Origin of the sequence: Halorussus sp. AFM4 (assembly GCF_051194995.1) — an archaeon.
Taxonomy (GTDB): Archaea; Halobacteriota; Halobacteria; order Halobacteriales; family Haladaptataceae; genus Halorussus.
This window is the reverse complement of the sequence record NZ_JBNTJT010000005.1, coordinates 57,672-113,526: the sequence shown is the minus strand read 5'-3', so window position 1 is coordinate 113,526 and position 55,855 is coordinate 57,672. Positions and strand designations below refer to the sequence as shown.

The following is a 55,855-nucleotide window of genomic DNA, read 5'->3' as shown; positions in this document are numbered from 1 at the left end:
CCCCTGCGGGCCGGGCACCTCGCCGGTCATCTCGTTGAAGGTGAAGTACTCGTTCATGATGCTGACGATGGCGTCGAACAGCCCGACGTCGAACTTGCCGACGAACTCGCCGTCGGCGTTTCCGTCGACGTCGCCCGACGAGTCCTCTCCCTCCGCAGAGGAGCCCAGCCGCCGGTCGCGCTCGTGGAGCCGCGCGAGTATCGCGATGGCGGCGAACATGCCCGCGCTCAGGTCGCCGATGGCCTGGCCGACCTTGACCGGCTCGCCGCCCTCCGGGCCGGTCACGCTCATGATGCCGCCCTCGGCCTGGAGGATGAGGTCGAGCCCCTTCTTCTCCTTCAGGGGACCGGTCTCGCCGTAGCCCTTGATGCTGGCGTAGATTATGCCCTCGTTGAACTCCCGGACGTCGTCGTAGCCGATGCCGAGCTTGTCGGTGACGCCGTAGCCGAAGTTCTCGATAAAGACGTCCGCGTCGGCCAGCAGGTCGCGGGTCGCCTCCCGGCCGGCGTCGGTCTTGAGGTCGACGGTCACCGACCGCTTGTTCCGGTTGTTCGCCATGAAGTAGCCCGACTTGCCCGCCGGCCCGGGGCCCTGGTCGCGGGCCGGGTCGCCGGCGCCCGGGCGCTCGATCTTGACGACCTCCGCGCCCAGATCGGCCAGCAGCGCGCCACAGAACGGGCCGGCGCGGTGGGCGGTCATCTCGACGACGGTCAGGTCCGACAGCGGTCCCTGTGACGACATACCCTACCAGTCCCGGGGCAGGGTCAAAAAATTTGGTAGCGGCGCGACGACGAATCCGCCCCTGCGGGTCGTCCGGTGGCGGATCCCAGACCCCGGCTACTCCTCGTTGAACTCGTCGACCAGCTCCCGGCGCTCGTCGGTCGCGAACTGCTCCCACCAGAGCTCGGCCTCGTACTCCCGCGCGGTCTCGATGTCAGGGGCGTTCGCGGCCTGGTTGATGGCCTTCTTGGAGTTCTTGACCGCCAGCCGGCCGGTGTCCCGGATGGCGTCGACGATCCCGTCTACCTTCTGGTCGAGCTCGTCGGGGGCGACCGCGTGGTTGATGAGGCCGATCTGCTCGGCCTCGTCGGCGCCGATGAAGCCCGCCGTCAGGACGAGTTCCTTGGCCTTGGCCTCGCCGACGAGCTGGACCGCCCGGTAGTTCGACCCGCCGGTCGGGATCTGGCCGATGTTGCAGGTCGGGACCCCGAACTGGGACTCCTCGGTCGCGACCCGCATGTCGCAGTACATCGCGAGGATCATCCCGCCGCCCGCGCAGTAGCCGTCGATCTTCGCGATGACCGGCGCGTGGAGGTCGAGCGGCGCGCGGTAGATGTCGTAGAACAGGTCCTGGCGGTCCTTCTGACGCGGGTCGTGCTCCTCGGCCGTGCCGGCGTACTGCTCGATGTCCGCCCCGGCGGAGAACGCGTCCTCGCCCTCGCCGGTGACGACCACGGCGTCGACGTCCCGGTCGAGCTGGAGCTCGGCGAACGCCCGCTGGAGGTCGAGCATCACCTCGGTGTTCAGCGCGTTGTACTTCTCGGGTCGGTGGAACTCGACGGTGGCGACGCCCTCGTCCACGTCCACCGTGATGCTCTCGTAGGCGCTGTAGAAGCCCATACACCGAACCGATACAGAACGTGTCGAGAAAGAACTTTGGGTGGGATTCACAGCCGACGGCGGCGTCCCGGGCGCCGCGGCGGGCGACGACGCCGCTCGGCGGTCTGCCGGGCGTCTCCGCGGGCAGAACTTATCACGCCGCCGGACCCACAGTGGGTATGGCACCCATCGCCGCGGAGACGCTCCGCGAGGAGACGGAGGTCCTCGCGTTCGACCTCTGGGACACGCTGCTCGACCGCGAATCGACGCTCGTCCCGGCGCTCGCCGACCTGCTCGACGCCCACGGGAGCGACTACGACCCCGACGTCCTGCTCCGGCGCTACCTGGCGATGCACTTCCGGGACTCGATGATCGACTCGCTGGTTCCGGGACCTCACACCCCGTTCAAGGAGATCAGCCGGCGCGCGCTGACCTACCGGCTCGAACAGCTCGGCCTCGACGTGCCCGACGAGGCGGTGCGCGAGCTCGTCCGGCAGTGGAAGGAGCTCGAACCGTATCCCGACGTGGACGCCGCGCTCGGCGACCTCGGCGAGGCCTACACCCTCGTCGGGCTCTCGAACGGCGACCCGGACATGCTCGCCGCGGTCCGCCCGAACTTCGAGACCGACCTCGACGGCGTCGTCTCGGTGGCCGAGGCGGGCGCGTACAAGCCCCACCGCGCCTCCTACGACCTCGTCTGCGAGCGGTTCGACGTCGCGCCCCACGAGGTGACGTTCGTGACCGCCCACACCTTCGACCTGGTCGGCGCGAAGGCGGTCGGGATGCGCGGCGCCTACCTCAACCGCCACGACAACCCGTTCGGGGGCTGGCCCCAGCGGCCGGACCTGGTCGTCGAGGACACGGTCGAACTGGCGGACGTGCTGCTGGAGGCGTAGCCGTCGTGAGCGACCGCAACTCTCCCGGCGTCGATACGGACCCCCGTCCCCTGGCCGGGGCGCGCGTCCTCGACTGCACCCAGATGCTCTCGGGACCGTTCGCCACCCAGCTGCTCGCTGATCTGGGCGCAGACGTCGTCAAGGTCGAACGCCCCGACATCGGCGACATCACCCGCGCGGTCGGGCCGACCGTCGGCGACTCGGACACCACGGCCTACTTCGCCTCGGTCAACCGGGGCAAGCGCAGCGTCGAGCTCGACCTCTCGACCGCCGCGGGCGCCGCCGCGTTCGAGCGCCTGGCCGCCGACGCCGACGTGCTGGTCGAGAACTACCGACCCGGGACGATGGCGGAGTGGGGCCTGGGCTACGACGACCTCCGCGAGGGCAACGAGGACCTGGTATACTGCTCGATTTCGGGCTTCCTGGACGGCCCCTACCGCGACCTGGCCGCGTTCGACATGGTCGTCCAGGCGCTCGCCGGCAGCATGAGCACCACGGGCGCGGAAGACGGCCCGCCGGCCCGACCCGGCATCCCGGTCGGCGACGTCTGCGCCGGGATGTACGCCGCGCTCTGCGTCGTGACCGCGCTCGGCGGCCGCGACCGCCACGGCGGCCAGCGCATCGAGGTCCCGATGTTCGAGGGGCTGGTGTCGTGGCTGACCGAGCGCGCCGGCCGGACGCTGGCCACCGGCGAGCCCTACCCGAGGATGGGCACCGCCCACCCGTCGCTCGCGCCGTACCGGGCGTTCGAGACCGCCGACGGCTGGTTCGCGGTGGCCGTCGGGAGCGAGGGGACCTGGCAGTCGCTCTGCGAGGCCGTCGACCGGCCGGACCTGGCCGACGACTCCCGCTTCGCGACCAACGCCGACCGGGTCGAGCACCGCGAGGAGCTGACCGCGGAACTGGAACCGCTGTTCGCCGGACGGTCCGCCGAGGAGTGGTTCGACCGGTTCCGGGAACACGGCGTTCCCGGCGCGCCCATCCGGGACACGGTCGAGGTGTTCGAGGACCCCCAGCTCCGGGAGAGCGCGGTGACCAGCGACCTCGAGATCGGCGGCGTCGACCTCCCGCTGGTCGAGTTCCCCGCGCAGTTCTCCGGGTTCGAGACCGGCGCCGACCGGGCGCCCCCGCGGCTCGGTGCGGACACCGACGACGTGCTCGGCGACGTCCTCTCGGCGGCCGAACTTCGGGCGGTCAGGGACGGCGAGTCGTAGCCCGGCCCGGGCTACCGCCCCGCGCTACGACCCGAACGCCGACCACCCCGCCGCGACGACGGCGACGCCCGCGAGCGCGATGCCCGTCGTCGCGAGGAACCCGGTCCCGATGCCCGTGGCGTCGGCCAGGACGCCGAGCAGGAACGGACCTGCCGCCCCGCCGAGCGCCGACGCGGTGTTGGTCACCCCGAACAGCGACCCGCTGTCGGCGTCGGTGGTGGCCGCGGCCGCGAGCGCGTTCGACGCCGGGTAGACCGCGTACATCACGACGCCGAGGACGACGAAGCCGACCGGCAGGACCAGCCGACCGACTGGCAGGAGGGTGAGCCCCGCGACGACGAGCGCGGTCAGCAGGAACGTCGTCACCGTGAACACCCGGCGGTCTGCCCGGTCGACGCCGTAGCCGGCCACGGCCGAGGTGACGCCGGCCGCGACCATCGTGAGCGCGAGCACGAAGTTGCCGTAGGCGGGGTCGGCCCCGACCGCCGAGGAGGCGAACACCGGCGTCCAGGTCTGGACCGCCCGGACCTCCGCGCCGACGACGAAGAACAGCCCGGCGAGCGCCAGCACCGAGGGCGAGAGCACGTACCGCCGGATGCGCCCCGCGAGAACGCCGAGGTCGAGGTCCTCGCCGAACGCCTCCCCGGCGGCCGACCGGAACGACCGGTCGCGGGCGTCGCGGGGGTCGACACGGGGGTAGAGCAGGTACAGCACCGCGGCGAAGCCGACCCCGAGCAGGCTCGCCGCCCGGAGCGCGGTCCGCCAGCCAGCGGTCGCCGCGATGGCGGTCATCAGCAGCGGCGCGAGCATCGACCCGAACGTCCCGAGCGCGCCGTGGATGCCCATGCTCCGGCCGTGGGTCTCGTCGGTCTCGGCGTCGCTGATGACCGCCATCCCCGTCGGGTGGTAGGTGCTGCCGCCGATCCCCGCGAGCACCATCCCGGCGACCATCAGCGGGAACGTCGGCGCGACCGAGACGGTCCCGATACCGACCGCGAGCACCGCCATGCCGAGCGCGAGCAGCAGTCGCTCGCTCCAGACGTCGGCCAGCCGGCCGACCGGGAGCTGGACGACCGAGTACGTGACGAAGAACGTCACCACGAGCAGGCTCGCGTCGGCGTACCCGATGCCCAGACTCGGGACCAGGAACGGGAACAGCGGCGGGACGACGATGCTGAAGAACTCGTTGGCCCCGTGGGTCGTGCTCACCAGCCAGACGAGCCCCGGGTTGTCGACGTCCACGAACGACCGGGCGGTGCGTGCGAACGACATGATTCGACGGTGTCGCTAACCATCGCCCATGTCCGGTTTATAGTTTATCTTCAGACTGGTCGCCCGGACCCCGCGCCCGGAGATCGGTCCGGGAGGTGAGCCGGGCCGATTCGGCGCCACCGGGAAAAGATTCAGTACGGTAGCACCTGACGTGGGGGTATGGAAGTCGCAAGCGTCGAGGCGATTCCGCTGCGTAGAGATCTGGGCGAGCGGTTCGCGAACGCCCAGAAGTGGATCGACAGCCGCGAGTACTGCCTGGTCCGCGTGGAAGCGGACGACGGGACGGTCGGCTGGGGCGAGTGCTGGGGCCCGACCGCGGGCAACCGCGAGATCGTCGAGGAGTACGTCGAACCGTGGCTCACCGGCCGGGACCCCCGGAACGTCGAGCAGATCCACGACGACCTCATCTACAAGCTCCGGTCGTCGTACCACTCCTACGTCCCCGCCAGCGTCGTCAGCGGCGTCGACATCGCGCTGTGGGACCTCTACGGCAAGGCGCTCGGCCAGCCCGTCTCGAACCTCCTCGGCGGCCGGCGGCGCGACCGGGTCCGGGCCTACGCGACGGGCCACTTCTGGGGCGACGTCGACGACTTCGAGGAGCTCCGGGCCGACGTGGTCGAGGAGGCGGAGGGCCACGTCGCGGCGGGGTTCGACGCGCTCAAGAACAAGATCGGACTCGCGCGCCTGCTCGGCTGGGGCCCCGAGAAGGACGTGGAACTCGTCCGGGCCATCCGGGAGGCGGTCGGCGACGACGTCCGCCTGATGACCGACGCCAACCACGCCTACGACGTCGCCGACGCCCGGCGGGTCGCCGAGGGGCTGGCCGACCTCGACGTCCACTTCTTCGAGGAGCCGGTGCCGCCGCGCAACATCGAGAACTACGCCGCGCTCAACGACGAGGTCGAGGTCCCGCTCGCCGGCGGGGAGTGCTGGGCGTTCCAGCACGAGTTCGACCGCGTCCTCGACGCCGACGCGGTGGGGTACGTCCAGCCCGACGTGACCAGCGCGGGCGGGCTCACCTCGACCCGCCGGGTGGCGACGATGGCCGACGCCGCGAACGTCCAGTGCCTGCCCCACGTCTTCGGCAGCGCGGTCGCGCTCGCGGCCAGCCTCCAGGTGCTGGCGACGATTCCGGGCGATCCGATGCTGGAGTTCGACCGCACGCCGAACCCGATCCGGGAGGACCTCGCGGTCGACCCCATCACGAACGACGGCAACGCGGTGCCGATTCCCGACGCGCCCGGCCTGGGCATCGAGATCGACTTGGACGTGCTGGCGGAGTTCCGGGCCGACAGGTAGCGAGGCGACGGCGCGCTCGGGCACGCCGTGCCAGCGCACCGCGCTCGCTGGCCGCGGCGCGTCGGCCGGTCGCCGTCCCCCGAAACCGACCGAGGATTTTTACTGTCGTTCTCCGATTGGTAGTTCATGGCGTACGACATAGCCACGATTCCCGGCGACGGTATCGGGCCGGAGGTCGTCGACGCGGCGCTCCCGCTGTTCGAGGACGCGGCCGACCGTGCCGGCTTCTCCTTCGAGACGACGCGGTACGACTGGGGCACCGAGCGCTACCTCGACGAGGGCGCGATGATGCCCGACGACGGGCTCGACCGACTGGAGCGACACGACTCCATCCTGCTCGGGGCGGTCGGCCACCCCGAGGTCCCCGACCACGTCACCCTCCACGGACTCCTTTTGCCCATCCGGAAGGGGTTCGACCAGGGCGTCTGCAAGCGGCCCTCCGTGCTGTTCGAGGGCATCGAGAGCCCGCTCCGGGGGTACGAGGGCGGCGACATCGACTTCGTGGTCTACCGGGAGAACACCGAGGGCGAGTACGCCGACGTCGGCGGGCGCGAGCACCGCGGGTTCGGCAACGACGTGGCGGTCCAGAGCGGCGTGTTCACCCGCGAGGCGACCGAGCGCATCGTCCGGGCCGCGTTCGAGGCCGCGACCGACCGGGAGGGGAAGCTGACCAGCATCACCAAGTCGAACGCCCAGGCGTACAGCATGGTGTTCTGGGACGATATCGTCGAGGAGATCGCCGCGGAGTACCCCGGCGTCGAGGTCGAGCGCCTGCTTGTCGACGCCGCGAGCATGGACTTCATCCGCCGGCCCGAGGAGTTCGACGTGGTCGTGGCCTCCAACCTCTTCGGCGACATCCTGACCGACATCGGCGCCATCGTCACCGGCAGCATGGGGCTGGCCCCCTCCGCGAACGTCAACCCCGACGGCGAGTACCCCTCGATGTTCGAACCGGTCCACGGGAGCGCGCCCGACATCGTCGGGCAGGGCGTCGCCAACCCCCTCGCGACCGTCCTCTCGGGGTCGATGCTGTTCGAGCACCTGGGCGAGCAGGACGCGGCCGACGCGCTCTGGGACGCGGTGACCGACCAGGTCGCGGACCCAGACGCGCCGCGGACGCCAGACCTCGGCGGGGACGCCGCGACCGAGGACGTGGTCGCCGACCTCCGCGACCGGCTGTCGGGCTGAGCGATGGTCCGAATCGACCCCGACGACCTCGAACGGTTCGCGCGCGACCTCGTCGTCGGCCTCGGCGCGCCCGAGGCGACTGCCGAACGGGTCGCCGCGTCGCTGGTGGGTGCCGACCTCCGTGGCCACGGCTCACACGGCGTGCTCAGGCTCCCCATCTACGCGGAGATGATAGAGGCTGGCCGCCTCGACCCGGCGGCGACCCCCCTCGTCGTCCGCGACGACGGAGCGACAGCGACGGTCGACGGCCGGGACGCATTCGGGCAGGTCGTCGGCGTCGAGGCCGCCGCACTCGCGGCCGCGAAGGCCCTCGACCACGGCGTGGCCGCCGTCGGCGTCAGGGACGCCACCCACCTGGGACGCGTCGGCGAGTGGGCCGAGCGCGCGACGGAGGAGGGGGTCGCGTTCGCCGCGTTCGTCAACGTCCAGGGCGGTGCCCAGACCGTCGCGCCGCCGGGGAGCGCGGACCGCCGACTCGCGACCAACCCTCTCGCGTTCGGCGTGCCGACGTTCGGCGCGCTCGACTTCCCGCTGGTCCTCGACATCGCGACGAGTCAGGTCGCCCACGGCAAGATACGCGAGCGCGCGGCGGCCGGCGAACCGCTGCCCGGCGACTGGACCGTCACGGCCTCGGGCGACCCGGAGACCGACGCCGCGGCGTTCGAGGAGGGCTCGGGCGCGCTGCTGCCGCTCGGCGGCGCGACGTCGGGGTACAAGGGGTTCGGCCTCGCGGTCGTGACCGAACTGTTCGCCGGCATCGCGGGCGACGCGGCGGTGGCCGGCCAGCGAGAGCACGGGTGGGCCGACAACGCCGCGCTGTTCCTCGCGTTCGACCCGAAGCGGTTCGCCACCGAGGCGGGGGTCCGCGAGCGAGTCGCGGCGCTGGCCGACCACGTCCGGAGCGCCGACTACTCGTCGGACATCTCCCCGGGCGACGCGGCGAAGGCCGACCGGGCGCTGCTGCCGGGCGAGGCCGAACACCGGACCGCGCGAGACCGGCGCGAGCGCGCGATTCCCGTCTCCGAGGGGGTCGCCGCGTCGCTGCGCGACCTCGCCGTCGCCCGCGGTCTCGGGGACCGCGTCCCCGACGAGTTGAGAGAGTAGGGCTCAGTCGGTGGTCCTGTCGCTCTCGCCGTCGGTGTCGCTGCCCGGTTCCGCGGCGCTCGACAGGCCGGCGTTCGGGCTGCTTCCGGGGTCCTTCTCCGGCGTTTCGCCCCGGTCGACGTCCGCGTCCGGAGTCGAGTCGGGGGACCGCTCGCCGGGTGCCGCGTCGTCGGGCCGGTCGTCCGAGATCGAGCCGGGCGACCGCCCTTTGGGGTCGGCGGGGAGGAACCGGTAGAGCACCGACGCGACCGCCGTGACGCCCGCGAGCAGCAGGAACGCCTCGTCGAACAGGCCCCGCTCGGCCAGCACGCCGACGAACAGCGAGCCGCCCGCGCCGACCGCGAGGTAGAACGTCCGGAACAGGCCGTAGCCCGCGCCCTGGATCTCGTCGGGCAGCAGCGCCGCGACGTAGCCGTTCCCGACCGGCCCGATGCCGAGCCGGGTGCCGAGCAGCGCGAGCAGGCCGGCCAGCGCGGCGGTGCCGCCGACGAACGGGAGCGCGACCAGCGTGAGCACGCCGAACCCCGCGAGCGCCGACAGCACGGTCCGCTCGCCGTACCGGTCGGCGGCGTTGCCCGCGAACCACTGGGAGGCCGCGCCGCTCGCGTAGAACAGGCCGTAGAGCGCCGAGGCGGTCCCCTGGCCCAGGTTCTTCACCTCGATGAGGTAGGTCGGCAGGAACGCCGTGATGCCCTGGTAGGTGAACAGGATCGTCGTCATCGCGAGCCACGCGAGCAGCACGTCGCGGTCGGTCACGCCCCGGACCAGCCGGGACGCGGTCTGCCTGGTGAACTGGTCGGCCGCGCGGGCCTGCTCGGCGGGCCGGGGCGGGACGTAGGCCCACAGCCCGACCCCGACGAGCGCGAGCGGAACCACCACGAAGCCGAAACCGGCGCGCCAGTGGACCCAGACCGCCAGCGCGCCCGCGACCAGCGGGAGCGCCGCCGCGCCGAGGTTGCCGACCGCGAAGGTGACGCCGAGCGCCGTCCCGTCGCGGTCGGGGTAGATGCGCGAGAGCACCGTCACCCGTGGCGGGGCGTACAGCCCCGAGCCGAGGCCGAACAGCACGCCGCCGAGCACGAACACCGGAAACGACGGGGCGAGGGTGAGCGCGGCGGCGCCGGCCGCGGTGACGAGCACGGCCGCGGTCAGCGTGGCCCGCTCGCCGATTCGGTCGGCCATCGTGCCGGCCGGGAACTGGGTCACCGCGTACGAGCCCCACAGCACCGACACCAGCAGCCCCGCGGTCGCGTTGTCGATGTCGAACGCCGCCTTGACCTGCGGGAGCAGCGCGGGGAGCACGATGCGGGTCCCCAGCACCAGCAGCCAGCCGACGGCCACGACCGTCAGGATTCGCCCGCGGCCGTCGCCCCGGAGCGTGTCGACGCCGCTCCGGACCCGCGCCGCGGCGCTACCGAGGAGGTCGCGGCTCATCGCGGGCTACGGGGTCGCGACGACCGCCCTGCGGACGGCGTCGGTCAGGTCCGACACGGGGCGGTCCTCGAACTCGCGCACGACGTCGCGGAGTTCCCGAGCGGTGTCGTCGTCGACGCCCGACGACCGCGCGAGCGCCTCGAACTTCTCGGTCACGCCGCCCCACCCGAGCGGCTTCTCGGGCTCGCCCAGCGCGGTCTCGACGAACCGCTCGTACGTCTCACCGCCCGCCTCGACGACGACCCGCGCGGCCCACTGCTCGGGGAACAGCGACTGGACCGCGTCAGTCGATACGACGTCGACCCGGTCCATCAGACCGCGGAGGGCGCGGTCGTCGAGCCGAGACTGGGCGTCGAGGAAGGCCGGTAGCCCCGCCTCGCCGGTCGACAGGGCGAGCGCCGCGGTGAAGGGCATGCTGAACTGGCAGTCGACGAAGTTCTCGGGCCGGCGCTTGCGGTCGATTGGGTCGCCGGTCAGCCGGACGCCCGGTTCCGGGAGGTCGACCCTGATCGACTCTATCGAGTCAGTATCGACCTCCTCGCTCAGATCGGTCAGCGCGTCGATGGCGGCGTGCATGTACCGACAGCACGGGTAGGGCTTGAGCGCGGTCTCCATCACGGCGTGCTCGTCGCCGAAGGCGTCGAACGCGGCGGGGTTCGGGTCGCCAGTGTAGCCGTTGAGGAAGCCGTACTCGCCCTCGATGGCGTCCGCCGCGCCCCGGAACCCCGCCCCGGCGAGCGACGCGGCGGTGACCCCGCGCCGCGCGGCGAGGCCGGGGTGGAGGCGCTTGTTCCACGCGCCGTTCTCGAGGAACTGGAGCGACCCGGCGGCCTGGCTCCCGCCGACGCCGAACGCGTCCTCGAACTCGGCCACCGAGAGCCCCTGGACCGCGCCCGCGGCCGCGATGGCGCCGAATGTCCCGCAGGTGGCCGTGCCGTGGAACCCCCGGTCGTAGTGGGCGTCCGGGTCGACCGCCCGGCCGAGCACGCAGGCCACGTCGAAGCCGGCCGACACGCCCGCCAGCAGTCGTTCGGTGGTGGCGTCCTCGCGCTCGGCGACCGCGAGCGCGGCCGGGATCACCGGCGCACCGGGGTGGAGCGACGACTCGCGGTGGGTGTCGTCGAAGTCGAGGCTGTGGGCCAGCGCGCCGTTGATCGCTGCGGCCCGGTCGGGCGCCCACTGCTCGCCCGTGGCGACCGACGTCGCCGGGCCGCTCCCGGCGTCGCCGCCGAGGCCGGCCAGCATCGCGGGCGTCGACTCGGCGTGCTCGCGCCCGGCGAGGGTCACGCCGAGCCAGTCGAGGACGTGGCGCTTGAGCTTCTCCCGGACGTCCGCCGGGAGGTCGGCGAAGCTCGTCTCCGCGCAGTGTGCCGCCAGTCGGGCGGTCGCGTCGATAGTTGACATACCGAATGCGATGCGGTCGGGAGGAATAAACGTAGGGGGCCGCGGCGGAGGTGGGCGCTAGCCGTCGTCGCCGCGGACGATGCTCATCGGCGTGTCGAAGGTGAAGTGGTACTTGCCGAGGCCGACGCACAGCAGCGCGACGGACGTGAACGGGAGCGCGACGAACGTCAGCGACCCGCCGATCGCCGCGAGCATGACCCACATCCACCGGATGCGGGCCCGGGCCCACCGGACCGCGAGCGCCTGGAACGCCGTCACGGCGGTGAACTGGACCGCGAGCATGACGACCTGGTAGGGCGCGAAGCCGTAGAACCGCCCCTGCGAGACCGAGTACCAGAGGAACAGCGACCCGATGCCGGTCAGGACGGTCGCGGCGAGCAGCGACCCCGCGCCGAGCGCGACGACCCACTCGGGCACGCGCGCGAGTAGCTTCTCTTCTTCCTCCGGGACGTGCTGGTCCGACCGGTCCTCGACGGCCTCCCGGTCCGTCTCGGGCGCGTCCTCGGCCCTCTCGGCCGCCGCGGCGCCCTCCTCGGCCGCCGCGTCGGCCGCCCCGGTCCGGTAGCGGTCGGAGGCGTCCTCGTCGTTCATACCGGCGTCCCCGTCATTCGTCCGGAATCGCCCCGGCCTCTCTGAGCGCCGCGATCTGGTCCTCGTCGTAGCCCAGCTCCCGGAGGACGGGGACGGTGTCCTCGCCGAGCAGCGGGGGCGCCTCGTCGAACCCCGACTCGGCGTTCGCGAAGTTGAGGGGGTGCTCGACTACCGGAATCTCGCCCGCCGCGGGGTGGTCGGTCGACGACACCACGCCCCGGGCCTCGACCTGCTCGTTGTGGAGCGCCTGGTCGACGTTGTACACCGGCCCGACCGGGAGCCCCCGCTCCTCGGCGAGCAGTTCGACCCACTCGTCGGTCTCGCGCCGCCGGAATGTCTCGGAGAGCTCCGCCTCGAGTTCGTCCATGTTCTCGACCCGGTCGGCGTTCGTCTCGAACCGCGGGTCGTCGGCCAGGTCCGGCCGGTCGATCGCCTCGCAGAGCTCGGTCCAGAGCTTCTGGTTGGCCGCCGCGACGCTGAGGTGGCCGTCCGCGGTGGGGTACACCTGGTACGGCGCGAGCACGGGGTCCTTCGTCCCCATCCGGGTCGGCTCCTCGCCGACGAACGCCTTGCCGGCCTGCTTGGTGAGCCACGGGAGCGCGGCGTCGAGCATCCCGAGCTCGACGCGCTCGCCCTCGCCGGTCCGCTCGCGCCGGTAGAGCGCGCCCATGATGCCGAACGCGGCCCACATCGCGGTGATGAGGTCGGTCTGGGGGAGCCCGACCTTGACCGGGTCGCCGTCCTCCGGGCCGGTGACGCTCATGATGCCGCTGGTCCCCTGGACCAGCAGGTCGTAGCCCGGCCGGTCGCGCCACGGCCCCGAGTCGCCGAACGCCGAGATGGAGCAGTACACCAGCTCGTCGTTGATCTCCCGGAGGTCGTCGTAGCCGACGCCGAGCCGCTCGGCGGTGCCCGGCCGGTAGTTCTCGACGAACACGTCTGCCTTCTCGACCAGGTCGTAGAGCAGTTCCAGGCCCTCCTCGCTCTTGAGGTTGAGCTCGACGCTCCGCTTGTCGTAGTTGACCGTCCAGAAGTACGGCGACTCGCCGCGGTCGCTGGCGGTCCTGCCCGGGCCGTCGTAGCCGTCGACGTCGACGAACGGCGGCCCCGAGTGGCGGTTGTCGTCGCCGACCTCCGGGCGCTCGACCTTGACGACCTCCGCGCCCTGGTTCGCGAGCATGAGCGAGCAGAATCCGCCGGTGACGAACGTCGAGAGGTCGAGCACCCGCACGCCGTCGAGGATACCCGATCCGCCGTCGTCCGCGTCATCGGTTGGCTGTGGCATGGCTGTGGAAAGACCGACCGGTCGGATAAGATTTTGCATCGTTCCGACCGGTAATCACGGTATGCTACGATTGACCATGCAAGAGTTTATATAACTATGTGGTATGTGTTATCCTGTATGGCGCAGACCAACCAGGCCCGCGACCAGGACGGTGGCCTCCAGTGGGTCACCGACCACTCCCTGGCGGCGGCTGTCATCGTGTACGCCCTTCTCTGCGTCCCAGCCTACATCTGGCTCGAAGGGCCGGTCGGAATCGCCGGCACGGTGGACGCGTCGGTCACGGTCGCGGGGCTCGCTCTCGGCGGAATCATGTTCGTGCCGATAATCAAAGCGGTGCTGACTAACAGGGTCGGCGCCAGCCGGGTCCGCCCCGGCGTCGAATCGGACTGAGTAACGATGCACGGGAACCTCACAGCGAACCACGAAACGACGAGAAACAGAGACGAACCCTTCAACCATGGTTGACGCAAAACTCCAGGACGTTCGGAAGACGTTCAACGACGGACAGGTCGTCGCGGTCGACGACATCGACCTCCACATCGAGGAAGGCGAACTGCTGGTACTGGTCGGGCCCTCGGGCTGCGGCAAGTCCACGACGCTGCGGTGCATCGCCGGGCTCGAAGTCCCCGACTCCGGGACCATCACCTTCGGCGGCCACGAGGTGACCGAGCTCCCGCCGAAGGACCGCGCCATCTCGATGGTGTTCCAGAACTACGCGCTGTACCCGTCGATGACGGTGTACGAGAACATGGCGTTCGGCCTGAAGATGCGGGGCGCCGACAAGGAGACCATCGACGAGCAGGTGCGGTGGGCGGCCGACATCATGGAGATCGGCGACCTGCTCGACCGGTACCCGAACCAGCTGTCGGGCGGCCAGCAGCAGCGGGTCGCGCTCGGGCGGGCTATCGTCCGGGACCCGGCGCTGTTCCTGCTCGACGAACCGCTCTCGAACCTCGACGCCAAGCTCCGGGCGGTGATGCGGACCGAGATCCAGGAGCTCCAGCAGGAGCTCGACGTGGCCTCGGTGTTCGTCACACACGACCAGGAGGAGGCGATGAGCATGGGCGACCGCATCGCGGTGATGAACGCCGGCCGCATCGAGCAGATCGCGCCGCCCGAGGAGATCTACCACGACCCCAACAGCCTGTTCGTGGCCGACTTCATCGGGAGCCCGTCGATCAACTTCTTCGAGATGCACTTCGACGGGTCGACGGTCAGCGGCGACGAGTTCAGCGTCGACCTGCCCGAGCCGGTGGCCGAGGAGCTCCGCGACGGACTCCCGGGCGACGCGGTCGTGGTCGGCATCCGGCCGGGCAACATCGACATCACCGACGCCGGCACGGGACTGGTCGACATCGAGGTCGAGGTCATCGAGCCGATGGGCGACACCAAGATCCTCTACTTCGACTTGGGCGACCAGCGGGTCAACGCGGTCGTCCCGTCGAACGCCCGGGTCGAGGAGGGCGACACCGTCGGCCTCGAGGTCGAGTGGCCCAACGTCCACTTCTTCAGCCCCGAGGGGCCGAAGGTCGTTAAGTGGATGCACGCGACCGAGGGCACCGTGCCGGGCATGCCCGGCACGGACACCGACGACGAAGTTCGCGCCGACGGCTCCTCGGAGACCGTCGGCGAGGAGGGCACCTGAGCCATGGCCACGGTCTCCGAGGAGATCGCGCAGCGCGACCGGTCGTTCAGGGACCGGCTGCTCGAGGAGTACGGCGGGCTCCAGGGCATCCTGTTCCTGCTGCCGACGCTGGTGCTGCTGTCGGCCATCGTGTTCTACCCGATGATCGTCAACGGGTTCCTGTTGAGCTTCAAGCAGTTCACGCTCAACCCCGACGCGGTCGACCCGTGGGTCGGGCTCGACAACTACCAGTACTGGCTGTTCGGCGCGGGCCAGTCGCTGTTCCTGTTCAGCCTCAAGATGACCCTGCTGTACGAGCTGGTCGTGGTCCCGTTCGACCTGGTGGTCGCGCTCGGGGCCGCGCTCGTGATGAACGAGAGCCTGCCGGCCCGCCCGTTCTGGCGCGGCCTGATGCTCGCGGGGTACGCCAGCCCCGCCATCGCCGCCGGGCTGACGTTCGGCATCATGGAGCAGGCCGCCCAGTACGGCATCATCTACAACACGCTCAACATCGTCTTCGACATCCCGGCGTCCGGGGGCATCACGTCGAACACGCCCTGGGCGTTCTGGGGCGTCGTCATCGCGAAGGTGTGGCGCGACTTCGGGTTCATGTACGTCGTGTTCCTCGCCGGCGTCCAGTCGATACCCAAGGAGCTGTACGAGATCGCGAAGGTCGACGGCGCGGGGCCGGTCCAGCGGTTCCGGTACATCACCCTGCCGCACCTCCGGACCGTCATCGTCACGGTCGTGATGATCCGGACGGTGTTCACCATCGGGAAGGTCGCCATCCCGTGGGCGGTCACGAAGGGCGGTCCGGTCAACTACACGACGTTCCTCGGGGTCGCCATCTTCAAGCGAGCGTTCCTCGACTGGAGCATGGGGCTGGCCGCGGCGCTCGGCATGCTGTTCGCGGTCGGAATCATTCCGCTCATCCTGATCTGGGTGCGCACCGAAACGGAGGACTACTGATGAACGCGAACACCGAAACGGAGGTCCGGTAATGGCCACGAAATCAGACGAGCGGTTCGAGTTCGAGACCGACCAGTCGGGCTGGAGCTGGGAGACCCACTACAAGCCCGTGGTGAAGTACATCGCGCTGGCGGTGTTCATGGTGTGGATGCTGCTGCCGGTGTACTACACCTTCGCCAACTCGCTGAAGACCCCCGAGATGATCTTCACCCAGCCGCTGGGCATCCCGTGGGTCACGTTCGACCCGGTGCCGTTCAGCGGTCGGAACGCCTGGCGGACGATGTGGGACGCGTTCCCGTTCGTGGAGTACACGCTGGCGACGTTCATCGTCAGCGTGGGCACCGCGGGACTCGCGACCGTCGCGGCGGTGTTCGCCGCCTACTCGTTCGCCCGGCTCGACTACCCGTTCAAGAACTCGCTGTTCGTGCTGAGCGTCGCCGGGTTCATGTTCCCCATCGTGCTGCTGGCGATCCCGATCTTCGTCCTGATGCAGCAGCTGGGGCTGCTGAACACCTACGTCGGCATGATCCTGGCGTTCACGGCGTTCACGTTGCCGTACAACGTCTGGCTGTTGCGGGGGTTCTTCGAGGACCTCCCGGACAACCTGGAGGAGTCGGCACGGGTGGACGGCTGCACCCAGATCGGCGCGTTCTTCCGCGTCATCCTGCCGCTGTCGCGGCCGGCGCTGGCGTCGGTGTTCCTGCTGGCGTTCCTGCTGGCGTGGCACAACTACCTGATGGCGTTCATCATCGGGAGCGACCCGCTGCACACCACGCTGGCGCCCGCGCTGCTCGAACTCAAGGGGACGTTCTTCGTCCGGAACTTCCACTACATCATGGCCGGGACGTTCCTCTCGATGATCGTCCCGATCACGATGTACATGTACCTCCAGAAGTACCTGGTCGAGGGGCTCTCGTCGGGCGGCGGCGTCAAGGGGTAGCGTCGCCCCTCGCGCCGATTCCCGTTCCGCTGCGTTGCTTCTGTTTTTTCCGCGCTGAGTGCGCCGTGTTGCTGCTGTGGCGCTCCTTCCCGCTGTAGAGTCCGCACCAGATCTGCGTGTTGTCTACCCCTCTGACTACATTCACGACGTTCTCCCCGACTGCAAACACGACGTGCCCTCGACTGCAGTCACGACGTGCCCCCGACTGCGGTCACGACAATCCGAACGTCGTCGACTGGACTCCCCGGCCGTACCTCGACCCCGCTTCTCGCGGTCTCAGGTCTCGCAGGGATTCCCAGCCGTCGGGCGCCACCGACTCCGGGCACAGGCCCGGCCGGCGTTCACCGTCGCGACGCGGAAGCGGAGCTCGACGCGATGGGCCGCACTCGGTGACGGCGCAGTCGCTGCGGGTTCGGCTCCCGGACGAAGCGAAAGAAGGTGTCGTCAGTCCTCGCTCGACCCGCCCACGTCGACCGTCCACTCCTGGGTCTGGTCGACCTCCTCGGTCTGCCACTCCACGACCTTGTCGGCCACGGTCGACAGCAGGTAGCCGACGATGAGGACGAGGATGGCCAGGATGAACAGCCCGCTGTTGGCGTTCGGTTCGTCGGCGAGCGCGAACTGCGAGATGACGATCTCGCCCTGCCGCTGCCAATCGAAGTACAGTCCGAGGAGGAACAGCACGCCCGCGGACGCGTAGACGACGTTGGCCGCCAGCTCGAGGTAGTCCGCGGTGTCTCGATTCCCGACTCCCGACCGTACGTTCTGCCCTGACATAGGGTACCATACACGCATGTCATTCATAAACGTTCCCCCGCGGTCGACCGTTCCGACACCACCTCGCGGGGTCCGGCGACCCTCCCACCCCGCTCCTACGATACGCGCGACAGGTAGGGATGAAATCGCAGTGAGAACCGGGTAATATACTGCAAAAGTTTATGATACATGCTACCGACCCCTGTAGTGGTGGGGAGTTACCGAATGACACAGAAGCGAGGCGAGGCCGATTCGGCAGCGAGTAGCACAGTCGACAGACGCGGCTTCCTGAAAGCCGCGGGAGCGGGGGCGATGGCAGGTGCCGTACCGGGGTACGTCGGGTTCCAGGGCAACGTGACGCTCGAGATCTGGCTGTCGTACTACACCGAGGGCGAGACCAAGAAGAAGTACACCGACCAGCTCGTCAAGGAGTACCAGAACCAGACCGGCACCCAGATTAACATCACGGGCGTCCCCTACACCGACGTGGTGACGAAGTTCCGGTCGGCGCGGGCGGCGGGCAACGTCCCGCACTTGGTGGAGGTGATGACCCGGCCGGGCATCCTCGCGGGCGGTGCGGGCATGGTCGTCAACGACCTGTGGCAGAGTTCGTCGCTGGCAGACAAGACGTCAGACAAGGTCATGCAGGGCCACCGGGTGTGGGGCTCGCAGTCGACGGGCGAACAGGGCAACCTGGTCACCTTCCCGCTGGGCTTCCGACCGTACCTGTCGTGCTGGCGGACGGACTGGCTCGAACAGGCCGGCATCGACCCGGGTCAGGTCAATCACGAGGCGGGGAGCCTCCACTGGTACGACGACATGCCGGGCATCTACCAGAAGCTTCAGCAGACCGAGCTGGGCCAGAAGAAGGGCGCGTTCCCCGACTCGACGGGGATGAAGCAGAGCGACGAGGAGTACATGTCGCTGTACATCCCCCAGCACGGCGGCTCGAAGTCCGGCGTGGTCAACCTGACCGGTGACAAGGCCACTATCGACTCCGAGCCGGCCAAGCGGGCCATCAAGATGCAGTTCGACTACATCGACCAGGGGTACTTCCACGAGAACTCCATCAATACGGGCGACGAGGAGTCGACCACCCGCCACTGGGCGGGTCAGCAGGCGATCAACCACCTCCAGGACTCGACCGACCTCTGGGGCGACTACCTCGAGGAACAGCCCCAGGCGATGCGCAACGGGACCTACACGTGGGGCCTCCCGATGAACGCCGGCACCAAGTCGGCGCTCGCCTGGCTGCCCGCGCTCGGCTTCATCGCCGACGGGTTCGACAACCAGCGCCAGCAGGACGCGGCGGTGAAGTTCATCGAGTGGTGGGTCGGCGATCAGCAGCGCGCGGTCCAGAACGCGAAGAACCTCGGATTCGTTCCGGTCGCGCCCCAGCAGATCCGGCAGGCCGACTTCTTCGGTCAGTCCCAGATGCACCGCGACTTCTGGCGGGGCGCCGCGATGAAGACGCTCAACCAGTTCGAGCCCGCGGTCATCCCGGCGGTGCCCGGGGCGAACGCCATCACCTACGACATCCCGCGCCAGATGCACCAGCGCATCTCCCAGATGCTCGGCCAGGGGACGAGCCTGGACCAGGCCGTCAACCAGGCGACGTCGCAGGCCGCGCAGGCGATCAACCGGCGGCTGCAGCAGGGCGCGAGCCAGTAACCGACCCGTCGCGGTCTTTTTTCGCGGTTCGACGGACAGTTACCCGTAGTAGACGGGCCGAGTCTTCCGGGATTACGGGTCGGATACCGAACACTGACACCGCAGATTCTCCGTAACGCTCGATTGAACGACGGTGGTAGGCGGCTGTTTCTTGAGTAAGATTTAATACCTGCACTATTAAACGGGTTAATGGGTTGTTAACCCGTGACAGGGAAGCAGTCGGAAGAGTCAGCTTCGGGGCATCGTTCCGTCAATCGTCGACGGTTTCTGAAAGCGGCCGGCGCCGGCGCGGCGGCGACCGGTCTCGCCGGATGTAGCGGTGGCGGTGGTGGCGGCGGCGCCGACACCACCACGGAGTCCACCGGCGGCGGCGAGACCCAGTCGGACTCGGGTACGACGGTCGGAAACACCGATAAACCGACGCTTGAGGTCTGGCTGTCGTACTACACGGAGGGCAAGACCAAGAAGCAATACACCGATAAGCTCGTCAAGCAGTTCGAGAGCGAGACCGGCATCACCATCAACATCACCGGCGTGCCGTACACGGACGTCACGACCAAGTTCCGGTCGGCGCGGGCCGCCGGCAACGTCCCCCATCTGGTGGAGGTGATGACCCGGCCGGGCATCCTCGCGGGCGGCGCGGGGATGGTCGTCAACGACCTCTGGGAGAGTTCGACGCTCGCGGACAAGACCTCCGACAAGATCATGGCGGGCCACAAGGTCTGGGGCTCGCAGTCCACCGGCAAGAAAGGGAACCTGGTGACGTTCCCGCTCGGGTTCCGGCCGTACTTCAGCGCGTGGCGGACCGACTGGCTCGAACAGGCCGGCATCGACCCGGCGGAGGTCAACTACAAGGCCGGCAGCCTCCACTGGTACGACGACATCCCGGGCATCTACGACAAGCTCAAGCAGACCAAGCTGGGCCAGAAGAAGGGCTACTTCCCGGACACGACGGGGATGAAGTCGAGCGACGAGGAGTACATGTCGCTGTACATCCCCCAGCACGGCGGGTCGATGTCCGGCGTGGTGAACAAGACGGGCGACAAGGCCACCATCGACACCAAGGAGGCCCGCAAGGCCATCAAGATGCAGAAGGACTACGTCGAGAACGGGTACTTCCACGCCAACTCGATCAACACGGGCGACGAGGAGTCGACCACTCGCCACTGGGCCGGCAAGCAGGCGGTCAACCACCTCCAGGACTCGACCGACCTCTGGGGCGACTACCTCGAGGAGCAGCCGAAGGCCATGAAGAACGGCACGTACACGTGGGGCCTCCCGATGAACGCCGGGACGAAGGCCGCGCTGGCGTGGCTGCCGTCGCTCGGGTTCATCGGCGACGGGTTCAGTAACCAGGCCGAGCAGGACGCGGCGGTGAAGTTCCTCGAGTGGTGGATCGGCGACAGCAACCGGGCGGTCCAGAACGCGAAGAACCTCGGATTCGTCCCGGTCGCGCCCGACCAGATCCAGAAAGAGGACTTCTTCGCGAAGACCGAGATGCACAAGGAGTTCTGGCGCGGTGCGGCGATGAAGACGCTCAAGAACTTCAAGCCGGCCGTCATCCCGGCGGTGCCCGGCGCGAGCGCCATCACCTACGACATCCCCCGGAAGATGCACCAGCGCATCATGCAGCAGGGCGTGAGCGTGGAGAAGGCGACCTCGCAGGCCGCCAAGGAGATCAATCGGCGACTCAAGCAGAACCAGTAAGGACTTCGACGAGCGTCTCAGTCGGCGGCGTATTCGGCAGCTTTTTCTCCGGCGATGCGACCGAACACGGCCGCGTTCGTCAGTCCGGTCCCGCCCGGGTAGTTGTCGTAGAACAGGTCGCCCACGCTGTTGCCGGCGGCGTACAGCCCCGGGACCACGCGGTCGCGGGTGTCGAGCACCTCGGCGTCGGCGGTGGTCGCCACGCCGCCGAACGCGAACGTGATGCCGCCGGTGACCGCGTAGGCGTAGAACGGCGGGTCGTCGACCGGGAGCGCCCAGTTGGACTTCGGCGGCGTCACGTCGGTGGCGTCGTTGCCGTCGAGGACCTGCGGGTCGAACTCGCCGGGGTCGCAGGCCGCGTTGTACGCCTCGACGGTGGCGACGGCCTCACCGGGGCGCTCGCAGCCGACCCGGTCGAGGACGTCCCGGAGGTCGTCGCCGACCACGGGGTCGGAGGGCCCGGTCGCGTCGACCTCGTCGATGGTCTTCGAATCCACGAGGATGAACGCCTTCCGACCCGGCTGCTCGAAGATTTTCCGGCCGAACTTGGCGTAGGTGTGGGCCCGCGCGTCCTCGCCCTCGTCGACGAACCGCTCGCCGTCGTTGTTGAGCAGCAGGCCGTACTGGTAGCCGTCGATGCGGTTCGTCCCGCCCTCGACCGGCGGGGCCGCGGCGTCGATGAGCGCCATGTGCGCCCCGCCCCACTGGCCGACCGCCTTCGCGCCGGCGTCGAGCATCATGTCGATGGCCTCGCCGGTGTTGTACCGGCTCCCCCGGACCGTCATCGCGTCGTAGTCCGAACCGTAGTAGCGGGTGCGCTTCTCGGGGCTCGACTCGTACCCGCCGCAGGCCACGATGGCGGCGCCGCAGTCGAACCGGACGAACCCCTCGTCGGTGACCGCGTCGACCGCCTCAACCCGGCCGTCGCCCGACCGCCGGAGCTCGCGGGCCTCGGCCGAGTAGTAGACGTCGGCGCCGGCGTCGGTCGCCGCCTCGACCAGCGTGTCGACCAGCTCCTCGCCGTCGAACCAGGTGCGGCCGACGGTGTACCCGGAGTTCAGCGGGGTCATGTCCCACTCGACGCCGAGGTCGGTGAGCCACTCGATCGTCTCGCCCGCGTTCTCGACCAGCGTCTCGGCCAGTTCCTCGTCGGCCCGGCCGTTGGTCTGGGCCATGATGTCGTCGTAGAACTCGGCGGTCGTGTAGTCGGGGATGTCGAACTCGTAGCCGTGGTCGGTGAGGTCGGTGTCGGCCGACGGGACCCGGAACGACTCGGTGAACCGGGTGTGGCCGCCCCGCTTCTCCGGGGGCGACTTCTCGAGCATCGCCACGTCACAGCCGCGCCGCGCGGCGCGGTTCCCGGCCGCCAGGCCGGCCATTCCACAGCCGACGACCACCACGTCGTACTGCTCGCGCTGCTCCGGGACCGTCCGGTCGCTGCCATCTTTCGCTGCCATCGACCGTGATATGTTCGACAATCGCAATCAAACTACCGCCGGAGCGCCCGGCTCGCGGAGGGTGGCGGCCGCAGGAGCGGTTCGCGGAGCGGGCTACTCCCGCGGGTCGCTGCCGTACCGCTCGGCGAGTAGCTGCTTGTAGCCCTGGAGCTGGTCGACCGGGTGGCGGCCCTCCGGCGGGCTCCCGACCGCGACGAGCTTGCAGGGGTCGTCGTACGGGTTGTGCAGCATGTGGGGCGCGCCGGCCTCGAACCGGACGACGTCGTCGGTCTCGGCGTCGAACGACCCGTCCTCGGCCTCGACGCGGCAACGGCCCTCGACCACGTAGTAGAACTCCTCCTGGTCCGGGTGGACGTGGTAGGCGTTCTGCGACAGGCGCTCGCCGGGCGCCAGCACCGCGACGTTGAAGTTGTAGTCCTCGATGCCCAGCTGGGGCGACACCTCCCACCGCCGGCCGGGCTTCTCGGGGTTGGTCTCCAGGTCGTCGAGCGACCGGTGGACGTGGTCGTCGCTCATGGCGCCTCTCCGTCTCCGTCGGTGGTCGCGTTCGCCAGCAGCCGGTCGAGCGCGCCCTCCGTTTCGAGGTCAGCGACGGCCGAGGCGACGGCCTCCGCGCGCTCTCGCCCGACGATGGGCTCGGCGCACTCGAAGAACTTCGCGTCGAGCCGCTCGTCCGAGACCGGGTTGTTGGGGCTGCCCGGCGCGTACTTCTCGACCGCCTCGAACTCGTCGCCGTCCCTGGTCGTCACGGTGACCCGCGCGCCGTAGCCCGCGAACTCGCCGCCGAAGAGGTTCTCCTCGAAGTCGCGCTCGACCTTCGCCGTCACCTCGCGCGTGCGCGGGTCGGTCACGTACTCGTCGGAGAACTCCCGGACGCCGGCGTCGCCCTCCCGGAGGACGGCGGCCAGGCAGAACTCGATGGAGAACTTCGCCTGGAGCGCGTCGTCGGGGTCGGCGTGGATGAGCATCTCGGAGGCGGCCTGGTCGAGCGCGACCCGGACCGACTCGACGTCCGCCGGCTCCAGCCCCTCGCGCTCGACCAGTTCGCGCAGCGCGTCCATCGCGGCGTGGGTGATGACGCCAGAGGGGTACGGCTTGAACCCGATGTCGTGGACCGCCCACGTCTCGCCGAGGTCCTCGGTGATCTCGGCCGGGTCGTAGTCGCCGCCGGGGGTCATCACCTCGCCGTAGCCGATGTCGCCCTCGAACACGGCGTCGTCGGCCGTGAACCCGGCCTCGGCCAGCGACGCCGCCCGGACGCCCATCTGGGCGGCGTGGCCCGCGTGGAGCGGCTTGGTCATCGTGCCGAAGTTCTTCTTGAGCGACGACGAGCACGACGCCGCGATGCCGAACGCCCGGGCGGTCTCCTCGGCGTCGAGACCCAGCGCCGACGCCGCGGCCGCCGCCGCGCCGAAGGTGCCGACGGTCCCCGTGCTGTGCCACCCGTTATCGTAGTGGCTCGGGTAGGTGGCGTGGCCGGTCCGGAACGCGGCCTCGGCGCCCACGACGTAGGCCGTCAGGACGTCGCGCCCGGAGCCGCCGGCAACCTGCGCCCCGGCGAGCGCGGCCGGGAACACCGGCGACGTCGGGTGGATGACGATGGACTCGAACGTGTCGTCGTAGTCGATGGCGTGGCCGAACGCGCCGTTCGCGAGCGCCGCGCCCGGCGGACTCGCGGCGCCGCGGCCGAGCACGGCCGCCTCCTCGCCCGGCAGGCACCGGTCGACGTACGCCGAGATGCGCTCGCCGACGCCGTGCTCCGAGCCGTACAGCGCGACGCCGAGGTAGTCCTGGATCGCTCGCTTCGCCTTCTCGACCGCGTCGGTCGGGATGTCGTCGTACGTCGTCGTCGCTGCGAACTCGGCTAACGCGGAAGTCTCCTCCATGTGATGCGGTATCGGGCCACCCGATTAAAGTCGTACCGACGCGCCACCGAATATTTATAAGACGTCCGGGCATGGGTTGGGATGACACACCGATGCGCCACGTCGGAATACGCTTCCACGGACCATGAACCGAAACGACCGGGCCATCGTCGGGTTCACGATGCTCGCCCACGCGATGTTCCACACCTACGAGCTCGCCATCCCAATCTTCGTCACGGTGTGGCTCGACGCGTTCGCCGCCACGGAGGCCACGCTGGGCCTCGTCGTCGGCGCGGGCTACGCCCTCATCGGGCTGGGCGCGCTCCCGAGCGGCGTGCTCGCCGACGCCTACGGCTCGAAGACGCTGGTGCTCGGCTCGGCCGCCGGGATGGGCGGCGGCTTCCTGCTGGTGAGCGTCGCCCCGAACGTGATCGTCCTCAGCGCGGCGCTCGTGCTGTGGGGCGCGGGCGCGAGCCTCTACCACCCGGCGGGGCTCTCGCTGCTCAGCCGGGGCACCGAGGAGCGGGGCACCGCCTTCGCCTACCACGGCGCGGCGGGCAACGTCGGGACCGTCGTGGGCCCGCTGGCCGCGGCGGTGCTGCTGGCGGTCGTGGAGTGGCGGCTCGTCGCCGCGCTGTTCGTCCTGCCCGCGCTGGTCGCGAGCGCCATCGCCGTCCGGCTCTCGTTCGACGAGCGGGCGGCCGCCGACGAGCGCGCGGAGGAGGTCTCCGCGGACGGTCATGGCGACGCCGACGACGATCCGGAGGTGGCCGCCGACGGCGACCCCGGCCGGGCGGACGAGATCGACGCCGACGCCGACCCGGACGTCGGCGCCGACCGCGCGTCGGAGACCGACGACGGCCTCGGCTCGTTCCGCGACCTGGTCCGGGACTCCCGGGCGCTGTTCACGCCCGGCTTCGTCGTCCTGTTCGCCATCATCATGCTGTACGGCCTCTACTACCGCGGCGTGCTGACGTTCCTGCCCGAGATCCTGGGCGGGCTCCCGATGTTCGAGCCAGTCACCCTGTTCGACCGGTCGTTCTCGCCCAGCCGGTACGTCTACGCCGGCCTGCTGTCGGTGGGCGTCGCCGGCCAGTACGCCGGCGGGAAGGTCAGCGACATGATCGAGACCGAGTACGCGCTGGTCGCGACGTTCGCGGCGCTGGTCGTCGCCGCCCTCCTCTTCGTCCCCGCGTCGAACGCCGGCGTCGCGCCCCTGCTCGCGGTGTGCGTGCTGCTGGGGTTCTTCGTCTACGTGGCCGCGCCGGTGTACCAGGCCACCATCGCCGACTACGTCGCCGACGACAGCCACGGCCTCTCGTACGGGTTCACCTACCTCGCGATGTTCGGCGTCGGCGCGCTGGGGGCCGCGATGGCGGGGACCGTCCTGACCTACGCCGGGTCGAGCGCGCTGTTCGTCCTGCTCGCCGGCCTCGTCGCGCTCGCCGGCATGCTCAGCGTCTACCTCCTCGTGCGGGACTGATTCGCTTTCCGTCGGTCCCTACTCCAGCGACCGGACCACTTCCTCGCGGAGGTCCTCGCCGACGTCCCGCGGATTCGTCTTGATGCGGCGCTCCTGGAGGAGCGTGTTCTCGACGATCTCGTCGGCGTCGTCCGGCCCCAGCCCGAGGTCGGCGAACGACCCCGGCAGGCCGACGCTGTCTCGGAGTCGCTCGCACTCCGCGAGCAGCGCCTCGGCGGCCTCGTCGGTGTCGTCGTCGACCTGTGCCACGCCGAGGGTCCGCGCGACGTCGGCGTACTGCTCGCGCCGCGCGGGGAGGTTGTAGTGCAGCCCGGCGGTCAGCGACGCCGCGAGACACTCCCCGTGGGGCCGGCCGGTCATCCCGCCGACGGTGCTCGCCAGCGCGTGGACCGCGCCGAGCCCGGCGTTCGAGAACGCGACCCCCGCGAGGTGGGCGCCGAGGCTCAGGTCGCGCCTCGCCTCGCGATCGTCGTCCTCGGGGTCACCGGCAGCGGCGACCGCCCGCTCGTACGACCCGTGGACGAGTTCGAGCGCCTGCCGCGACAGGGGCCGCGAGACGGGATTCGCCCCCTGGTAGTTGATGGGCCGGGGAGCGACCTCCAGGTAGTCCCGGGCGGTCAGCGACTCCAGCGCGTGGACGAACGCGTCGAACCCCGACCGGGCGGTCACGGCCCGCGGGAGGCCGTGCGTGAGCGCCGGGTCGACCAGCGCGACGTCGGGTCGCAGCAGCTCGTCGCTGATTCCGCGCTTCACCCCGTCGTACGCGACGACCGCGGTCTGGGTCGCCTGCGACCCGGTGCCGCTGGTCGTCGGGATCGCGACCGCGGGCGCCACCGGCCCGGGGACGCTGTCGACGCCGAGGTAGTCGGCGGCCGACCCGCCGTGGGCCAGCAGCGCGGCCGCGACCTTCGCGGTGTCCAGACACGACCCGCCGCCGACCGCGACGACGCCGTCGACGTCCTCGTCGGGCAGGTCCTCGAAGTCGTCGACGCTGGGCTCGGTCGTCGCGTAGTGGACGGTCGGCTCTGCGTCGAGACCGGCGAGCGCGGCGTCGAGCACGCCCGCGGCCTCGACGCCCTCGTCGGTCACCACGAGCGGCGATTCGACGCCCAGCTCTGCGAGCGTCTCGGGGAGGCGGTCGACCGCCCCCTCGCCGAACTCGGTCTCGGGCGTGGCGAAGGCTATCCGGTCGGCTGTCGGGTCGCTTCGGTCGTCCATACTCTCTCGGGCGACCGGCGAACGGATAACAGTAGGTGGTGCTCCGACTTCCTTCTCCAGTAGTGAGTGCGGATACTAGTAGCTCTCTACAGATACACCGTCAAGTGACTCGAAGTCGTCTGTATTCTCCGTCACGACTGTCGCACCGGTCTCTTTGGCGACGGCGGCAATCAACACATCTCCAGCGAGGGAGTTTATTCTGTCCCGATTGACGCTCTCGTCTCGGTGTAGTTCCGCTTCCAACTGTCCGGCGATGAAGGCGTGTTCGGTCCGAAAGGGGACGATACGCAGCCACTCGAACTTCGACAGGATTTCGTGTCGGTCGAATTTGCCTTGGAGCTCTCGCCCGACGGCAATCTCCTTGATGTTCAGCGTCGTCGTGGTGAATTCGACCTCTTCGTTCCGTTCGAGGTAGTCTCTCACTTCCTCGCGCCCGGCCCAATAATGGATCAGGAACGTCGTGTCAAGCAGTTTCATCGGCGTCCTCGGTGTCGGCTAGCTCCTCGACCGCCTCTCGCTGTCGTTCTGCGAGTCCGCCACTCGTCCGCTTGCGGGACGTTTCGACCGCTTCTTCGAGCTCTTCGGCCGCTTCTGCGTCGAGCGATCCGAACCCCTCGCGCCAGTCGGCTTTCGTCTCGTCCAGAAGCCGGTCCATAAGGTCCGTGAAGCTCTCGTCCTCCCGTTTTCGGGCTTTCAGACGTTCGTACACGTCGTCCCTGACACCGATGGTCTTCGTTCCCATAGTCTGTGTTTACAAACACAAGCACAAGAATCTGCCGATTGTTTCTACTCTTCAATACGGTAAATAACTGACTGCATTCTCGTTACGGATCCGGACCCCGGCCGGATGTCGGTCCGACCCGGTCACCACCGTCGTCCGACTACGACTCCCGGTCGGTCGCGTACCGCGCTTCGAGGTCGTTGATCTCGTCGAGGCCGGTCACCTCGTCGCGGCCCTCCCACGTGACGACCTCGTCCATGATCTCCTGCTGCGTCCCCTTCTCGACGATCTCGGCGTACACGTCCTGGAGCGCCTTGAGCGCGGCCTTGAACCCGGTCGTGGGGAACAGCGCGATGTCGAACCCGAGGTCCTCGAGCTCGTCGGCCGTCAGCATCGGCGTCTTTCCGCCCTCGGTCATGTTCGCCAGCAGCGGCGCGTCGATGCGCTCGGCCGCCTCCTCGAGTTCGGCGACCGACTCTGGCGCCTCGAAGAAGATGACGTCCGCGCCGGCTTCGAGGTACGCCCGGGAGCGCTCGACCGCCGCGTCGAACCCCTCGACCGCGCGGGCGTCAGTCCGGGCGACGAGCACGAAGTCGCCGTTCTCGCGGGCGTCGACGGCGGCCCGGAGCTTCGCGACCATCTCGTCGGTCGGGATCACGTCCTTGCCCTCGAAGTGGCCGCACCGCTTCGGGAACGTCTGGTCTTCGAGGTGGATGCCCGCGACGCCGGCGGCCTCGTACTCCTCGACGGTCCGGCGCACGTTGATGGGATTGCCGTACCCGGTGTCGGCGTCGGCGAACACCGGCACGTCGACCGCGGTCGCCATCCGGCGGGCGCGGTCGGTCATCTCGGTCAGCGTCGTGAGCCCGACGTCGGGGTAGCCGTGGACCGACGTCGAGACGCTCGACCCCGACATGTAGACGACGTCGGCGCCGGCCTGCTCGACCACCTTCGCGCTCATGGCGTCGAAAGCGCCCGGCGCCACGAGAATCTCGTCGCTCTCGACCGATTCGCGGAACTCGGCTGGCGAGTCTGCCATGGTCGTGGTTCGTCATCGCACACCATAACGTTAAGTGCGCTCGCGCGGACATTCTGCCCGGATTCCGTCGCACGGCGACGCCGCGGAGGTCACAACGACGATGCGCGAACGGACCAGGGCGCTCGCGGTCGCGAGCACCGTCCTCCTGCTGTCGGTGCTGGTGTGGTTCAACTACTCGGCGCTGCTGCCCCAGATCGTCGACGCCTGGTCGCTCTCGGGCGTCCAGGCGGGGGCGCTGTTCGCGGCGTTCCAGGCGGGCTACGTCGTCGCCATCGTCCCCGCGGGGCTGGCGGCCGACCGGTTCTCGACCCGCCGCGTCGTCGCGATCGGCGCGACCGGCACCGGGCTGGCGAGCCTCGCGTTCGCCGCGGTCGCCGGCGGATTCTGGACCGGGGTCGGCCTGCGGTTCCTCGCCGGGGCGTGCATGGCCGGCGTGTACGTGCCGGGGATGCGGTTCCTGAGCGAGTGGTACCCCGAGTCGGTGCGCGGGAAGGCGCTCGGCGTCTACACCGGCGCGTTCTCGCTGAGCACCGGCCTCTCGTTCCTGCTCTCGTCGTCGATCGCCGCCGCGGTCAACTGGCGGATCGGCATCGGCGCCACGAGCGTCGGCGCGGTGGTCGCCGGTCCCCTGATGCTGGCGTTCGCTCGCGACCACCCCGACGCCGCGGTCGGCGACCTCCGGTTCGACCGGAGCTTCCTCTCGAACCGGGCGTACCGGTACGCCGTGGGCGTCTACGCCGGCCACACGTGGGAGGTGTTCGGCGTCCGCAACTGGATGCCGGCGTTCCTCGTGGTCACGCCCGCGGTCGCCGGGGCGTCGAACTCCCAGGTGCTCGCCGGCCTCCTGACCGGCGCGATGATGTCGCTGGGCGGCGTCGGCAACCTGCTGGGCGGGTGGGCCAGCGACTCGGTCGGCCGGATCCCGACCGTCCTGGTCGTGCTCGGCGCCACCGCGTGCATCAGCGCGGTCATCGGCGGCCTCGGCGGGATGCTGTCGCTGCCAGCGCTGACCGCGCTCCTGCTGGTCTACGGTGCGCTGCTGACCGCCGACAGCTCGCCCACCTCGACCGCGGTCACCGAGGTGGTCGCCGACGAGCACGTCGGCGTCGCGCTCTCGGTTCAGACTCTTGTGGGGTTCAGCGCGACGGTCGTCTCGCCGGTGGTCTTCGGGGCGGCCCTCGACGCCGCGGGCTACGCCTGGGCGTTCCCGACGCTCGCGCTCGGGGCGGTGTTCGGTCTCGCCTCGCTGGGGCTGCTCTCGCGGCGGCTCCGGCGGGCCTCGCCCGGGCCGGACGACCCCGCGGTGGCGGGCGAGTGAGAACGGGATGGGAAGGGTGATCCCGACGAAGCTATTTGTACCTGGCCGCGCCAGCTATTCGATACCACATGACGCACGTCGTCGCATGCCTCGACGGTTTCGACCCCGAGTACCTCGCCGCCACCGAGACCCCCGGCTGGGACCGCATCGCCGACGAGGGGAGCGGCGGCACCTGCGAGGGGCTGGTGCCGAGCCTCACCAACGTGAACAACGTCGGCATCGTCACCGCCGCGTTCCCGGCGGAGAACGGCCTGACGGGCAACACCTACTACGACCCCGAGCGCGACGAGCAGGCGTTCATGAACGACCCGTCGCACCTGCGCTGCGAGACCGTGCTCCAGCGCCGGGCCGCGGCCGGCGAGACGGTCGCCGCCTTGGTCGCGAAGGACAAGCTGGTCGAGATGGTCGGCCAGGACTGCGAGGTCGCGGCCAGCGCCGAGAACCCGCCCGACTGGCTCGCGGACGCCGTCGGGGAGCCGCCGGGCATCTACTCCGGCGGGGCGAGCGCCTGGCTGCTGGACGCCGCGGTCCACCTGCTCGATACCCGCGACCTCGACGCGCTCTACGTCTCCACGACGGACGTCATCCCCCACAAGCACGGTCCCGGCGAGCCGGCGGCCGAGGAGTGGGTCCGCGAGATGGACGACGGCGTGGCCGCGCTCGCCGAGCGCGGCGACGCGCTGGTGGCCACCGCCGACCACGGCATGAACCACAAGTCGGTCTGCGTCGACCTCGACGCCGCGCTCGACCGCGAGGGGCTCGACGCCGAGGTCGTCCGCCTCATCACCGACGAGCACACCTATCACCACCAGAACCTCGGCGGAGCGGCGTACGTCTACCTCCGCGACGGGGACGCGGCCGACCTCGACTGGCTCCGCGACGTCGACGGCGTCGAGGAGGTCCTCCCCACGGACGAGGCGGCCGAGCGGTTCCGGCTGCCGGCCGACGCCGTCGGCGACGCGCTCGTGCTGGGCACCGAGTCGTCGGTGTTCGGCCCGGTCGACGACGGCGTCCGGGGCGAGGTCGACCTGCGGTCGCACGGCTCGCACCACGAGCGCGAGGTGCCCTACGTCACGACCACGGGCGCGACGCTCGAGTACAACGTCGACGCGTTCCCGGCGCTCGAATAGCCCGTGACACCGGAACGATGCACGAGCGACCACTGCGCCGGAGAAAACGGGACGAGCCGCGGCCCGACGTCAACGGGAGCGTCGTAACGTGCGGCTTCGCAACGCCGACAGCATGACGGTGCGTCTGCGCGCGGTCCACCGCGACCTCCGCGACCGGCGGGCGTTCGTCGCCTGTCTCGTCGGCACGTGGCTGCTGACCGCGGCGACCCACCACTACATCATCGCGCCGGCCAGCGTGCTCCCCACCGTCGCCGCCGGGCTCGGAGTCACGACGACGAGGGCGGTCTGGCTGGTGAGCGCGGTCCCCGCCTCGTGGGCGGTCACGAACTTCGCGCTCGGGGTCTGGATAGACCGGCTCGGCGACTATCGCATGATCGCCGCCGGGACCGGCATCGTCGTGCTCGCCGGCGGCTGGAGCTGGTGGGCCGCTCGTGAGGGCGCGTTCGCGTCGCTGCTGGCCGCGCGGCTCGTCGCGGGCGTCGCCGTGGGCGTCATCTGGACGGCGTCGACGAACCTGGTCGGCGGGGCCGTCTCGGACGCCAACCGCGGCACGGCCATCGGCGTCTTCATCACGAGCGCTCCGGCCGGGTTCGCACTCGGTCAGCTCTCGGGGCCGCTCGTCGCGGCGCGGTTCGGCTGGCACGCGAACTTCCCGGTGATGATTCTCGGTTCGCTCGTCGCGTTCGCGCTGCTCACGGCGGGCAGACGCGGTCTCGCGGTGGACCCGGAGACGAACACCGCGTCGGTGCGGGCCAACTTCGCCGCCGTCCTCAAACGCCCGGTGGTGTGGTACGGCTGCGCCATGGCGTTCGCCGCCTACTCCTGTTACCTGTTCCTGAACAGCTGGCTGCCGTCGTACCTCGCCCGGGAGTTCGCGCTCTCGACCCAGCTGAGCGGGCTGCTGACGGCGTTGTTCCCGGCGATGGGCGTCCTCTCGCGGGCCGGCGGGGGCGTCATCTCGGACCGGCTGCTGGACCGGCGGCGGCTGCCGGTCCTCCGGGCGGCGTTCCTGGTGTCGCTCCCGCTGGTCGTCCTCATCGCGGTGACGAGGGTGCTCGCGGTGATCGTCGCGGCGCTGGTGGTCGCGGGATTCGTCGTTCAGCTCACGTTCGGCGTCGTGTACAGCTACGTCCAGGAGGTCGTGGAAGCGGAGATCACGGGCACCGCGCTGGCGTTCCTGACGACGGCGGGCATCTCCGGCGCGTTCTCGGCCCCGCTGGTCGCGGGCGCCCTCATCGAAGCCACCGACGCGTACCTGTTCGCGTTCGCCTACGCGACCGCGCTGACCGGACTCGGCCTCCTCCTCTCGTGGTTCGCGCCGGAGTCGGGGGCATCGTCGAAGTGCTTCGGCTCGGACTAACTGTTCGCCCTAAGCCCGTTCGAGTGCGGTTCGGGCCGACCGGACAGTGACCCCAGTTGGTGGCCCGCCAGCTAGATGTCGAACACGTCGAGCCCGGTCCGCTCGTCGAGCTGGTGGGTGAGCGGCGTCTCGCCCAGCGTCACGATGATCTCGAAGGTGCCCGAGACCCGCGCGCCCGAGCAGTGGCCGCCCAGCGACTCGAAGGAGTCGTCGGCGACCTGGATGTGGGTGTGGATCTTGTCCGGGCCGATGTTGCCGAGGAAGCTGGTCACCTCGAACTGGCCGGTGAACTCCTCCTCGCTGTACTCCTGGTCCTCGGTGTCGTAGTGGCCCAGCGTGACCCGGTCGACCGCGCCGATGGCCGACAGGAACCCGTTCTCGATGTCGTACTCCTCGCGGAGCTCCTCGAGCGAGTCGAGGACCTCCTCGCCGGGGTCGAGCCGGACGACGATCCGGTCGCCTTCGCGTACGTGGTCCATGTGTGCGTTCGTCACGACGGCTACGCCCTACTTCGTTTTTCCGCTCGTCCGGAAAACGAGAGCGCGAGCTACCCGGGACTCACTCCAGGTCCGGCCGGGAGAGCTCGGTCTCCTCGGCGGTGATGAACTCCAGCAGCACCGGCGTCCCCTCCTCGGTCTTCTCGACGCCGCGCTCGATGGCGTCGGCGATCTCGTCGGGGTCCTCGACGCGCTCGGCGTGGGCGCCCAGCCCCTCGGCCACGGCCGCCCAGTCGCCGCCGAACGGCGTGTCGTAGCTCGCCATCTCGTAGTTGTTCAGCAGGATCGAGAGGATCGGGATGTCGTACCGGACCGCGGTCTCGATGTCCAGGCCAGTCATGCCGATGGCGCCGTCGCCCCAGACGTTGATGCAGAGCTTGTCGGGGTGGGCGAGCTTCGCGCCCATCGCCAGCCCGAGCCCGTAGCCGAGCTGGGTCGTCTTCCCCCAGCCGACGTAGCTCAGGGGTTCGGTCGACTCCCAGAACGGCGCGAGGAAGTCCCGCGCGTTGCCGGCGTCGTGGGTGACGATGGCGTCCTCGGCGTCGACGACCTCGGTGAGCTCGTTGATGACCCGGTACGGGTTGATCGGCGTCTCGTCGGACTCGAGCTTCGGTCGCCACACGTCGAGCCACTCGGACTCGACCTCCTCGATCTCGGCGACGACGTCGCCGCGCCGGCCGCGCGGCCCGTCGAGGCGGCGGTCGGCTTCTTCGACCATCGCTTCGAGCGTCAGCCTCGCGTCGCCGACGATCGCGTGGTCGCTCTCGACCTCCTTGTCGATATCCGTCGGGTCCAGCGTCGAGTGGACGATCTGGTTGTCCTCCGGTACGGTGATACCGTAGGCGGTGGTCGAGAGGCTGGTGCCGACCCCGAACAGCAGGTCGCACTCGTCGAGGAAGTGCGCGAGCTGGCCGGGCTCGCTCTTCGAGCCCGCGCCGAGCGACAGCGGGTGGTCCTCGGGGAACGCGCTCTTGCCGTTGAGGCTGGTGGCGACCGGCGCCTCGACGAGTTCGGCGAGCTCGCGCAGGGGGTCCCACGCCTCCGCGTAGTGGACGCCCTGCCCGGCGTAGATGACCGGCCGCTCGGCGTCGAGCAGCATGTCGACCGCGGGCGGGACGTCGCCGGGGTCGGGACCGGTCTTCGACGACTCCGCCGGCGTGTAGTCGAAGTCCTCGACCTCCTCGTCCCAGACGTCCATCGGCACCTCGACCAGCGCCGGGCGCGGCCGGCCGTTCCGGGTCGCGCTGAACGCGCGCCGGACGGTGTCGGCGACCGCCTCCGGGTCGGTGAGCTGCTCGCAGGACTTGGTGACGTGCTGGTAGTTGAGGAACGAGTTGAACTTCGGATCGACGTCGGTCGTCGCCCGGTCGTAGCCCCGCGGGAACGCCACCAGCGGGACCGACTCGGCGTACGCCTGCGCGACGCCGCCGAAGGAGTTCTCCGTGCCAGGGCCGTGCTGGCAGGCGAAGACGCCGACCTCGTCGCCCGCGGTGACCCGGCTCACCGCGTCGGCCATGTGCACGCCGGTCCGCTCCTGGCGGACGACGATCGGCTGGATGCCCACCTCCTCGACGGCGTCGGTGTCGAACAGGGGGTTCGACGGGAAGCCGAAGAGGTAGTCGACGCCCTCGGCAGCGAGGATCTCTGCGATCGCTTCTGTCACGTCCATGTCGCTCTCACGCCCATGCCAATGACTCGCGTGCCGCGGTGTTGTAAAGTTAATTATCATCGTTTATGGTTACGAATGCGGCCGCGTCGGGCGACGAGCGGCGAAAACCTCAAAGCGGTTGCGCGTGACGGGTACGGTATGTCAAAGCGTGACGATATCGAGCGGCTCTACGTCCACGAGACGGTCGAGAACGTCGTACCCAAGGAAGCCTTCGTCGAGGCGTTCGCCGACCTCGACGTGCCCGCCGAACTCGTCGGCGACGGCGAGCGGTACGGCCCGACGGACGTCGTCGTCACCTACCGGCCCCGCCCGGAGTTCCTCGACGCGGGCTGGGTCCACTGCGCTCGCGCCGGCTACGACGAGTTCGACGTCGCCGCCTACGAGGCGGCGGGCGTCCCGCTGACCAACTCCAGCGGCATCCACGGCGAGACCGTCGGCGAACTCGCGCTCGACTTCATGCTGTCGTTCGCCCGACTGCTCCACATCTACCGCGACCACCAGAACGAGCACCACTGGTACGAGCCCGACTACGAGCGCCCGTTCACCCTCGGCGGCGAGCGCCTCTGCGTGGTGGGGCTCGGTGCCATCGGGAAGGGCATCGCCGAGCGCGCCGACGCGCTCGGGATGGACGTCGTGGGCGTCCGGCGCTCCGACGAGTCCGTGCCGGGCGTCTCGCGCATCTACGACCCCGACGACCTCCACGAGGCCGTCGGCGACGCCCGATTCGTCGCCATCGCGGCGCCCCACACCCCGGAGACCGAGGGGATGTTCGGGGGCCCGGAGTTCCGACGCATGCGCGAGGACGCCTACATCATCAACGTCGCCCGGGGCCCCATCGTCGACGAGGAGGCGCTGATCGACGCCCTCGACGCCGGCGAGATCGCGGGCGCGGGCCTCGACGTCTTCGAGGAGGAGCCGCTGCCCGAGGACTCGCCGCTCTGGGACTTCGAGGAGGTCATCATCTCGCCCCACAAGGGATCGGCGACCAACCGCTACCACCTCGACATCGCCGACCTCGTGAAGGAGAACGTCCGGCGCTACCGGTCGGGCGAGCGCCTGCGGAACAGAGTGGCGTGAGAGACCGACGCGGGACGGTGAGAGCGACGCGGTCCGTCCGGGTTCCGGGAGACGAACGTCGAGACGCGCTGACACGTCCGCTCCCGGCGAAGGGTTTACACCCGTGCCGCCAATTGATACGTGACAACACACATCTATGGCCAAGCGTGACCTGCCCGTAGACCCCGGGCCAGCCGGCGACCGGCGCGCGAACTACGACTACCAGTCCGGCGAGGTCGAGCGGCCCGGCCTGCGCGAGGACCTCGAATCGCTCGTGGACGGCGACGTCCGCCTCGACAACTACTCCCGACAGCTCTACGCCACCGACGCCAGCGCCTACGAGGTGACCCCCGTCGGCGTCGTCTTCCCGACCGACACCGACGACGTCAGCGCGGTGGTCGAGTACTGCGCCGACCGCGAGATCCCGGTGCTGCCGCGGGGCGGCGGCACCAGCCTCGCGGGCCAGACCGTCAACGAGGCCATCGTGCTCGACTTCACCCGCTACATGACCGACGTGCTCGACGTCCGGCCCGACGACCGCGAGGTGCGCGTCGAACCCGGGGCGGTCCTCGCGGACGTCAACGAGCGCCTGGCGCCCCACGACCTCAAGTTCGCGCCCGACCCCTCGACCGCGAACCGGAGCGCCATCGGCGGCGCCATCGGCAACAACACCACGGGCGCTCACTCGCTCCAGTACGGCAAGACCGACGCCTACGTCGAGGAACTGGAGGTCGTCCTCGCCGACGGGACGGTGACGACGCTCGGCGAGACGCCGGTCGACGAACTCCGCGAGGGGGCCGACCCCGACGGCGACCTCGAAGCGCGGCTGTACGCCGAGGCGGTGCGGATCATCGACGAGGAGTCCGAGACCGTCCGGGAGGCGTACCCGAGCCTCAAGCGGAACGTCTCGGGGTACAACCTGGACGTGCTCGTCGAGGAGGCGGAGTCCGGAAGCGTGAATCTGGCCCGGCTGATGGTCGGCAGCGAGGGGACGCTCTGCGTCGTCACCGAGGCGACGCTCTCGCTCGAACCGGTACCGAACACGACCGCCATCGGCCTGCTGACCTACGACAGTCTGGTCGAGGCGATGGAGGACGTCGGCCCCATCCTCGAGCACGACCCGGCCGCGGTCGAGGTGCTCGACGGCGTGCTGCTCGATCTCGCGCGCGACCTGGAGGACTTCAGGGACGTGGTGGGCATCCTGCCCGACCGGACCGACACGTTCCTGCTCGTGGAGTTCTACGCCGACGACGACGCGGCGGCCGAGGCGAAGGTCGAGGCGCTGCTCGACGACCGGGTCGGCGACGTCGCGTTCGACGGGCTGACGGCGTTCTCCCAGGAGAAGCAGCAGAAGTTCTGGAAGATGCGGAAGGCCTCGACGCCCATCCTGCTCTCCCGGACGTCCGACGCCAAGCACATCGCCTTCATCGAGGACATCGCGGTCCCGCCCGAGAACCTCCCCGCCTACATCGCCGACTTCCAGGACGTGTTCGAGGCCCACGACACGTTCGGCAGCTTCTACGCCCACGCCGGCCCGGGCTGCATCCACGTCCGCCCGCTGATCAACACCAAGAACGCGGAGGGCGTCGAGACCATGGAGTCGATCGCGGACGCCGCGACCGACCTCGCGGTGAAGTACGGCGGGTCGGTGTCCGGGGAACACGGCGACGGCCGGGCCCGGACCCAGTGGAACCGCAAGCTCTACGGCGAGCACGTCTGGGAGCTGTTCCGGGACCTCAAGACCGCGGTCGACCCCGACTGGCTGCTCAACCCGGGCAACGTCTGCGGCGACCACGACATGACCGAGCACCTCCGGTTCGACCCCGACTACGAGTTCGACGCCGGCTTCGACTCCGAACTGAACTGGGCGAACGAGAACGGCTTCCAGGGGATGGCCGAACTCTGTCACGGCTGCGGGGACTGCCGCGGCGGCCAGGACACCACGGGAGGAGTGATGTGTCCGACCTACCGGGCGGCCGACGAGGAGATCACCAGCACCCGGGGCCGGGCCAACATGCTCCGGCAGGCCATGTCCGGCGACCTCGACGAGATGGGAGACGCGACCTCGGGGTCCGCGAAGGCGAACGGAGCGGAGGCCGACGAGGCCCAGTTCGACGTCGAGTTCATGGCCGAGGTGATGGACCTCTGCATCGGCTGCAAGGGGTGTTCGGTCGACTGCCCGAGCGAGGTCGACATGGCCAAGCTGAAGGTCGAGGTCGACCACGCGTACAAGGAGCGCCACGGGGCCTCCCTCCGGGACCACGCCTTCGCCAACATCGACGCGCTGTCGAGGCTGGGGAGCGCGCTGGCGCCGCTCGCCAACGCCGGCCAGAAACTCCCGGGAGCCCGGACGCTTCTGGAGAAGACCGTCGGCATCGCCCGCGAGCGCTCGCTGCCCGAGTTCAAGCAGGAGACGCTCCGGGACTGGTTCGACGAGCGCGGCGGGTCGCAGGTGCCGGCGAGCGAGGCCGAGCGGCGGGCCGTCCTCTTCCCCGACACCTACACCAACTACAACAAGCCCGCGGCCGGCAAGGCCGCCGTCCGGGTGCTGGAGGCCGCCGGCGTCCGCGTCGCCATGCCGGACGTGACCGGGAGCGGCCGGCCGCCGTACTCGAAGGGGTTCGTCGAGAAGGCCCGCGGCATCGCCGAGCGCAACGTCGACGCCCTCGCGTCGTCCGTCGACGAGGGCTGGGACGTGGTCGTGGTCGAGCCCTCCGACGCCGTGATGTTCCAGTCGGACTATCTGGACCTGCTGGGCGGCGGCCCCCGTGCGGCGGACGCCGAGGCGCTGGCCGCGAACACCTACGGCGTCTGCGAGTACCTCGACGCGTTCCGGCTCGACGAGAACGCGGCGTGGAGCGCGCCCGCGGAGGCGCTCACCTACCACGGCCACTGCCACCAGAAGGCGACCAAGAAGGACCACCACGCGGTCGGCGTGCTCCGCCGAGCGGGCTACGAGGTCGACCCGCTGGACTCGGGCTGCTGCGGCATGGCCGGCACCTTCGGCTACGAGGCCGAGCACTACTCGATGTCCCAGGCCGTCGGTAGTATCCTCTTCGAGCAGGTCGACGACAGCGAGGGCGACGTCGTGACCGCGCCGGGCGCGTCCTGCCGGACCCAGCTCGGCGACGAGTACGACGCCGACGTGCCCCATCCCGTCGAGAAGCTGGCGGCGGCGTTGGAGTGATCGGGCTCCGCAACGCTGGGCTCGGACCCACCGATGTCAATGAGGTTTCACCATGGGGGCCGGCAGTAGAACCGCACACGGCGACAGAGAACACGTGGTACCCGCGAATCGTTGCGAGGGAGCGCCAGCCGCGTCGAGAGACCAACGCGATCGCCTCGTCGCTCCGGGGCTGACAGTACCGCCGCTCGTCGGGCCTGCAATCGGCGCCTGCAGAGCGAGCCACCGAGAACCGTCGCTCGGGGCGGTGCCCCGTTCGACTAGTCCGCCGAGAGCTGTTCCCTCGTGTGCGGAAGCTTCCCACCGGCAGCGAGCAGCTCTCGTTCCCGGTCGTTCACCCGGAGGGTGGCCGGGAACTCCCACTCGTCGTTCACCCGCACGGTGAGCGTCGTCCGTCCGTCCCGCACTGCACTCGCGACATCGTCGACGATCTCGATGTCGTCGCCCTGCTCGATTCTGTCGTAGGTCCCGTCGTCGATGGTCAGCGGCAGCAGTCCGAAGTTGATGAGGTTGGCCTTGTGGATGCGGGCGAAGCTCCGCGCGAGGACGCCGTGGACGCCGAGGTACATCGGGCAGAGGGCGGCGTGTTCGCGCGAGGAGCCCTGCCCGTAGTTCTCGCCGGCGACGAGGAAGCCACCGTCGGCCGCCTCCGCGCGCGCTGCGAAGCTCTCGTCGACCCGCGAGAGAGTGAACTCCGAGAGCTTCGGGACGTTCGAGCGGTACATCGACACCTCCTTGGTCGCCGGGATGACGTGGTCGGTGGTGATGTTGTCGCCCATCTTCAGGAGGGCCGATCCACTGAGGTCGGGCCCCAGCCGGTCCTTGAGCGGGACGTCGCCGATGTTCGGGCCCTTGACGAGCTCGTCGTCGGGCGCCTCGTCGGGCATGATGATGTCGGTCTCGGTCCTCCCGCCGTACGCCTCGGGCATCTCTCGGTCGGGTGCCGCCAGACCGAGGTCGTCGGCGAGGTCGCGCGGGTCGACGATCTCGCCGGCGATAGCCGACGCGGCGGCTACCTCCGGTGAGCAGAGGTAGACCTCGTCCTCCTCCATCCCGGACCGGCCCTCGAAGTTCCGGTTGAACGTCCGCAGGCTCACCGAGTCGCTCGCCGGAACGTGACCGGCACCGATGCAGGCGCCGCACGTCGCCTCGGAGAGGCTGGCGCCCGCAGCCATCAGTTCTGCCGTCCACCCCTCGCGGGTCAGCAGCTCGGAGGCCTGCTTGGACCCGGGCGCGACGATCATCTCGGTCGTCGTGTCGATTTCGTGGCCCTCCAGCATCTTGGCGACCGGGAGGATGTCCTCGTACGCGCCGTTGGTGCACGAGCCGATGACGACCTGGTCGACGTCCGTGCCGGCGACCTCGCTGACGGGCACGACGTTGTCGGGCATCGACGGCTCGGCGATCAGCGGGCGGATAGCCGAGAGGTCGACCGCGAGTTCGTCGTCGTAGTCGGCGTCGTCGCTGGGGGCGAGGGCCTGGAAGTCGTCCTCGCGGTTCAACCGACGGAAGTACTCCTCGGTGCGCTCGTCGGCCGGGAAGATGGAAGTCGTCGCTCCGAGCTCCGTCCCCATGTTAGCGATAACCGTTCGTTCGTGCGCCGAGAGGGTCTCGACGCCGGGGCCCGTGTACTCGAACACCTTGCCGACGCCGCCCTTCACGCTGAGGCGACGGAGCAACTCGAGGATGACGTCCTTCGCAGTGGCCCACTCCGGGAGCTCGCCCTCGAGTCTGACGTTGACGATCTCCGGCATCTCGATGTAGTAGGGGGCTCCGCCCATCGTCGTGGCGATGTCCAGGCCGCCGGTGCCGATGCCGAGCTGGCCGAGACCGCCCGCCGTCGGCGTGTGCGAGTCCGCACCGAGCAGGGTCTTGCCGGGCGCGACGAAGTTCTCCTTGTGGACCTGGTGGAGGATTCCGGTCCCCGGTCGGGCGAAGTACGCCCCGAACGAGCCGGCCGCGCTCTGGAGGAACCGATGGTCGTCGGAGACCTTGAAGTCCGGCTGGTAGGTCTGGTGGTCGCAGTGCTGTCCGGCGATCTCTACCTGGACCTCGTCGAGGTCGAGGGCCTCGAACTGGAGCCAGACCATCGTCCCCGTCAGGTCGTGTGCGATGACCTGGTCGATCTCGATGCCGATCTCCTCGCCGGTCTCGAGCTTCCCGTCGACGAGATGATCGGCGAGTATCTTCTCCGTGAGGGTCCGTCCCATGATCTCTTCCTATTTCAGGGGCCCTCGTTAAAGGTGTTTGTCCGAGCAGCCGTCCCGCAGGTTCGGCACTCCCGGACCGTTCTCATCCCGTTTCCCGCCGGGCGATCGGAGTCGAGCGTGACGGGGCCGGCGAGCTCGCACGCGCAAGAACCGACTGACCGTGCGTGAACATTTAACACGATATAGGTCGGACGTCGAGTCGCACATGTCGACAGAGCAGACCGACAGGACCTTCGTCCGGTCGTTCTTCACGTCACCGACCGCCGTCGAGGGCGACGACACCGCCGAGATGCTGCGCAAGGCCGCCCAGTTAGAGGGAATGCAGGCGCCCGACGTCTGGGTGCCCGACAACGAGGACGCGACCGCCCCGAACATGCGCGACGAGGGTGTCGAGAACATCCTGGACGTGATCTCCGAGTACGGCGCCGACTTCCCCGGCGAGATCCACCCGCGGGTCGTCTGGCACCGCGACGACCCCGGGACGCGGCGGCGCGGGTTCGAGCACATGATGCGGCTGGCCGACCCCGACGCGGGGGCGATCGAGCACATCGACGGGTTCGTGGTCCCGGAGGTCGGCGGCATCGACGACTGGAAGAAGGCCGACGAGTTCATCACCATCGTCGAGTCCGAGAGCGGCCTCGAGGAGGGGAGCCTGTCGATGTCGCCCATCGTCGAGAGCGGCGAGGCCGAACTCGCGATGTCCCGCATCGACCGCGAGATCGGCAAGCGCTCGAACAACTTGGAGCGGCTCTTCATGCTGGTCGACGGCGAGGTCGACTACACCAAGGACATGCGGGCCCAGACCCCGGCGGGCGACCTGCCGCCGTGGCCCGAACTGCGCCACAACACCTCGCGGGCGGCGAGCGCGAACGACCTGATCGCGGTCGACGGGCCGTACGACGACATCCGGGACGTCGAGGGGTACCGCCAGCGGATGACCGACAACCGGGCGAAGGGGATGACCGGCATCTGGTCGCTGACGCCCGGCCAGGTCGTCGAGGCGAACACCGCGCCCCTCCCGCCCCAGGAGGGAAGCTACCTGCTGGAGGTCGGCGACGACACCGTCGAGCTGGAGCGGACCGGCGACGACGCCCACGCCTACGACGGCGACGACGTCGAACTCGAAGAACTCGGGGACGGGCGGTACCGACTCCGGATCGGACGCGAGGAGCGCGAACTCGACGAGGACGAGCTCCACGACGAGCTCCGCGACCGGCTCCGGTACGTCATGGCGATGGACGACTACGTCGAGTCGATGACCGAGTTCGAGGAGGCCAAGGCGTCGGGCAAGGGCGCAATCTCGATGTCGCGGACCGCGCGGCTGGTCCTCGACGGCACCGAGTTCGAGGTCACGCGCGACCGGATGTGGGACGAGGCCACCTACCAGGCGGCGAAGACGCCGATCACGCTGTTCCAGGAGGTGTACGAGGCCCGGCCGGACCAGCGCGAGGACCTCGACGAGCGGTACGGGCGGGAGGTCGTGGACCGCGCGATGGACGTCGGATGACCCCGAACGCCGATCGGTGAACGCCGGATGACCTCGCAACGCCGATAAGACGGGGTCGCGGGGCTACCACCAATGGGACGGCGTTTCGGTGGAAGGACATCAATTCGCGCCGGGACTATCTTAAGTACTTCTGGCGATAATAAATGACCGCAAGGCGCTCGCAGTTTTGGCTTAAGGGTCAGCGCGTCCCCCGACCACAGGCCGAGCGCGTGCAGTCCGATCTCCCTCGCCGGCGGACTCGCGCCGTATTACTGCATCGAATACGCTACCGCCCGAGTATGCCCTATTCCCTATGGAACGTTTTTACGGGTTCGCGTCCTTGCTTCTGGTATGGCAGCGAGCGACTCGCCGCCGATCGGTCTCGCCCACCCGACAGTGAACCCCGAGTCGGCGGTCGGCCCGGCGGACCGCCGGACCGACCGCTGCGCGTGCGCCGACTGCGACTACACCGTCGAGACGGGCGACGACCTGCCGCCGAAGTGCCCCGACTGCGGCGGCGCGCTGGTCCGGCTCGCGTCCTGAGCGCCGACTCCGACTCGTCTCCACGCCGCCTCGGTAAGTTGTGCGGCGGTCAGTCGTGTACCCGTCTTCTCGATGCGGTCAGTCACCTTCGAGCCCGTCCGCGAGGTCCCCGGCGACGTCCGCGATGGCCTCGCGGGCGCGGTCGACGCCGCGGAGCGTCACGAAGCCGTGGACCATGTCCTCGTAGTTCTCGTAGCGCGTGGGGACGCCGTCGCGGACCAGCTGTTCGGCGTAGGCCCTCCCGCCGTCGCGGAGCGGGTCGAACCCGGCGGTGACGACGGTCGCGGGCGCGACCCCGGAGACGTCGCCGGCGTTCGTCGGGTCGGCGTACGGGTTGCGCTCGTGGATCTCGTTCGCGTAGTAGCACTCGCGGAACCACTCGAGGTCGGCCTCGTCGAGGACGATGCCGGCGTGCTCCCGGACGGACGGCTGGTCCCTCTCGACGCCGACGCCGGGGTACAGCAGCGCCTGGTAGGCGATCTCGGGACCGTCGCGCTCGGCGGCCATGAGGGCGGCGACGGCGGCGAGGGTCCCGCCGGCCGAGTCGCCCGCGACCGCGACGTCCCCCGTGCCGCGGATCGCGCCGGGGTTCGCGGCCGCCCACTCGACGGCGGCGTAGGCGTCCTCGACCGCCGAGGGGAAGGGGTGTTCGGGCGCGAGCCGGTAGCCGACCGAGAGGACGGCGCAGCCGCTCTCCCGCGTGAGGTGGCGACAGAGCCGGTCGTGGGTCGCGATGCTGCCCAGGACGAACCCGCCCCCGTGGAAGAACACGATCGTGGGGAACCGCCCGTCCGCGTCCGGCAGGTAGAGGCGGACGTCGAGGTCGCCCGCGGGACCGGGAATCGTCCGGTCGACGGTCGCCCCGACGCTCGGCGGGTTCCGGTTCTGGAGCCACATCGCGGGCCGGGTGGCGAGTCGGAGCAGCTTCAGACCGAGGCGGTTGTGGGGCATCGGGAACCGGTCCTGGCGTTCGACTGCCGCCCGCGCCTGCGGGTCGATCTCGTCGGCGTGCATCACCGACAGTTCGGGTCGTCGACACTAAACCGCTTGCGCTCCGCAGGTCGCCCCGACGACCGCCGCCGCCAGTCGTCGCGGACGCTCGTCCGGCACACCCGCCTTCGCCTCCTGAACCTGAGGCCTGCCGGATGCCGATACCGCGGGGCGTTTCCGGAAGAGCATTTACGGTTCTCTCCCGTAGCCACCGCTATGTACGGAATCCTCACCGCCAGTCCCGACCTGGCTCGGGAGGGCGTCGGCGACTTCGTCCACTTCGTCGCCGACGACGTGAGCGGACGGCGCAGCGACCCGCACGGGGGCGCGATCAACTCCGTCGCCTGCTGGGGGGACACGTTGGCCGTCCGCGACGACCCGGACCGGGCCGCAGTCGCCGCCGACGGGACGCGGGCGACGCCCGGCGCCGAGGGCCACCACTGGGGCACCGTCTGCCCGACCGACCCAGACTACCGCGCGGGGCTGCTCGACCGGATCGAGGCGGTCGGCGCCGCGGGCGACGTCCGGCTCACCACCGTCGGGTTCCCCGGCGCCGAGTTCTGCCGGTGCAGTCGGTGCGAGCGGCGGTTCGCGGCGAGCGACCGCGACGACAGGGTCGCGTGGCGGACCGAGGCGATCACGCGGTTCGTCCGGGAGGCGTCCGATCGGGCGGCGGGCGACCTGCTCGTCACGCTGTATCCGGACCCGTACCCCGGGAACCTCCGCGAGCGGGCCGGGCTGGACCCGACGTCGCTCGACCCCCACGTCGACGGCTTCCTCGTCCCGCTCTGCGGCATCGGCTACGAGACGACGTACTGGGTCGAGTCGCTGGCCCGCGGGTTCGCCCGCGAGCTCGGCGAACTCGACGCGTCGCTCACCGTCCAGCTCTCGGCCGCCGAGGCCGACGCCGACCGGCTCGTCGACGTGACCCGCCAGATCGACCCGCACGCCGACGCGGTCGTCTTCGGGACCGACGAGGAGAGCGCCGACACCGCTCGGGAGGTCCTCGACCGGTGTGAGACGGCGGGTGCCCCGCCGTCGCCGACCGCCTGAACGCGCCTCGCCGCCCGTCCGGTGGCGCCAGCGGTCGCGGCGATTGTCCGCCGCGCGCCATCGCCCACCTTTCACCCTGCGAGCGAAGGGCGGAACGACCCGGAGACGTCAGTACTCGGTGCCCCTGCGGGCGCGCTGCCCGTCGTTGATGGGGTGGCGCTCCTTCCGGACGTTCGTGACCAGGTCGGCGTGGTCGAGGAGGTACGACGGCCGCTCGTGGCCGCCGGTGAGGACGAGCTCGAGGTCGTCGGGCTTCGCCTCCACGAGGTCGACCACCGATTCGGGGGCGAGCAGGTCGCGGCTCACCGCGTAGAGGATCTCGTCGAGGATCAGCATGTGCACGCCCTCGTCGGCCGGCGCGTCCGGCGGCCGGGGCGCGGTGAGGTCGGCGTCCCCGGCCGCCGCCAGCAGCTCCTCGGCCCGGGCGAGTCCGCCCTTCGCCTTGGCCGCGTGCTCGTCGTCGTCCGAGCCGTCGAGGAAGCCGTGCCAGCCGTAGTGGCCGGTGTTCTCGTAGCTGAAGCCCGGGAAGTGCTCGATGGCGTTGTACTCGCCGCGGACCGCCTCGACGCTCGACGCGCCGCCCTTCATGAACTGGAGCATGTGGACCCGGAAGCCGTGGCCCGCGGCCCGGAACCCCATCCCCATCGCGGCGGTGGTCTTGCCCTTGCCGTCGCCCCACCAGACCTGGACGAGGCCGAACTCCTCCGGTGCGGACGGTTCGATGGACTCGGCCTCCGGGGTCGCGCCGCCGCCCGGCGTCCGTTCGAGCAGTTCCTCGCGGTCGTCGGGCGATCCGGCTGCCGGTTCCTCGGCCGGCGCGTCGTCGGGTGCGTCTCGTGTCATGGTCAGAGCCTGTCGATGAATCGGTCGAACGCGCCGCTCTCGGCGTGGACGTGGGCGTAGGTGCCGAGCGTCCGGTACTCGGTGAGCCCGTCGCGGTCGCCGTCGATCCCCGACCCCCGCTCGACGTCGAACGCGAATCGGGCGTCGGCGCCGACGTCGGCGCTGGAGTAGTGGAACTCGTGGCCCCGGACGGCGTCGCCCGTCCCGGCGGTGAGCGTCGGCTCGCGGGCGCGGAGTTCGACGTGGTCCAGCGCCTGGTACCGGTCGCGCATCCGGACGTCGGCGGGCAGCACGCCCGCCATCTCGTGGGTCTCCCCGTCGGTCGTCGTCAGCGACTCGGCCAGCGCCATCAGCCCGCCGCACTCGCCCAGGACGGGAACTCCGTCCTCGGCGCGACGGCGCAGCGACGACAGCGCCGGCGATTCGGCGAGACGGTCGGCGTGTAGCTCCGGATAGCCGCCGGGGAGGTAGACGCCGTCGGCGTCGGGCAGGTCGTCCCCGTCCGTCGGGGCGAACGTGACCACCTCGGCCCGCGACCGGAGTCGCTCCAGGACGGCCGGGTAGACGAACCGGAACGCGTCGTCGCGCGCCACGGCGACGCGCACGTCACGGGCCGACCGCGACCCGTCGCTGTCGGAGGCCGCCTGCGAGTCGTCTGCCGGCTGGGGGCGCGGCGGTTCCCTGGCGAGCGCGGCGAGCCCCTCGGCGTCGAGGTGCTCGGCGACCTCGTCGAGCGTCTCCGGGTCGAGCGGCGCCTCCTCGCCCGCGTGGAGGCCGAGGTGGCGGTCCGGAATCTCGAGGTCGGAAGTCGGCGGAATCCGGCCGAAGTAGGTCAGCCCCTCGGGCAGGGCGTCGACGATGCCGGCTTCGTGTCGACCGCCGTGCGCGCGCTGGGCGATGACCCCCGCGACCTCGACGTCCCGGTCCGCGGCGGCGGCGAACTCCCGGAAGCCCAGCGCGGTCGCGGCCACGCTCTCCATCCCGGCGCTGGCGTCGACGACGAGGACCACCGGGAGGTCGAGCGCCTCGGCGACCATCGCGGTGCTCGACCCGTCGCCGTCGTACAGCCCCATCACGCCCTCGACGACGCAGACGTCGCCGTCGCCACGGTAGTAGTTCCGCCGGAGCCCGTCCTCGCCCTCGAGCCAGACGTCGAGGGTGCGCGACGGCCGGCCGGCGACGACCGCGTGGTGACTGGGGTCGATGAAGTCGGGGCCGGCCTTCGCGGGCTGGACCGAGCGGCCCGCCGCCTCCAGGGCCCGGACGACCGCGAGCGCGGCGACCGTCTTGCCGACGCCCGAGCGCGTTCCGCCGACGACGAGGCCCTTCACGGTCTCACCACGGGCTCGACCCGTCCCGCGTTCGACTCCGGTTCGTACATCTAGTTTGTAGTTAGTGCAAACCAACTTTAATCGTTTGGTGCGACTCCACGCCCTCGCAGTGAAGGCAACCCAGTTTGTGCTGGCGGCCCAGAAAGACAACCAAGATTGAAGTATTGCAAGCTTGTTTTCCCTCCCATGGACGACGACGCAACTGAGGGTGCTCGGCCGGACCGCGACGACGCCGACCGGATCGGTGACCTCTCCTTCTCGGTGCGAGCACCGGTCCCGACGAAGGACGCCGCGACGAGGCGCGGACCGGGTTCCGAGAGTGAGGCGACGAAGGACGCGCCGGGGGAGGACCCGGCACCGACGGTCGCGCCGGCCGAGAGTACACCGGTCAGGAACGCCACGACCGACGACCGGGACCGGTCGGCGACGCGGGCCGACGAGCAGGGAGACGCCACCGCGTTCCTGGTCGGCGCGGGCCCGGGCGACCCCGACCTGCTCACGCGGCGGGCGTGGCAACTGCTCCGGGAGGCCGACGTCGTCCTGCACGACTCGCTGACCGGCGACGCCATCGTCGACCAGCTCCCGGCGTCGGCGGAGGTCCTCGACGTCGGGAAGCGCCCGCCGGAACGGACGTCGCAGGACGAGATCAACGAGCTGCTGGTCGAGCGATCCCGGACGGCGGAGACCGTCGTCCGCCTCAAGGGCGGCGATCCGAACGTCTTCGGCCGGGGCGGCGAGGAGGCCGAGCACCTGGCGGCCGAGGGCGTCCCGTTCGAGATCGTGCCCGGGGTCTCCAGCGTCCTCGCCGCCCCGCGGGCGAGCGGGATTCCGCTGACGCACAGGGACTGCTCGTCGAGCCTGACCGTCATCACCGGCCACCAGACGCCGGACAAGGACGAGAGCGCCATCGACTGGCACTCGCTCGCCGACTCGATTCAGGCAGGCGGGACGCTCGTCGTCCTGATGGGCGTCAACCGGTTGCCGGAGAACGTCCGGGCGCTCCGGGACCACGGGGTCCCCTCTCGGACGTCCGTGGCGATGGTACAGAAAGCGACGTGGGGCGACGAGCGGACCGTCACGGGAACGCTGGACGACATCGTCGAGCGGAGCCGCGACGCCGGGATAGAGCCGCCCGCAGTCACGATTATCGGCGACGTCGTCGACGTTCGGGACGACGTGGCGGAGTGGTTACGGCGATAGAAGCGTCCCCGTCCGTCCTTTCGGTTTCCGATTGGCTCGCTCGGGCCATCACCACCAGATATTAGTCGGTGGTAATCGCTGGTTGTATCATGGCAGTACTCGTCACAGGTGCGAGTCGCGGAATCGGTAAAGCCGTCGCGTTACGACTGGCGGAACAGCACGACGTCGCCGTCAACTACCGCGATTCGGCCGACGCAGCCGACGAGGTCGTCCGCCGGGCGGAGGAGAAGGGAGCGACAGTCGAGGCCGTTCGTGCGGACGTCCGGGACTCCGAGGCGGTGGCGAACATGGTCGACGACGTCGCCCGCACGTTCGACGGACTCGACGCCGTCGTCAACAACGCGGGCATCGTCCGACCGGACAGGGCGACCGATATCGGCGACGAGCAGTGGCAGAACGTGCTGGACACGAATCTGACCGGTGCGTTCTACGTGGCGCGCGCCGCCGTCCCGCACCTGACCCCAGACGGGGACGTGGTGAACATCTCCAGTATCGGCGGCACCGGCGGGACGGTCGACGCGAGCTACGCGGCCAGTAAGGCCGGCCTCCACGGGCTCACCCGGGCGTTGGCCCGCGAGTTCGGCTCCGAAGGCGTCCAGGTGAACGCGATCGCGCCCGGGCCGGTCGAGACGGAACTGAACGACGACATCGTCTCGTACCTCGAGTCGGTGGACTTCCGCGGACACGAGAACGTCGACACCCACCTCCCGACCTACGCCTGCGACCCCGACGAGGTCGCCCACACCGTCGAGTACGTCCTGGAGAACGACTTCCTCCAGGGCGAGATCGTGAACGTCAACGGCGGGATGCAGTTCCGGTAGCGCGAGCGAACCTCACGCCCGCCGGAAATTTTTCCGCACCGTCCAAAACTTATATGGCGGTCGCCCCCGACGTGCGAATCAAGCATACTTGGTGTAACTAAAGCCAAGTTGTACATACGGGATTCCAAAATGACGAACGAGTCACTCCTACTCATCGGCCGGAACGCCCCGAACGCCCGCGACGTGTACGAGACCCACGCCGACCGGCTCGCGAGCAGGGCCGGCGTCGGCGACGTGCACGTGGCGACGTACGACACCGAACCGGTCCGAGAGCTGCGCGAGACGTTCGCCGAGATCGACGGCGAGCGGGTCTACGCCGTGCCGCTGACGGCGGCACACACCTTCGAGACGACCGACGGGGTCCCCGCCGCGCTCTCGTACGTCCCCGGCGAGGTGCGCTACTGCGAGCCGGTCGGCCGGAGTCCCGCCGTCACCGACGCGCTCGCCCAGCGGGCCGCGGACGCCGCCCGGGCGGGCGACGACGCGTCGCTCGTGCTCGTGGGCTTCGGCAGCAGCTCGCGGCCGTACCAGCGCCAGACGGCCGAGTACCACGCGGCGCGGCTGAGCGACCGGTCGGAGTACGGCGAGGTGCTCACCTGCTACCTCCTGCAGAACCCCGCTGTCGAGTGCGTCCGCTACAACACCTCGACCCGCCGGACCGTCGCCGTGCCGCTGTTCCTGACCGAGTGCGAGGCGACCGAGGAGGAGATCCCGGCGAAACTCGAACTCGACAGGGGCGGCATCGAGTACGCCGACCCGCTCGGCGACCACGCGCGGGTGACCGACGCCATTCACGCCGAGGTCGAACGCCAGCGCGTCCTCGCGACCGGCGGTGACGCGGCGGCGTCGTTCGAGACGGAACTCGTCCGGAATCAGCGACCGGTCGCGACCGACGGCGAAGGCGTCCGGCAGTAGACGGGGCGAGACGACGAAAAAGCAGCGAACGGAGTTCAGTTCTTCCGAACCGCCAGGACGGACAGGTCCGAGAACGGGGTGGCGTCGGGGCCGGTTCCGCCGGCGTGGGCCTCGAGTTCGCCCAGCGTCGTCCGGGTGATCGTCTCGTCCTCGTGGGACAGTCGCTCCAGGACCAGCGCGTCGAGCGACGGCGACGCGCCCGCGTCGAGGAGGTCGGCCGCGACGTCGCCCGGCATCCAGTCGTACGGTCGGGGGAGCACGAGCAGGTGGCGCTCGCCGACGGCTTCCCGGAGGCGCCGGAGGTCGGGAGCGACGTCGCCGCTCTTGTGGAGGGTCACGAACGTCGTCTCCTCCATGGGGGTCCGCGCCCGACTCGCGGCCACCTGGAGCGACGAGATGCCCGGGATGACGCGCACCGGGCGGTCGACCGCGGCCTGGACCTTGCCGACGAACTGATAGCCCGAGTGGTTGGGGTCGCCCATCAGCACGGCCGTCCCGGCCGCGCCGTCCTCGATCCGACTCGCGAACGCCGCCAGCGTCTCGCCCTCGTCTGCGTAGCCGCAGGTCAGCAGGTCGGCGTCGGTCACGTCGCGAACGAAGTCGACGACCGTCTCGAACCCGACGACGACGTCCGCCTCCCGAATCGCTCGCTCTCCCCGCGGCGTCAGGTACTCGGGATTGCCAGGGCCGATGCCGACGGCGTAGACGGGATTCGGACTCACCGTCGCCGGCTCGGCCGCCGCAGCGGCGACCGCCGCCGGGTCCGGGCCCGACTCTAGGTCGTACTCCCCGGTCATTCGAGCGCGACGTCTCCCTTCCGCGCGTCGCTCGCGACGTGGACCAGTTCGTTGGTCAGCCCCGCCGCGAGCCCGCTCCCGCCCCGGCGCCCGACGTTGGTGACGGCGGGGACGCCGTGCTCGCGGGCGACCTCTCGCAGGCGCTCGCGGCTCTCGGCGGCCTTCACGAACCCGACCGGGGTGGCGACGACGACCGCGGGTCGGGTGCCGTCTTCGATGCAGTCGGCCAGCGCCAGCGCCGCCGTGGGAGCGTTTCCGACCACTGCGACCGCCCCGTCGTAGACGCCCTCGCGGTCGAGTTCGAGCACCGAGGCGGCCGTTCGAGTCATCCCGGTCCGCTCCGCGAGGTCGGCGCCGTTCCCGATGGCCTTCCGGACCGGACAGCTGTGGCCGCGTCCCGTGATCCCCGCTTTCACCATCGTGATGTCGGTGACGATGGGGCGCTCGTCGAGCACCGCCTCGGCGCCCGCCCTGACGGGCTCGTCGTCGGTCTCGCCGGTGAACCGCACGAGGTGCTGGAACTCGGGGTCGCCGGTCGCGTGGACCGCCTTCTGGCGGACTCTGTCGGCGAGGGTCTCGTCGGGGACGAGTTCCCGGACGCGGTCCATGCTCGTCTCGGCGATCGCCATGGCGTTCTCGGTGGTCGCGCCGAGGTCGGCGTAGGCTTCGGTGTCGTCGTCCGGCGCCCTGGCGCTCGTCTGCCCGTCGTCTGCTCCGTCGCGGTCCGCAGACGACTCGACGTCCGAATCAGTCGTCATCGCTCGCCACCTCCGCGGCGTCGGCGCCGCCGGCCCGCGCCTCGATGTCGCCGTCGACCCGGAGGTTGAGGTCCCGCAGGCGGTCGGCCGTCTCGTCGTCGGCGTCCCACAGGTCGCGGTCGATGGCCTCGAGGAGGGTGTCGGTGATGCTCTCCAGCGCCCAGGGGTTGACGTCGCGCAGCCACTCCTGTCGGTCCTCGTCGAACGCGTACTTCTCGGCGACGTCCGCCCAGAGCGCGTCGCTGACGACCCCGGTGGTCGCGTCCCAGCCGAGGACGACGTCGACCGTCGTCGAGAGGTCGCCCGCGCCCTTGTAGTCGTGGTCCGCCATGCTGTCGAGCCACTCGGGGTTGAGCACCCGGGCGCGCATCGCCTTCCGGACCTTCTCCTCGTTGGTGTAGACGTCGACGTTGTCCGGGTCCGACGAGTCGCCGACGTACGAGGCGGGCTCCTCGCCCGCGATCTCGGCGACGGCGGTGATGAACCCGCCGTGGAACGCGTACCAGTCGGAGCTGTCGAACTCGTCCTGCTCGGCGGTGTCCTCGATCTTGACGGTGGCCTCGACGCTGCCGAGCCGGCGCTCGAAGGCCTCGCGGGCCGCCGAGACCCGGCCGCGCTTGCCCAGCGCGTAGCCGCCCCACTGGACGTACACGTCCGCGAGGTCCGAGCGGTCGTCCCAGTTGCCCTCGTCGACCGCCTTGTTCGTCCCGGCGCCGTAGCCGCCGGGCCGGGTGGTGAACACGCGGTGTTTTGCGGCCTCCTCGGGCTTCTCGACGCCCTGCGCGTCGAGTTCCTCGGTCTCCTCCTCGACGTGCTTCTTGACGTAGTTCAGCTCGTGGGGCTCGTCGAGGTCGACCACGGCGTCGACCGCGTCGTGGATGACCCCGGCGGCCTGGGGGAAGGCGTCGCGGAACAGGCCGGAGACCCGCGTCGTCACGTCGATGCGCGGCCGGTCCAGTTCGTCCAGCGGAATCGGGTGGACGTCGTCGATGCGGCCGGCGTCGGTCCATTCGGGCTCGACGCCCATCAGCGCGAGTACCTGCGCGACCGTCTCGCCCCGAGTCCGGACCGTCGGCGTGCCCCACGCGACGACGCCGATCTCCTCGGGGTAGTCGCCCCGCTCGTCGGCGTGGCGCTCCGCGACGCCCTCGGCGACCTCGCGGCCCACCTCCCACGCGGACTTGGCGGGGACCTTCCGCGGGTCGAGCGTGTAGAAGTTGCGGGCGGTGGGGAGCAGGTCGACCCCGCCCCGGGTCGGCGCGCCGCTCCCGCCGGGCGGGACGTACTCGCCGGCCAGGGCGTCGGCGGTCCGCGGGACCTCGTCCTCGGCTCCCGCGACGCGGGGCGCGGCCTCCTCGCAGATGTAGGCCAGCGCCTCCCGGAGGTCGTCGTGGGCGCCCGATTTCGCGCGGGCGTCGCCCAGCGGATCGATGTCGACCACGAGCAGGTTCATGTTCACCTCGTCGTCGGGGCCCGCGTCCGCCTCCGAGGCCGGGACGTCGAAGCCGTGCTCGGCCAGCGTCTCGACCAGGTCGAGGCTGGTCCGGTACACCTCGTCGGCGGCCTCGGCGTAGGTCATCCCGAGGTCGTCGTCGTACGCTCCCGGTTCGTCGAGCATCCGGCGGTAGTCGACGCCGAGCACGCCGGCGACGCTCTCCCGGAGGCTGGGCGCACCGGGGTTCTCCAGTCGGGTGAGCGCGACCAGGTACTCGACCAGGCGCTCGCCGGCGGGCGGCTCGCTCATCGTGTGGAGCCCCATCCGGATCTGGGTGGTCTTGACGTCGGTGAGGTACTCGTGGACGCGCTCGACGAGTTCGTCGACCGGGACGTCGTCGCCGGCCACCTCGCCCTCCGCGAGCGTGGAACCGGCCGCTTCGGGGCCCCGGACATCGGCCTTCTCGTCGATCTCCCCCTCGATGCCGAGTTCGACCGCGAGGTCGAGCTCGTCGACCTTCTCGCGGAGCAGGCGTTCGAGGTGCTCGCCGTCGTCGGTCCGGGCGTCCTCCATGCCCGCCTCGCGGTACCGGTCGGCGAGCTCCTCCAGCTCGGCCAGCTCGTCGTAGGTCCCCGCGTTGCGCATCACCGGCGTGAGGTAGTCGACGACGGCCGCGTACGAGCGACGCTTGGCCTGGGTCCCCTCGCCGGGGTTGTTGATGATGTACGGGTAGACGTTCGGGAGGTCGTCGACCAGCTGGTCGGGCGCGCTCTCGCCGTTCAGCCCCACGGTCTTGCCGGGGAGCCACTCCAGGCTGCCGTGGGTGCCGAGGTGGACGACCGCGTCGGCCGCGAAGGCGTCGCGGAGCCACGCGTAGAACGCCACGTAGTCGTGTGGCGGCTGGAGGTCCGAGTCGTGGTACACCTTCGAGGGGTCCATGCCGAACCCGCGGGGCGGCTGGACGGTCACGAGGACGTTGCCGAACTCGACGCCCGGGATGGCGAACGGGCGGTCGGGCGGGTCGCCCCACTCCCCGACGACGTTCTCGCGGAAGCGCTCGTCGAGCCCCTCGAACCACTCGGCGTACTGGTCGGGCGCGACGGTGTCGACCGACAGCTCCCGGACGTCCTCGGGGGCGACCCACCGGTCGTCGAGCGTGAGCTGTGCCGTGAGTCGGTCGATCAGCGACTGGCCGCCGCTCGGCAATTCGCCGCCGAGGTCGTACCCCCGCGCGTCCAGTTCCTCGAGCAGGTTGACGGTGCTCTCCGGCGTGTCGAGCCCGAACGCGGTCCCGATGCCGTCGTCGCTCGGCGGGTAGTTGTGCAGGACGACCGCCACGCGCTTCTCGTCGTTGGGGAGGTGGCGGAGCCGCGCCCAGTTGACCGCCAGGCGGGCCGCGTGGTCGACCCGGTCGTCGATGGGGAAGTGCTGCTTAGGCGCGCTCCCGATGCCGGCGGCGTCCTCCGTGCGCTCCTTCCCGCTGATCGGGTGGGTGATGACGTTCCCGTCGAACTCCGGGAGCGCGACCGACAGCGCGAGCTCGAAGCCCATCACGCCGGTGTCGCTGCTCTCGTACCGGGAGCGCGACCGCATCGTCGTGACGGTCTGGAGGACGGGCACGCCCAGCCGGTCGAGGAACACGTCCTCCGCGGAGTCGCCCTCGTCGCTGGCGCTCCGCCCGCGCTCGTCCATCGACAGCGAGAACATGAACGACGAGAGCACGGCGTCGACGACCGGCTCGCCGTCCTCGACGAGCCACTCGTCGGTGACCCACTCGGCGTCCTCCTGCTCGTCGGTGTCCGTCGCCGGGTTGCAGAAGACGGGCAGCGCGTCCGCCCCGTTCGCTTCGATGGCCCGCACGAGACCGTCGACGTACCGGGTGTTCTCGTGGGTCCAGTGGGACTCGTAGAACCAGACCGCGACGGTCGGGGTCTCCGGGTCGAGTCTGGCGCGCAGGTCCTCGTACTCCGCGCTTGGGACGTCCGGGTGGTACACCCCCTCGGTCGGGAGCGCCACCGGGTCGTCGTACTCCCGGTCGGCGTCGGAATACGCGTCGACGAGGAAGCGGACGCAGTTCGCGATGTTGGCGGTCCCGCCGCGGTCGAGGTACTCGCAGACGGTCTCGCGGTCCTCGCCGCCGACCGTCGTGTCCTCGACGGCGTAGGCGTCGCCGGTCGACTTCACGACCAGCGGGACCCCCGCGTCGGCGAGCCGGTCGACCGCGCGGTCGTAGCCGGGCATGCTGTCCTCCGCGCCGTGGAGCCAGAAGACGGCCGCGTCGGCGTCGACCGCCGCGTCCAGGAACGCCTCGACGTCGGTCCGCTCGTCGAGGTCTCCCTCCGAGCGGACGACGAGGTCGGCGTCGACCCGCTCGGCCGCGGCCTGGACGGCGCCGAGCTCGTTCTCCGTGGCCGTGTACAGGGCAAGTTCAGGCATAACTCTATTAAACTCCTATTGCACTATTGCAAGTATGGTTGATTTGCGAGAGGCCAAAAAGGTGTCGCAGCCCGCGCGGTCGGGGGT

Annotated in this window: 48 protein-coding genes (2 of these 48 only partly in view); 24 read left to right on the top strand and 24 right to left on the bottom strand. The window is 70.1% G+C overall.

Going from position 1 to position 55,855, the window contains the following annotated elements:
* Positions 1 to 741: the 5' portion of a CaiB/BaiF CoA transferase family protein gene (locus tag ACQUQF_RS20745; protein ID WP_435181083.1), read on the bottom strand. The gene continues 516 nt to the left of window position 1, outside the view; the window shows 741 of its 1,257 coding nt (coding positions 1-741); it begins with the start codon at positions 739 to 741; the stop codon falls past the left edge of the window.
* Between the two features lie 96 nt (positions 742 to 837).
* On the bottom strand, positions 838 to 1,620 hold the full coding sequence (locus ACQUQF_RS20740) for an enoyl-CoA hydratase/isomerase family protein (protein WP_435181082.1): 783 nt from the start codon (positions 1,618 to 1,620) through the stop codon (positions 838 to 840).
* Between the two features lie 158 nt (positions 1,621 to 1,778).
* Between ACQUQF_RS20740 and ACQUQF_RS20735 the strand changes: the two genes are divergently transcribed.
* A complete protein-coding gene (locus ACQUQF_RS20735; protein ID WP_435181081.1) occupies positions 1,779 to 2,495 on the top strand; it encodes a haloacid dehalogenase type II in 717 nt (238 codons plus the stop codon).
* A gap of 5 nt (positions 2,496 to 2,500) precedes the next feature.
* Positions 2,501 to 3,709, top strand: coding sequence for a CaiB/BaiF CoA transferase family protein (locus ACQUQF_RS20730; RefSeq protein ID WP_435181080.1), 1,209 nt, complete (start codon positions 2,501 to 2,503; stop codon positions 3,707 to 3,709).
* Positions 3,710 to 3,733: 24 nt separating this feature from the next.
* On the opposite strand, the gene ACQUQF_RS20725 is transcribed toward ACQUQF_RS20730, so the two are convergent.
* Positions 3,734 to 4,981 (bottom strand): MFS transporter, encoded by a 1,248-nt coding sequence (locus ACQUQF_RS20725; protein WP_435181079.1) that lies wholly within the window; start codon positions 4,979 to 4,981, stop codon positions 3,734 to 3,736.
* Positions 4,982 to 5,140: 159 nt separating this feature from the next.
* Here ACQUQF_RS20725 and ACQUQF_RS20720 point away from each other — a divergent pair, with 159 nt between their 5' ends.
* The 3 genes from ACQUQF_RS20720 (at position 5,141) to ACQUQF_RS20710 (ending at position 8,572) form a co-directional block, all read left to right on the top strand.
* Positions 5,141 to 6,280 (top strand): mandelate racemase/muconate lactonizing enzyme family protein, encoded by a 1,140-nt coding sequence (locus ACQUQF_RS20720; RefSeq protein WP_435181078.1) that lies wholly within the window; start codon positions 5,141 to 5,143, stop codon positions 6,278 to 6,280.
* A 126-nt stretch (positions 6,281 to 6,406) separates the two neighbouring features.
* Positions 6,407 to 7,468 (top strand): isocitrate/isopropylmalate dehydrogenase family protein, encoded by a 1,062-nt coding sequence (locus ACQUQF_RS20715; RefSeq protein ID WP_435181076.1) that lies wholly within the window; start codon positions 6,407 to 6,409, stop codon positions 7,466 to 7,468.
* Between the two features lie 3 nt (positions 7,469 to 7,471).
* Positions 7,472 to 8,572, top strand: a complete 1,101-nt coding sequence (locus tag ACQUQF_RS20710) for an Ldh family oxidoreductase (RefSeq protein ID WP_435181074.1) — start codon at positions 7,472 to 7,474, stop codon at positions 8,570 to 8,572.
* 3 nt (positions 8,573 to 8,575) lie between these two features.
* Here ACQUQF_RS20710 and ACQUQF_RS20705 read toward each other — a convergent pair whose 3' ends face one another.
* From ACQUQF_RS20705 to ACQUQF_RS20690, 4 genes are read right to left on the bottom strand one after another with little or no spacing between them, the layout of a single operon-like run.
* A complete protein-coding gene (locus ACQUQF_RS20705) occupies positions 8,576 to 10,006 on the bottom strand; it encodes an MFS transporter (protein ID WP_435181072.1) in 1,431 nt (476 codons plus the stop codon).
* Positions 10,007 to 10,012: 6 nt separating this feature from the next.
* Entirely contained in the window at positions 10,013 to 11,410 is a 1,398-nt protein-coding gene (locus tag ACQUQF_RS20700; protein ID WP_435181070.1) for an MmgE/PrpD family protein, read from the bottom strand.
* 57 nt (positions 11,411 to 11,467) lie between these two features.
* On the bottom strand, positions 11,468 to 12,001 hold the full coding sequence (locus ACQUQF_RS20695; RefSeq protein WP_435181068.1) for a hypothetical protein: 534 nt from the start codon (positions 11,999 to 12,001) through the stop codon (positions 11,468 to 11,470).
* 13 nt (positions 12,002 to 12,014) lie between these two features.
* Complete coding sequence (locus tag ACQUQF_RS20690; protein ID WP_435181066.1) at positions 12,015 to 13,286, bottom strand: CaiB/BaiF CoA transferase family protein; 1,272 nt, start codon at positions 13,284 to 13,286, stop codon at positions 12,015 to 12,017.
* A gap of 117 nt (positions 13,287 to 13,403) precedes the next feature.
* Between ACQUQF_RS20690 and ACQUQF_RS20685 the strand changes: the two genes are divergently transcribed.
* The 4 genes from ACQUQF_RS20685 (at position 13,404) to ACQUQF_RS20670 (ending at position 16,819) form a co-directional block, all read left to right on the top strand.
* Positions 13,404 to 13,676 carry a hypothetical protein gene (locus tag ACQUQF_RS20685; RefSeq protein WP_435181065.1) on the top strand — a complete coding sequence of 91 codons (273 nt, stop codon included), beginning with the start codon at positions 13,404 to 13,406 and terminating at the stop codon, positions 13,674 to 13,676.
* A 67-nt stretch (positions 13,677 to 13,743) separates the two neighbouring features.
* On the top strand, positions 13,744 to 14,931 hold the full coding sequence (locus ACQUQF_RS20680; protein ID WP_435181064.1) for an ABC transporter ATP-binding protein: 1,188 nt from the start codon (positions 13,744 to 13,746) through the stop codon (positions 14,929 to 14,931).
* 3 nt (positions 14,932 to 14,934) lie between these two features.
* Complete coding sequence (locus ACQUQF_RS20675; protein ID WP_435181062.1) at positions 14,935 to 15,879, top strand: carbohydrate ABC transporter permease; 945 nt, start codon at positions 14,935 to 14,937, stop codon at positions 15,877 to 15,879.
* A 31-nt stretch (positions 15,880 to 15,910) separates the two neighbouring features.
* Positions 15,911 to 16,819 (top strand): carbohydrate ABC transporter permease, encoded by a 909-nt coding sequence (locus ACQUQF_RS20670; RefSeq protein WP_435181060.1) that lies wholly within the window; start codon positions 15,911 to 15,913, stop codon positions 16,817 to 16,819.
* A gap of 444 nt (positions 16,820 to 17,263) precedes the next feature.
* Here the strand turns inward: ACQUQF_RS20670 and ACQUQF_RS20665 are convergent, their stop codons facing one another.
* Positions 17,264 to 17,596, bottom strand: coding sequence for a hypothetical protein (locus ACQUQF_RS20665; protein ID WP_435181058.1), 333 nt, complete (start codon positions 17,594 to 17,596; stop codon positions 17,264 to 17,266).
* Between the two features lie 291 nt (positions 17,597 to 17,887).
* Here ACQUQF_RS20665 and ACQUQF_RS20660 point away from each other — a divergent pair, with 291 nt between their 5' ends.
* Positions 17,888 to 19,246, top strand: a complete 1,359-nt coding sequence (locus tag ACQUQF_RS20660; RefSeq protein WP_435181056.1) for an ABC transporter substrate-binding protein — start codon at positions 17,888 to 17,890, stop codon at positions 19,244 to 19,246.
* Between the two features lie 204 nt (positions 19,247 to 19,450).
* Positions 19,451 to 20,953 (top strand): ABC transporter substrate-binding protein, encoded by a 1,503-nt coding sequence (locus tag ACQUQF_RS20655; protein WP_435181054.1) that lies wholly within the window; start codon positions 19,451 to 19,453, stop codon positions 20,951 to 20,953.
* 17 nt (positions 20,954 to 20,970) lie between these two features.
* Here the strand turns inward: ACQUQF_RS20655 and tcuA are convergent, their stop codons facing one another.
* The 3 genes from tcuA to ACQUQF_RS20640 form a co-directional block, all read right to left on the bottom strand.
* Positions 20,971 to 22,410, bottom strand: coding sequence for an FAD-dependent tricarballylate dehydrogenase TcuA (gene tcuA / locus ACQUQF_RS20650; protein ID WP_435181052.1), 1,440 nt, complete (start codon positions 22,408 to 22,410; stop codon positions 20,971 to 20,973).
* Positions 22,411 to 22,503: 93 nt separating this feature from the next.
* The gene (locus ACQUQF_RS20645) at positions 22,504 to 22,926 is read right to left on the bottom strand and encodes a cupin domain-containing protein (RefSeq protein ID WP_435181050.1); all 423 of its coding nucleotides are present in this window, start codon (positions 22,924 to 22,926) and stop codon (positions 22,504 to 22,506) included.
* Complete coding sequence (locus tag ACQUQF_RS20640) at positions 22,923 to 24,296, bottom strand: MmgE/PrpD family protein (protein WP_435181048.1); 1,374 nt, start codon at positions 24,294 to 24,296, stop codon at positions 22,923 to 22,925. The genes ACQUQF_RS20645 and ACQUQF_RS20640 overlap by 4 nt, the downstream gene beginning before the upstream one ends.
* 124 nt (positions 24,297 to 24,420) lie before the next feature.
* On the opposite strand from ACQUQF_RS20640, the gene ACQUQF_RS20635 reads away from it, so the two are divergent.
* The gene (locus ACQUQF_RS20635) at positions 24,421 to 25,758 is read left to right on the top strand and encodes an MFS transporter (RefSeq protein ID WP_435181046.1); all 1,338 of its coding nucleotides are present in this window, start codon (positions 24,421 to 24,423) and stop codon (positions 25,756 to 25,758) included.
* An 18-nt stretch (positions 25,759 to 25,776) separates the two neighbouring features.
* On the opposite strand, the gene ACQUQF_RS20630 is transcribed toward ACQUQF_RS20635, so the two are convergent.
* The 4 genes from ACQUQF_RS20630 to ACQUQF_RS20615 form a co-directional block, all read right to left on the bottom strand.
* The gene (locus ACQUQF_RS20630) at positions 25,777 to 26,976 is read right to left on the bottom strand and encodes an iron-containing alcohol dehydrogenase (protein ID WP_435181044.1); all 1,200 of its coding nucleotides are present in this window, start codon (positions 26,974 to 26,976) and stop codon (positions 25,777 to 25,779) included.
* A gap of 75 nt (positions 26,977 to 27,051) precedes the next feature.
* On the bottom strand, positions 27,052 to 27,453 hold the full coding sequence (locus ACQUQF_RS20625; RefSeq protein WP_435181042.1) for a type II toxin-antitoxin system VapC family toxin: 402 nt from the start codon (positions 27,451 to 27,453) through the stop codon (positions 27,052 to 27,054).
* Entirely contained in the window at positions 27,440 to 27,718 is a 279-nt protein-coding gene (locus ACQUQF_RS20620; protein ID WP_435181040.1) for an antitoxin VapB family protein, read from the bottom strand. The genes ACQUQF_RS20625 and ACQUQF_RS20620 overlap by 14 nt, the downstream gene beginning before the upstream one ends.
* 139 nt (positions 27,719 to 27,857) lie before the next feature.
* Positions 27,858 to 28,736: an isocitrate lyase/PEP mutase family protein gene (locus tag ACQUQF_RS20615; RefSeq protein WP_435181038.1), complete on the bottom strand. Its 879-nt coding sequence runs from the start codon at positions 28,734 to 28,736 to the stop codon at positions 27,858 to 27,860.
* A gap of 100 nt (positions 28,737 to 28,836) precedes the next feature.
* Here ACQUQF_RS20615 and ACQUQF_RS20610 point away from each other — a divergent pair, with 100 nt between their 5' ends.
* From ACQUQF_RS20610 to ACQUQF_RS20600, 3 genes are all read left to right on the top strand, one after another.
* Positions 28,837 to 30,054 (top strand): MFS transporter, encoded by a 1,218-nt coding sequence (locus ACQUQF_RS20610; protein WP_435181036.1) that lies wholly within the window; start codon positions 28,837 to 28,839, stop codon positions 30,052 to 30,054.
* A gap of 68 nt (positions 30,055 to 30,122) precedes the next feature.
* On the top strand, positions 30,123 to 31,184 hold the full coding sequence (locus tag ACQUQF_RS20605; protein ID WP_435181034.1) for an alkaline phosphatase family protein: 1,062 nt from the start codon (positions 30,123 to 30,125) through the stop codon (positions 31,182 to 31,184).
* An 88-nt stretch (positions 31,185 to 31,272) separates the two neighbouring features.
* Positions 31,273 to 32,544: an MFS transporter gene (locus tag ACQUQF_RS20600; protein ID WP_435181032.1), complete on the top strand. Its 1,272-nt coding sequence runs from the start codon at positions 31,273 to 31,275 to the stop codon at positions 32,542 to 32,544.
* Between the two features lie 71 nt (positions 32,545 to 32,615).
* Here the strand turns inward: ACQUQF_RS20600 and ACQUQF_RS20595 are convergent, their stop codons facing one another.
* Positions 32,616 to 33,023: a PPC domain-containing DNA-binding protein gene (locus ACQUQF_RS20595; protein WP_435181030.1), complete on the bottom strand. Its 408-nt coding sequence runs from the start codon at positions 33,021 to 33,023 to the stop codon at positions 32,616 to 32,618.
* A 79-nt stretch (positions 33,024 to 33,102) separates the two neighbouring features.
* Positions 33,103 to 34,770 carry a thiamine pyrophosphate-requiring protein gene (locus tag ACQUQF_RS20590; RefSeq protein ID WP_435181029.1) on the bottom strand — a complete coding sequence of 556 codons (1,668 nt, stop codon included), beginning with the start codon at positions 34,768 to 34,770 and terminating at the stop codon, positions 33,103 to 33,105.
* A gap of 78 nt (positions 34,771 to 34,848) precedes the next feature.
* On the opposite strand from ACQUQF_RS20590, the gene ddh reads away from it, so the two are divergent.
* Both ddh and ACQUQF_RS20580 read left to right on the top strand, forming a co-directional pair.
* Positions 34,849 to 35,787: a D-2-hydroxyacid dehydrogenase gene (gene ddh / locus ACQUQF_RS20585; protein ID WP_435181028.1), complete on the top strand. Its 939-nt coding sequence runs from the start codon at positions 34,849 to 34,851 to the stop codon at positions 35,785 to 35,787.
* Positions 35,788 to 35,923: 136 nt separating this feature from the next.
* Entirely contained in the window at positions 35,924 to 38,953 is a 3,030-nt protein-coding gene (locus ACQUQF_RS20580) for an FAD-binding and (Fe-S)-binding domain-containing protein (RefSeq protein WP_435181027.1), read from the top strand.
* A 257-nt stretch (positions 38,954 to 39,210) separates the two neighbouring features.
* Here the strand turns inward: ACQUQF_RS20580 and ACQUQF_RS20575 are convergent, their stop codons facing one another.
* On the bottom strand, positions 39,211 to 41,160 hold the full coding sequence (locus ACQUQF_RS20575; protein ID WP_435181025.1) for an aconitate hydratase: 1,950 nt from the start codon (positions 41,158 to 41,160) through the stop codon (positions 39,211 to 39,213).
* Between the two features lie 205 nt (positions 41,161 to 41,365).
* Here ACQUQF_RS20575 and aceB point away from each other — a divergent pair, with 205 nt between their 5' ends.
* Together aceB and ACQUQF_RS20565 are read left to right on the top strand one after the other, a co-directional pair.
* The gene (gene aceB, locus ACQUQF_RS20570; protein WP_435181024.1) at positions 41,366 to 42,667 is read left to right on the top strand and encodes a malate synthase AceB; all 1,302 of its coding nucleotides are present in this window, start codon (positions 41,366 to 41,368) and stop codon (positions 42,665 to 42,667) included.
* A 330-nt stretch (positions 42,668 to 42,997) separates the two neighbouring features.
* A complete protein-coding gene (locus tag ACQUQF_RS20565; RefSeq protein ID WP_435181023.1) occupies positions 42,998 to 43,189 on the top strand; it encodes a hypothetical protein in 192 nt (63 codons plus the stop codon).
* Positions 43,190 to 43,267: 78 nt separating this feature from the next.
* Here the strand turns inward: ACQUQF_RS20565 and ACQUQF_RS20560 are convergent, their stop codons facing one another.
* Positions 43,268 to 44,203: an alpha/beta hydrolase gene (locus ACQUQF_RS20560; protein WP_435181022.1), complete on the bottom strand. Its 936-nt coding sequence runs from the start codon at positions 44,201 to 44,203 to the stop codon at positions 43,268 to 43,270.
* 192 nt (positions 44,204 to 44,395) lie between these two features.
* On the opposite strand from ACQUQF_RS20560, the gene ACQUQF_RS20555 reads away from it, so the two are divergent.
* On the top strand, positions 44,396 to 45,232 hold the full coding sequence (locus ACQUQF_RS20555; protein WP_435181021.1) for a hypothetical protein: 837 nt from the start codon (positions 44,396 to 44,398) through the stop codon (positions 45,230 to 45,232).
* Positions 45,233 to 45,340: 108 nt separating this feature from the next.
* Here the strand turns inward: ACQUQF_RS20555 and ACQUQF_RS20550 are convergent, their stop codons facing one another.
* Positions 45,341 to 46,075, bottom strand: a complete 735-nt coding sequence (locus ACQUQF_RS20550) for a cob(I)yrinic acid a,c-diamide adenosyltransferase (RefSeq protein WP_435181020.1) — start codon at positions 46,073 to 46,075, stop codon at positions 45,341 to 45,343.
* 2 nt (positions 46,076 to 46,077) lie between these two features.
* Positions 46,078 to 47,406: a cobyrinic acid a,c-diamide synthase gene (locus tag ACQUQF_RS20545; protein WP_435181019.1), complete on the bottom strand. Its 1,329-nt coding sequence runs from the start codon at positions 47,404 to 47,406 to the stop codon at positions 46,078 to 46,080.
* Between the two features lie 186 nt (positions 47,407 to 47,592).
* Between ACQUQF_RS20545 and cobA the strand changes: the two genes are divergently transcribed.
* From cobA to ACQUQF_RS20530, 3 genes are all read left to right on the top strand, one after another.
* Positions 47,593 to 48,606: a uroporphyrinogen-III C-methyltransferase gene (cobA, locus tag ACQUQF_RS20540; protein ID WP_435181018.1), complete on the top strand. Its 1,014-nt coding sequence runs from the start codon at positions 47,593 to 47,595 to the stop codon at positions 48,604 to 48,606.
* 89 nt (positions 48,607 to 48,695) lie between these two features.
* Positions 48,696 to 49,427, top strand: coding sequence for an SDR family NAD(P)-dependent oxidoreductase (locus tag ACQUQF_RS20535; protein WP_435181017.1), 732 nt, complete (start codon positions 48,696 to 48,698; stop codon positions 49,425 to 49,427).
* A gap of 129 nt (positions 49,428 to 49,556) precedes the next feature.
* Positions 49,557 to 50,342 carry a CbiX/SirB N-terminal domain-containing protein gene (locus ACQUQF_RS20530; protein WP_435181016.1) on the top strand — a complete coding sequence of 262 codons (786 nt, stop codon included), beginning with the start codon at positions 49,557 to 49,559 and terminating at the stop codon, positions 50,340 to 50,342.
* Between the two features lie 35 nt (positions 50,343 to 50,377).
* Here the strand turns inward: ACQUQF_RS20530 and ACQUQF_RS20525 are convergent, their stop codons facing one another.
* The 3 genes from ACQUQF_RS20525 to cobN are packed head-to-tail and all read right to left on the bottom strand — an operon-like array spanning position 50,378 to position 55,768.
* Positions 50,378 to 51,139 carry a cobalt-precorrin-7 (C(5))-methyltransferase gene (locus ACQUQF_RS20525; RefSeq protein ID WP_435181015.1) on the bottom strand — a complete coding sequence of 254 codons (762 nt, stop codon included), beginning with the start codon at positions 51,137 to 51,139 and terminating at the stop codon, positions 50,378 to 50,380.
* Positions 51,136 to 51,897 carry a precorrin-8X methylmutase gene (locus ACQUQF_RS20520; RefSeq protein WP_435181014.1) on the bottom strand — a complete coding sequence of 254 codons (762 nt, stop codon included), beginning with the start codon at positions 51,895 to 51,897 and terminating at the stop codon, positions 51,136 to 51,138. Before ACQUQF_RS20520 ends, ACQUQF_RS20525 begins: the two co-directional genes overlap by 4 nt.
* Complete coding sequence (cobN, locus tag ACQUQF_RS20515) at positions 51,887 to 55,768, bottom strand: cobaltochelatase subunit CobN (protein ID WP_435181013.1); 3,882 nt, start codon at positions 55,766 to 55,768, stop codon at positions 51,887 to 51,889. The genes ACQUQF_RS20520 and cobN overlap by 11 nt, the downstream gene beginning before the upstream one ends.
* Before the next feature lie 34 nt (positions 55,769 to 55,802).
* Here cobN and ACQUQF_RS20510 point away from each other — a divergent pair, with 34 nt between their 5' ends.
* Positions 55,803 to 55,855, top strand: partial view of a VWA domain-containing protein gene (locus ACQUQF_RS20510; protein WP_435181012.1) — the start only. It continues 2,149 nt past the right edge of the window; the window shows 53 of its 2,202 coding nt (coding positions 1-53); it begins with the start codon at positions 55,803 to 55,805; its stop codon lies beyond the right edge, outside the window.

What these genes read in the sequence shown, in the direction of transcription:
- ACQUQF_RS20735 (WP_435181081.1), top strand. Translation starts at nt 1,779, where the DNA reads ATGGCACCCATCGCCGCGGAGACGCTCCGCGAGGAGACGGAGGTCCTC.
- ACQUQF_RS20565 (WP_435181023.1), top strand. Translation starts at nt 42,998, where the DNA reads ATGGCAGCGAGCGACTCGCCGCCGATCGGTCTCGCCCACCCGACAGTG.
- ACQUQF_RS20645 (WP_435181050.1), bottom strand. Translation starts at nt 22,926, where the DNA reads ATGAGCGACGACCACGTCCACCGGTCGCTCGACGACCTGGAGACCAAC.
- ACQUQF_RS20740 (WP_435181082.1), bottom strand. Translation starts at nt 1,620, where the DNA reads ATGGGCTTCTACAGCGCCTACGAGAGCATCACGGTGGACGTGGACGAG.
- ACQUQF_RS20630 (WP_435181044.1), bottom strand. Translation starts at nt 26,976, where the DNA reads ATGGACGACCGAAGCGACCCGACAGCCGACCGGATAGCCTTCGCCACG.
- ACQUQF_RS20520 (WP_435181014.1), bottom strand. Translation starts at nt 51,897, where the DNA reads ATGACGACTGATTCGGACGTCGAGTCGTCTGCGGACCGCGACGGAGCA.
- ACQUQF_RS20620 (WP_435181040.1), bottom strand. Translation starts at nt 27,718, where the DNA reads ATGGGAACGAAGACCATCGGTGTCAGGGACGACGTGTACGAACGTCTG.
- ACQUQF_RS20660 (WP_435181056.1), top strand. Translation starts at nt 17,888, where the DNA reads ATGGCAGGTGCCGTACCGGGGTACGTCGGGTTCCAGGGCAACGTGACG.
- ACQUQF_RS20705 (WP_435181072.1), bottom strand. Translation starts at nt 10,006, where the DNA reads ATGAGCCGCGACCTCCTCGGTAGCGCCGCGGCGCGGGTCCGGAGCGGC.
- ACQUQF_RS20530 (WP_435181016.1), top strand. Translation starts at nt 49,557, where the DNA reads ATGACGAACGAGTCACTCCTACTCATCGGCCGGAACGCCCCGAACGCC.
- ACQUQF_RS20715 (WP_435181076.1), top strand. Translation starts at nt 6,407, where the DNA reads ATGGCGTACGACATAGCCACGATTCCCGGCGACGGTATCGGGCCGGAG.
- ACQUQF_RS20590 (WP_435181029.1), bottom strand. Translation starts at nt 34,770, where the DNA reads ATGATAATTAACTTTACAACACCGCGGCACGCGAGTCATTGGCATGGG.
- ACQUQF_RS20710 (WP_435181074.1), top strand. Translation starts at nt 7,472, where the DNA reads ATGGTCCGAATCGACCCCGACGACCTCGAACGGTTCGCGCGCGACCTC.
- cobN (WP_435181013.1), bottom strand. Translation starts at nt 55,768, where the DNA reads ATGCCTGAACTTGCCCTGTACACGGCCACGGAGAACGAGCTCGGCGCC.
- ACQUQF_RS20605 (WP_435181034.1), top strand. Translation starts at nt 30,123, where the DNA reads ATGACGCACGTCGTCGCATGCCTCGACGGTTTCGACCCCGAGTACCTC.
- ACQUQF_RS20575 (WP_435181025.1), bottom strand. Translation starts at nt 41,160, where the DNA reads ATGGGACGGACCCTCACGGAGAAGATACTCGCCGATCATCTCGTCGAC.
- ACQUQF_RS20670 (WP_435181060.1), top strand. Translation starts at nt 15,911, where the DNA reads ATGGCCACGAAATCAGACGAGCGGTTCGAGTTCGAGACCGACCAGTCG.
- ACQUQF_RS20680 (WP_435181064.1), top strand. Translation starts at nt 13,744, where the DNA reads ATGGTTGACGCAAAACTCCAGGACGTTCGGAAGACGTTCAACGACGGA.
- ACQUQF_RS20695 (WP_435181068.1), bottom strand. Translation starts at nt 12,001, where the DNA reads ATGAACGACGAGGACGCCTCCGACCGCTACCGGACCGGGGCGGCCGAC.
- aceB (WP_435181024.1), top strand. Translation starts at nt 41,366, where the DNA reads ATGTCGACAGAGCAGACCGACAGGACCTTCGTCCGGTCGTTCTTCACG.
- ACQUQF_RS20525 (WP_435181015.1), bottom strand. Translation starts at nt 51,139, where the DNA reads ATGACCGGGGAGTACGACCTAGAGTCGGGCCCGGACCCGGCGGCGGTC.
- ACQUQF_RS20610 (WP_435181036.1), top strand. Translation starts at nt 28,837, where the DNA reads ATGCGCGAACGGACCAGGGCGCTCGCGGTCGCGAGCACCGTCCTCCTG.
- ACQUQF_RS20595 (WP_435181030.1), bottom strand. Translation starts at nt 33,023, where the DNA reads ATGGACCACGTACGCGAAGGCGACCGGATCGTCGTCCGGCTCGACCCC.
- ACQUQF_RS20560 (WP_435181022.1), bottom strand. Translation starts at nt 44,203, where the DNA reads ATGCACGCCGACGAGATCGACCCGCAGGCGCGGGCGGCAGTCGAACGC.
- ddh (WP_435181028.1), top strand. Translation starts at nt 34,849, where the DNA reads ATGTCAAAGCGTGACGATATCGAGCGGCTCTACGTCCACGAGACGGTC.
- tcuA (WP_435181052.1), bottom strand. Translation starts at nt 22,410, where the DNA reads ATGGCAGCGAAAGATGGCAGCGACCGGACGGTCCCGGAGCAGCGCGAG.
- ACQUQF_RS20640 (WP_435181048.1), bottom strand. Translation starts at nt 24,296, where the DNA reads ATGGAGGAGACTTCCGCGTTAGCCGAGTTCGCAGCGACGACGACGTAC.
- ACQUQF_RS20535 (WP_435181017.1), top strand. Translation starts at nt 48,696, where the DNA reads ATGGCAGTACTCGTCACAGGTGCGAGTCGCGGAATCGGTAAAGCCGTC.
- ACQUQF_RS20580 (WP_435181027.1), top strand. Translation starts at nt 35,924, where the DNA reads ATGGCCAAGCGTGACCTGCCCGTAGACCCCGGGCCAGCCGGCGACCGG.
- ACQUQF_RS20635 (WP_435181046.1), top strand. Translation starts at nt 24,421, where the DNA reads ATGAACCGAAACGACCGGGCCATCGTCGGGTTCACGATGCTCGCCCAC.
- cobA (WP_435181018.1), top strand. Translation starts at nt 47,593, where the DNA reads ATGGACGACGACGCAACTGAGGGTGCTCGGCCGGACCGCGACGACGCC.
- ACQUQF_RS20625 (WP_435181042.1), bottom strand. Translation starts at nt 27,453, where the DNA reads ATGAAACTGCTTGACACGACGTTCCTGATCCATTATTGGGCCGGGCGC.
- ACQUQF_RS20685 (WP_435181065.1), top strand. Translation starts at nt 13,404, where the DNA reads ATGGCGCAGACCAACCAGGCCCGCGACCAGGACGGTGGCCTCCAGTGG.
- ACQUQF_RS20720 (WP_435181078.1), top strand. Translation starts at nt 5,141, where the DNA reads ATGGAAGTCGCAAGCGTCGAGGCGATTCCGCTGCGTAGAGATCTGGGC.
- ACQUQF_RS20615 (WP_435181038.1), bottom strand. Translation starts at nt 28,736, where the DNA reads ATGGCAGACTCGCCAGCCGAGTTCCGCGAATCGGTCGAGAGCGACGAG.
- ACQUQF_RS20690 (WP_435181066.1), bottom strand. Translation starts at nt 13,286, where the DNA reads ATGCCACAGCCAACCGATGACGCGGACGACGGCGGATCGGGTATCCTC.
- ACQUQF_RS20675 (WP_435181062.1), top strand. Translation starts at nt 14,935, where the DNA reads ATGGCCACGGTCTCCGAGGAGATCGCGCAGCGCGACCGGTCGTTCAGG.
- ACQUQF_RS20550 (WP_435181020.1), bottom strand. Translation starts at nt 46,075, where the DNA reads ATGACACGAGACGCACCCGACGACGCGCCGGCCGAGGAACCGGCAGCC.
- ACQUQF_RS20725 (WP_435181079.1), bottom strand. Translation starts at nt 4,981, where the DNA reads ATGTCGTTCGCACGCACCGCCCGGTCGTTCGTGGACGTCGACAACCCG.
- ACQUQF_RS20665 (WP_435181058.1), bottom strand. Translation starts at nt 17,596, where the DNA reads ATGTCAGGGCAGAACGTACGGTCGGGAGTCGGGAATCGAGACACCGCG.
- ACQUQF_RS20700 (WP_435181070.1), bottom strand. Translation starts at nt 11,410, where the DNA reads ATGTCAACTATCGACGCGACCGCCCGACTGGCGGCACACTGCGCGGAG.
- ACQUQF_RS20555 (WP_435181021.1), top strand. Translation starts at nt 44,396, where the DNA reads ATGTACGGAATCCTCACCGCCAGTCCCGACCTGGCTCGGGAGGGCGTC.